This is a genomic window from Mucilaginibacter sp. 3215 (assembly GCF_050433785.1).
Lineage (GTDB): Bacteria > Bacteroidota > Bacteroidia > Sphingobacteriales > Sphingobacteriaceae > Mucilaginibacter.
The window spans coordinates 1-57,671 of record NZ_JBNPWO010000020.1 but is presented as its reverse complement, the minus strand read 5'-3'; the positions used below and the strand labels follow the sequence as shown (position 1 = coordinate 57,671).

The following is a 57,671-nucleotide window of genomic DNA, read 5'->3' as shown; positions in this document are numbered from 1 at the left end:
AAAGTGAGTGTCGATCTTGTTTTTCTTCATCAGGTAGCTGATGCCGCTGGTATTGGCATCAACAACTTCCTGCTTGCGTTTGATCATCTGTCCAAAATCTATCGAAAGATCTTTAAGGTTGATGCCATGGGTTTTAAAAGCATGGGCAGCATTGTGGTAATGTTCAGACGAATCAAGCAGCGCCTTCGACGGGATACAACCTACGTTAAGGCAGGTACCGCCAAGGGTATTATACTTTTCAACAATAGCGGTTTTTAAACCAAGCTGGGCACAGCGGATAGCGGCTACATAACCACCGGGGCCCGAACCTATAACTATAACATCATATTGCATAGTAGTGTGTATTTTATGGTGGGCAAAGTTAAGGATTATTGTCTGAACCTGAATTTATCGAATTAAGGAATTATCAGAATACCAGGCAAATTCAATAAATTCATTTAATTCAGACAAAATCGCGACAATCCTTTAATCCCATAAATCATGATTCAGATTTATCCTAAACTAACAGCTTTTTATCCAGTTTGTAACAGAACCATTGATAAATCGGTTTATCGTTAACTCTTTATTAAATTTAGCCCAATTTAACACGACTGATCTTATGAAGAAAATCAACTTATTTTTTGTGCTGGTATTATTATATACCGGCGTTAATGCTCAAAGCAACTATGTAAAGGAGCATTTTACCAAAAAAGAGGTGTACATCACCATGCGCGATGGTGTAAAACTGTTCACCTCTATTTATACCCCAAAGGATGCTTCATCGCAAAATAAGTACCCGATGATGATGATGCGTACCTGCTACAGCATCGCCCCTTACGGCGAGGACAAATATCCGGCAAGGCTTGGCCCGTCTGAAATTATGATGAAAGAGGGCTATATTTTTGTTTACCAGGACGTACGCGGCCGTTGGAAAAGCGAAGGCACCTGGACCAACATGACGCCGGTTATCGATAACAAGAAAAGCAAGAAAGATGTTGACGAAGGCTCCGACACTTACGACACTATCGACTGGCTGGTTAAAAACGTAGCTAACAACAATGGCAAGGTTGGCCAGTATGGTATCTCCTACCCGGGCTTTTATACTGCAGCGGGCATCCTGTCAAACCACCCGGCCCTAAAAGCTTCATCTCCGCAGGCCCCTATTTCTGATTTCTTTTTTGACGATTTTCACCACAACGGTGCCTTCATTGAAGGGTACTTTTTCACCTTCCCGGTATTTGGTGTTCAAAAAACTGATACAACCAGCAAAGCCTGGTACTCCATGCTTAAACCCGATAGCAAAGACGGTTACCAGTATTTATTAGATCTTGGCCCGCTAAAAAATGCCGATAAATTTTATCATGATAACTTCTTCTGGCAGGAAACCATCAATCATCCTAATTACGATGAGTTTTGGCAAAAACGCGGTTTGCTGAAACACTACGGCAAAGTAAAACCTGCGGTAATGCTGGTTGGCGGCTGGTTTGATGCCGAAGATCTAACCGGTCCGCTGGCTATTTACAAAACCATTAACAAGTCAGATCCAAATGCATATAACACCATAGTAATGGGGCCATTCGGTCACGGTCGCTGGTCGCGCGAAACAGGGCATACCATGCACAGCAATGTTTACTTTGGTGATAGCGTGGCTACATTCTATCAAAAAAATATTGAAGCCAAATTCTTTAACCACTTTTTGAAAGGTAATGGAGATAAAAATTCCGGCTTACCAAATGCTTATATGTTTAATACTGGTAAAAAGGAATGGGCAACATTTGATAAATGGCCTGCCGCCAATGCCGTACACGAAAAAATGTTTTTAGGTGCCGATGGTAAGCTTACCAATACTCAGCCTGCAACCGCAGGTTCAGTTTCCTATGTAAGCGATCCGCTTAAACCGGTTCCTTACACTGAAGATAACACCACTACCATGGGCTTTACCCCTCATAATTATATGAGTGAGGACCAGCGTTTTGCAGGTCGCCGCCCGGATGTTTTGGTTTACCAGAGCGAAATATTAAATGATGATTTTACCCTTGGCGGCGAGATCATGGCGCACCTGAAAATAGCCACCACTGGTACCGATGCCGATTTTGTTGTAAAGCTGATTGACGTTTATCCGCCCGATGAACCTAACAACCCATACATGCCCAACAAAAACATTATCCTGAGCAATTACTGGCAAATGGTACGTTCGGAAGTAATGCCGGCACGTTTCCGTAACAGCTTTGAAAAACCGGAAGCACTGGTAGCTAATCAAAAAACCGATGTAAATTTCCGCCTGCAGGATGTATTGCACACCTTTAAAAAAGGTCACCGTATCATGATCCAGGTACAAAGCACCTGGTTCCCGATAGTAGCACGCAACCCACAAAAATTTGTGGAGAACCCGTATAAGGCTGATGAAAGTGATTATATCAAAGCTACCGAAACCGTTTATAACGACAGTTACATTGATGTGCAGGTGTTGAAGTAGAGGTTGGAGATTAGAGATTAGTTTTTTCCCTTGCTTTCAAACAATTGGCGGAACTATTAGGCCCCAGCCAATTGTTTTTTGTAATTTGTTGGTATGAACCGAAGACCGTTTTTTATAATTACAATTGCTCTGGGTATACATTCAGGATAGGATGCGCAAACCTGCAACCATCCTAATTTATCTAAAGTATATGATTATAAAACAGTTGTCCGAAGATATCCGCTAACAGATAGCATAAATTATACTGCGGATGTTACTTTACAAATCTCTCGTAAAACTAAATCAAACGTTTGGCAAAACATAAGCTATAAAGCGGATCTATTGTATGAGGATGTATTTAAAAATTGCGATGCTACGCGTTCGTATATAACTGGTTACAGGAAGAATGCGGAAGTATCGGATTACGATTTTGGTGACTTAGTGATTGCTGATGTTAATTTCGATGAACTTGAAGATATTGCCATCAAGTACGATTCGGGGGGTAACGGCGGCCCACTTTACAATTTTTATCTTCAGGATAAAAACGGTCATTTTTATTTGAGCAGATATTTAACTGATAGCGTTGGTTCATTTCCGGCATACATTAATCCCAAACAAAAAACCATCACTACTCAAATACACGCCAATGTAAGGTATGAAGCAAGAAAAACTTTTAGATATAATTCAAAATCCCAAAAGTGGAAATTGATTAAATGGCAAATGATTGATTAACCAATTTAATGGTTACCTTTTAACCTGGCACAATTTAAGTACATGAAAATAAAACAACTATATCTTACAGCCCTGACCTTATTAAGTGCTGCAACATTCACTCAGCCAGCCGGGGCACAGCTCCTTAAGGAAAAAGAGCAGTTTACCCATGCCGATTCGCTGCGTGGAATGCTCACGCCTTTGCGCACTTGTTACGATATCAACTATTACCATCTTGATGTTAAAATTGATATCGATAAAAAGTTTATCAGCGGCAGCAACCAGTTTAAATTCACCGCCACACAGGATTTTAATAAACTGCAATTCGACCTGTTTGCTAACCTTAATATCGGCAAAGTTGTTTACAAAGGGAAAGAACTTACTTTCACCCGCGATGGCAATGCGGTGTTTCTCAACTTTCCTCAAACCATAAGTAAAGGAAGCAAAGATGAGTTTACCGTTTACTATTCCGGCAACCCGATCATAGCTAAAAACGCCCCCTGGGATGGTGGCTTGGTATTTAAAAAAGATTCGCTGGGTAAACCTTTTGTAGCCACGGCCTGCGAAGGGATTGGCGCCAGCATCTGGTGGCCCAATAAAGATCAACTGGCCGATGAGGTGGACAGCATGATGATCAGCATCAGTGTGCCAAAAGGTTTGAAAGATGTATCTAACGGTCGCCTGCGTAAAGTAACTCCACTTAAGGATGGCTATACCCGGTTCGACTGGTTTGTGGCCAACCCGATCAATAACTATGATGTTGCTGCCAACATTGCCGATTACACCCATTTTGAAGATACCTACATGGGCGAAAAAGGCAAGCTTACGCTCGATTATTGGGTGCTGCCAACCAGTCTGGAAAAAGCAAAAAAACAATTTGCCGCCAATGTTAAGCCTATGTTGAAAGCCTTCGAGCACTGGTTTGGCCCTTACCCTTTTTATGAAGATGGCTATAAACTGGTTGAAACCCCGCACCTGGGCATGGAGCACCAGGGAGCAGTGGCCTATGGCAATCACTTCCTGAATGGCTATATGGGCTATGACTTATCGGGCACTGGATGGGGCAGCAAATGGGATTACATCATCGTTCACGAAAGCGGGCACGAATGGTTTGGCAATAACATAACCGATAAGGACCTTGCCGATATGTGGATCCACGAAAGCTTTACCTGTTATTCCGAATCGCTTTTTGTGGAAGATAACTGGGGTAAAAAAGCCGGACAGGAATATAACTACGGTTTAAGGCTCACCATTAATAATGACGGCCCTATAGTTGGCGTTTACAATGTAAACAAAGAAGGCTCGGGCGATATGTACTCCAAAGGCGCTGTTTTCCTGAACATGATCCGCACTGTTATTAATGATGATGAAAAATGGCGCGGCATCCTACGCGGGCTTAACAAAACTTTTTATCATAAAACAGTTACTTATGACGATGTGGTGGGCTTTATCAACCAACAATCGGGCATGGACCTTTCAGCAGTTTTTGATCAGTACCTGCATTACCGCAGCCTTCCGGTGCTTGAATTTACCAGCCATGAAAACAAGCTTTACTGCCGCTGGATAGCCGAAGCCAAAGATTTCAATATGCCCATCAGGGTACGTGTAAAGGGCGGCGAATACAAATTCATCACCCCAACAAAACAAATGAGCCCGGTTGAAATTGCAGGTGCTACTAAAGATAATATCGAAATTGATTATTTAAACTACTACGTGGGTGCGCTCATGGATTAACCCTCAACATACATGAAAAATAAGTTCTTAAATATTTTTGCAGTCGCTTTAGGTCTTACCGTAGCTGGTATAACGCCAACTCAGGCACAGTTAGGCACCAACAGGCAAACATTTACCCGCGCCGATTCGCTCAGAGGGAGCTTAACACCGCTGCGTACCTGTTATGATATTAACTACTATCACCTGGATGTGAAGTTTGATATCGATAAAAAATTCATCAGCGGCAGCAACCTGTTCAAATTCACGGCTACTCAAAATTTCACCAAACTTCAGTTTGATCTGTTTGCCAATTTAAAAGTAGAGAAAGTGGTGTATGAGGGCGCCGAAATTCCCTTTACACGCGAGTTTAATGCGGTGTTTGTTACCTTCCCTAAAACCATAAAAAAAGGCAGTAAGGACGAGTTTATTGTTTATTATTCCGGTAACCCAACTATTGCAAAACGTGCGCCATGGGATGGCGGCGTGGTTTACACTACCGACTCATTAGGCAAACCGTGGGTGGCAACTGCCTGCCAGGGTATCGGCGCCAGTATTTGGTGGCCTACAAAAGATCATCAATACGATGAGGTAGACAGCGCCCTGATCAGTATCAGCGCACCTAATGGTTTAAAAGATGTATCCAACGGCAGATTACGCAAAGTAACCGACTTAAATAACGGCTATACCCGCTTCGATTGGTTTGTGGCTAACCCTATCAACAATTATGACATAGAAGCCAACATTGGCGACTACGCCCACTTTGAAGGTACTTACCAGGGCGAAAAAGGCCCGTTAACGCTCGACTACTGGCCATTAAGTTACAATATTAACAAAGCCAAAAAACAATGGGAGCTTGATGCGCCGCGAATGCTTAAATCATTCGAATACTGGTTTGGCCCTTATCCTTTTTATGAAGACGGCTATAAACTGGTTGAAACGCCACACCTGGGTATGGAACACCAAAGCGGTACCGCTTATGGCAACCACTATAAAAACGGCTATCTCGGTCGCGACCTTTCAGGCACCGGCTGGGGCCTAAAATGGGATTTCATCGTGGTACACGAAAGCGGTCATGAATGGTTTGGCAATAACATCACCTCAAAAGATGTTGCCGATATGTGGATCCATGAAAGCTTTACTAATTATTCCGAATCGCTGTTCATTGAAACCTATTACGGTAAACAAGCCGGGCAGGAATACGTGAACGGAACCCGTAAAAATATCCGTAACGACAAACCAATTGTAGGGCCGTATGGTGTAAACATGGAAGGTTCAGGTGATATGTATTATAAAGGCGGCAACCTGTTAAACATGGTGCGCACCATTATCAATAATGATGACAAATGGCGCAGTATCCTCCGCGGGCTTAACAAAACCTTCTACCATAAAACCGTTACTTATGATGATATTGTAGGCTACATCTGCAAAGAGGCAGGCATGAACCTGGCCCCTGTATTTGACCAGTACCTGCATTATAAAGATATTCCAACCCTGCAGTTTGTAACTAAAGACGGCAAGCTTTATTCCAAGTGGATTGCCAATGCCGAAGGTTTCAACATGCCGGTAAAGGTGCGTGTAAAAGGCGGCGGCTATATATTTATTAAACCAACCACACAGTTTACCCCTGTAAAGATTGATGGGGTTACCAAAGACAATGTAGAAGTGGATACTTTCAATTATTATATTAAGGTTGATTAGGTGAGTGGTTTATTGGGTGAATGGTTTAACCCCAAACAACCACTCACCCAATCAACCTAATCAACTACTCACCGTTCTCCCCCCACAAAAAAATCAAATCACGTGCAACTTTCCTCACCCTGCCGGCGTCTAATTTGAAAACGAAACTAAAACAACCGTCATGAAATCGATCTCAAAAATATTATTAGCTGTAGCATTGGCAGCAGGAACAACTGGTTACAGCACTGCAAAACCATCGCACCCAATTGTTAAACATGCCGATCAAACCACACAAGACCGCCATTTATCGGGCTTTAGCGCTATTGACCTGGCAGGCTCTTTTGATGTCTACTTTACACAGGGCTCAAACGAATCGGTAAAAGTTGAAGCACCTTCGGATGTTATTGACAAGATCATTACCGAAGTGCAGGGCGGTGTATTGAAAATCTACAGTAAAAAAGGCACCAACTGGGATAACTGGAGCTTTGGCCGCAGCCGTAAAATGATTGTACATGTGGTAGCTAAAGATATGACCAGCATTAACGTTGCCGGTTCGGGCGATGTTTATTTTAAAGAAGGCATCAGCACTACCTCATTAAAATTAAAAGTTGTTGGCTCGGGCGATATGCTTGGCAAAGTGAATGCTAAAAACCTGGACAGCAGCATTTCAGGCTCTGGTGATATGAAACTTTCGGGCCGTGCCGATAATTCGAGAGTAAATGTTGTAGGCTCCGGTGATTTTACCGCCCGCGACCTGATCACCATTAACACCGAAGTGCACATAGCTGGTTCGGGCGATGCTACCATCAACGCCAGCAACAAAATTGAAGCATCCGTAAGCGGCTCAGGCGATGTGCATTACACCGGCGGTGCTAAAAATATTTCAAGCTCAAAAGCAGGTAGCGGAGATATCGAGAGGATATAAACCTCACTTATCCTCCCCAAAGAAGCAACCTCTTTAAGTATTTAGAAGCGTCATTGCAATTAATAAAGCAATGACGCTTTTTTTGTATATCCAGTGAAGCTAATTTAGTTAGCTTCTTATTATCTTTATCTAAAATAATCACCTCCACCATTCCTATCGCTAACCATGAAAAAGCTATTCTTCGTCCTGATTGCTGCCTGCTTTTGCGCATGCAACAATCCGTCAAAACCAGGGGCGGATACCGCAACTGAATCATCAAACACTCCTTACGAAATAAAAACCGGCGGGAATAAGCTCATTAAAGTTGCCGGTAAATATAACGTATGGACAAAAAAAGTTGGCGACGGTAAAATAAAAGTACTGCTGCTGCATGGCGGTCCGGGTTTTTCACATGACTATATGGAATGCTTTGAGGATTTTCTGCCGAAGGAGGGCATTGAGTTTTATTATTATGATCAGCTTGGCTGTGGTAATTCGGATGCTCCTGCTGATACTTCATTATGGAACATTCCGCGTTATGTTGAAGAGGTTGAAGAAGTGCGTAAAGGATTAGGGCTTGATAATTTTTATATACTCGGACATTCATGGGGCGGTATGCTGGCTATGGAATACCTGCACAAATACCAATCGCACGTTAAGGGGGCGGTATTATCAAACATGACAGCCGGTATTAAAGGCTATGTTGCCTATGCCGCTGAGTTGAAGAAGAAGTTTTTTACGCCGCGTGATATCACTGTATTTGATTCGTTAGACAGGCTTAAACAATACGACTCGCCTCAATACAACGACCTGCTGATGAATAAACTGTATACCCAGGTGATCTGCAGGCTTCCATTAGAGAGCTGGCCCGAACCTTTATGGCGTGCCTTTAAAAAAGCTAATCATACCATATACATACAAATGCAGGGCGTTGACGAGTTTCACGTAACCGGCAATTTTAAAGGATGGGAATTTTGGGACAAACTACAGGATATAAAAAAGCCTACCCTTGTTTTAGGCGGCGTACACGATGAAATGAACCCCGAAGACATGAAAAAAGAAGGTCATCTGCTGCCCAACAGCCGCACTTACCTGTGCCCTAACGGCAGCCACATGAGTATGTATGATGATCAGCAAAATTATTTCAAAAATCTCATTGCCTTTTTAAAAGATGTTGACGCGGGTACATTCACTGCGGATAAAAAGTAGCACACCAATTATTAATCTTATATAACCACCACACACTTAATCATGAAAAAGTTATTTACCTGTATCATCACAATGATGATCCTTACTGCGGTAAATGTTTATGCGCAGTTAACGCCGCAACCCAGTTCAACACAAAGTGTTGTGCAGGATTTCGGCCTCGGCAAAATCAGTCTGGTTTACTCCCGTCCGGATGTAAGAGGCCGTAAAATATTTGGAGGCATGGAACCTTACGGAAAAGTTTGGCGCACAGGGGCCAATTCGGCCACTGTAATTAAATTTACCGATGAGGTAAGTATGGAGGGCAACAAGATCCCGGCGGGCGAGTATGGCCTGTTCAGCATCCCCGGCGAAAACGAGTGGACTATCATCCTCAGCAAACAACCTAAACAATGGGGCGCGTATAACTATAAGGAAGCTGATGATTTTTTGCGTTTTAAAGTAAAAACAGAACACCTTAAGGCATTAACAGAAACCATGACCCTCGCGTTCAGCAATGTAGCGGCAACTACCTGCGATTTGCAGATGATGTGGGAGCATAGCGGCTTCACCATCCACATGACCACCGATATCGATGCCAAGGTGATGGCCCGAATTGACTCGGCCATGAATACAGATAAAAAGCCATACTATGAAGCTTTGATCTATTATTATAACAACAATAAAGATATGGACAAAGCCTTAGCGTGGGCTACCGAATTGGAAAAAGACAAGAACTTTCCGCCATTTGTGCCCAAACTATGGAAAGCCCGGATCTTATTGAAAAAAGGTGATAAAGCTGCAGCAATAGCTACAGCCCAGGAAGGTGCAAAAATGGCTACTGAGATGAAAACGGATGAATATGTACGTTTAAATAATGAACTGATTGCACAAGCGAAGAAGTAATTTTGATCCATTTATCGTTTTTAAACAAAAGACCTTGCCAGTGATATTGGCAAGGTCTTTTTGTTTGGAAGTAAGATTCTAAAAAGCTGGGGGTGTGCGATTCCCCTCTTGAGAGGGGTGTAGGGGTGTGTTTCTGCTTTGATAAATCTACAGCAGAAACACACCCCTGCTACCGCTCATTCCTCCGCGCCCCCTCTCAAGAGGGGAATTTTTTGGTCTTAAAACCTCGTGTAAAAAGCCAGCTGCGCTACATGGTTTACCACATAAGCATCGGCTTGTTTAATGTATTGATTCAGATATCCCGCTTCTGCGTCAAAAGCTTTGCTAAAGCGGTAGCCAACTGCAACGTAAGCACGGTTTTGATCAAAGAAGTGTTTGTTTACTTTGTTTTTGTTTTGCACGTTTACAAAGGCCTCGTTTTGCAGGGCGAGGAAAGCACCTTCTGTAAACACGTCCGAGTCAGGCTTCATCGGGATCACCGCGCGGGCAAAATACCTGAAACGCTGGGCAAAATACCGATCATTTTTATTAGCAGCGGTATTCCCTAAAAAACGCTGCTCTAACCTAAAACGGTGTGCCAATTGCACATGCTTGGTAAGCTTATGGGTATATGTGTACTGCTGCCAGATACGGTGTTCCGGGCGAAATGTTGTTTCGTTACCTGGAGTGCGGCCATAGGTAGCTATGTAGGCATAACCCAAGGCCCCTACCTTGTTTTTGGCAAAATAATAATTAGCCGAGGGACGAAGCAGGATATGCTTTAGGTAACTTACCTCATCATGCGAGCGCAATTGCCCATCGAACGAATAGCCCCAATGTTCGGATAATTTTTGGCTGTGAAAAATAGCCGCCCAGCCCGAAAACTGGTTGTCTTGTGCCAGCAGCCTTGCAGGTACCGCCAGCAGTAATACTGCAAAAATTAATAGTTGTTTTTTTAATTGCATGGATGATATATATGTGTGTTATAAAGGTTAACATTATTGTAGAGACGCATGTGATGCGTCTCTTTTTGCGACAGAAATTTGCAGGATCTGTCATTTTATTTAAGGCAAAGACGCATGCAATGCGTCTCTACACCTAACTTCACTAATCTTTAAACCTTACCAAAGTCTGTCGGCCCAGGTCAACCGTTACCCTGAAGGCTTCCTGGTTGCTGCTGTAGCCCGGTGTTTGGTGCAGGCTTAATATAAATTGTCCTTTTACACGCTTGTATAAAAACGGCGTGTAAATAATATCCAAACGGTTATAAGTTTTCTTTTCAAAAAAGGCATCGCCGTAAATAATATGGCTACCCTGGCCTTTGTAAAATTCATCAAACAAGGCAAAACGTTTCCAGCTTAAATAGGCATTGGCTACAAAGCCGGCAGGTTTATGAAAACCATCAACACCCCTAACCCGCTCAAACGACATCATGCCGCCTGCCTCAATAGATAACGAATCTAAAATGGTTTTATGACTTAAATCTAAACCTAATCTTATTTGTCCGCCGCCATTGTCCTGGATATGGTCGTTTGGTAAAAGCACCTCGGCTCCTGCATCATGCATCAGCAAAAAATAGTGCGATACATAAAAGGGCCCGGTTAAGCTTGGCCGGTATTTGCCCGAAAAGCCGAACAGGAACTGTTCACGATCGGTAACGGTTTGGCGGCTTACCCAGTCAATCCAGGCAGTTTCGGTAAAGTGGGCATTATGAAAACGAGTAAGCAAACCCTCAACATTGGGGCGGTAGTAGCGCAAAGTATCATTCAGTAGAGCCCGCGGATAATCATCCAGCAAACCTTCGCGCGGGAAAGCACCGGCATTGAACAGCCAGTTTTTACCGGTAAAGCTGTAATAGGCAACGGGGTTAACTTTTAAAAAGTATGGTTTTGCACCAAACTCATGAATGCCGTTAACCCCTACAATAAAGTGGTTCACACTATCGATATTCAAGCCCAGGTCAAGCGCGGTACGCACGCCCGAATAGGTGCGTGAGCGGGCAACAAAATCTTTGTACTCCCGGTTATCCATAAAACCCAAGCCATTAAAATGGATATCAAGGCTACCCTGTGCAAGGGCGGCAGTGGTGGTTATGATCGAAAAAAAGACAAAAAGGTATATCCGTTTAAACATAGTCGATTTATTATTTTACTGTAATGTTGATGCTCTTACTGTTACGTCCGCCAAAAAATGGTTCGGTACGCAATGAAAAAATGAGTTGATATCTGCCAGGCTGCTCCGGTGCTGTTACGTTAAATTTAAAATGAGTGCTTTCGCCCGGCTTTAGGGCAATGTTATGGAATGAATCATCTGCCTTTTGATTAGTGATCTGATCTGTCTTTTTAAAAAAGCAGGCTTCAAAAAATACAGGGTGCTTTTGATTTTTATTACTGAGATCAATAGCGAATGGATAAGGATTTTTAACCGTAAGATCGAAATCTATTTTTTGGCCCGGACTAAGGGCTTCTTTGGGAGCAAGTGTTTCAAATTCAACCCGCTGATAGGTGCGTGTGTCATCAACCCAACCGCCATACCATTTACCGGCAAATACGTTAATGGAATCGGTTGTTACACCGGGCAACCAAACATCCAGTACATAATAAGTTTTTTTATGCTGAATGCTGTCTTCTATAGGCCAGATATCATACTGGGTACGGCGATAATGCCGCGAATCATAGGCAAGCCCACGGGTGGTGTTATTATAAAAATTGTATTTGGACGGATCCTGAAAACCTTCATAAAATATCACATAATTATTGCCTGCCTTTTTCTGGATCTGATGAGCCCAATCCTTAAAGCCGAAAAAGCTTTTCATGGCATCGATCTTTAGCAACAACGGAGGCCCCCAGATAATACAGATACGAACAAGCAAAATCAGGCTGAGGTTTATCACCGCCAAACGGTTAAACCAAACAGGTTTGCCTCCCGGCTTAGCAAAACTGATAAGCACCAGCATGCTTAGCGGTACGTAAGCTATAAGCGTCCAATGGAGTTGTACCTCACCTTTAAACGAGGTAAGAAAAAAGAATGCCAAAATGCCTATGCTGTTTACGAGCAAGGTGCGGGTGAAAACATCCTGTATTTTGGTTGTAAACCCTTTATAGAAAAGAAACCAGCCAATCAGCGGCCCGGCCATTATCAACTGCCCCAATGGATATAAATAGGTATTATCCAATTGGTAATCATCGGCCGAACGCTCGCTAAGGTGATAGCTTATTGACGGATAATCGTGGTTTACCTGCCACAGGATATGCGGTGCATACAAAGCCAGCGCCAGCAGCACAATTCCGTAAAAAGACCCTCGCTTAAGCAATTTTACATTAGATACAAGCGTGAAAGCAACCAACAAAATGCCATGGTACTTACTATACAGCAGGCAGGCTATCACCACGCCCAATATAATGGCCAGTTTTAAGCTGTCCTGTTCAATATATTGCTGATAAAAATACAGGAACAGCACCGTGAAAAACAGCAAAGGAGCATCAGGTGTGGTGGTAAAACCATAAATATGGAATACAAAGATGCCCGAAACCACCAGTATAAAGTTGATGACATCAACCCTGTAACGCTTTAACATCATCCACATCAGGTATAAAGATGCAGTTGTGCTGATCACCGTAAAAAACCTCACTCCAAATTCATTATGTATGAGGCTGTAACCTGCTTTAATGAAAACGGCCACCATAGGCGGATGGTCATAATACCCCCAGTCTAAAAAACGCGAATAAACCCAGTAGTAGGCCTCATCCGCATGGATCTCCAGGGTAAAAGCCTGTACGGCATTTAGCAAAGCCCACAACAGTAAAAAATAAATTATTGGCTTGTTATATTTTACCGGCGCGCTATTTAAAGAGGTATCCTGCATTAAAATGGATGAGTAAATGAATGGGCAAAGGTATGATAAAAGATATAAGCCATAAAACGTTGGCAGCGGCGATGTGATAATTTGACGAAAAACATACCACAATCTTCATAATTTAGCGCAGCTGTAAAGCCTTAACCCATCCAATATTAAAATGAAACAAGAATTTGAGGTTATCAAAAAACCACGCCTGATGCTGTTAAACGTTGTTAAAGATCTTAGCCCCGAACAACTTAACCACATCCCCGCAGGTTTTAATAACAACCTGATCTGGAACCTGGCGCACCTTATTTCGGGTCAGCAAGGTATTTGCTATACGCGCGCAGGCGTACCTATTGTGGTTGATGATAAATACTATACCCCCTACCGTCCCGAAACAAAGCCGCAGAGCTTTATTAATGCTCATGACATAGCCCAAGTCAAAGAGCTGCTTATTTCAACCATTGATAAAATGGAGGAAGATTACCAAATGGGTATTTTCTCAAACTATCAACCGATGACGACCCGTTATGGTGTTACCTTGAGCAATATAGAAGAAGCAATCCGCTTTTTGCCATTTCATGATGGTTTGCATACCGGTTATATCATGGCTTTGAAAAGAGCGGTTTTGGAGGAAATGAGTAAGCTGGTTTAGTAAACAATTTTACTAAACGGGATCCCTACCGTTAACCCGATTGCTGTTTTATTGTAAGGCAGTCGGGTATTTTTTAAGGAATTATTCATGTCCTGAAGCAAAAGTTGTGCTTCAAAATTTATGGCAGGCACGCCTTTTTTATCTATCAAAACAATGGGGATGCCGATGATGGAATTGAGCGCCTTATAAGTTCCCCAGTTTTTTTCGATGCGGAAGCTAATGCCAACATGTGAGGTTCCGGGGATATACACCAACTTACCTGCCGCGAGGGGTGTTATAAAGTTTTTATATTGGCCTATGTACCGGTCGCCATTATTAATGGTGACCGTATTTGTTCCATCTATTCCCTGCGCTCCGGTTACATCAGCACTGAATAGCGAACCGCTGTGTACCGCATTATTCACAAAGCCTTTACCGGCAAAGGTTAAAAAGAACCGGCCCATTTTAGGGCTTTCCCAAAAACGGGTATGACTAATAAATAATTCGAGCGGGTAGTTATAATGTTTGTTAACCTGTGCATTAACATCATTGCTTACCATAAATTTTTGTGGGATAACCGGGATATAAACGCCCAGGCTTGTCCAGTTATCGGTTATGAGGTCATAATTACCTGTATTCACCAATCGCTCTGATTGCTGTTCAGAAAATTGTTGGAGATAATCAGCCCGGAGGGAGGCGTAAAAAGTTTTCCGGAGTTTGCTTTTAACCTCTGTTAGATCCTGTCCAGGTATCTCCTCCTGTTTCAAAACATTAAGAGATTGCTCAAACTCTTCAGCTTTTTTGTTGATACTTTGAGCGATCGTATTTACTATTAATGCCCGGGCAGCATCCATCTCCTTTTTAAAATCACCGTTTGCTATATAATAAGTTTTTGGTTTTCCCATCCATGTTTTTTGGGTTGTAAAACCCAGCTGATTATCATAATACCTGTTAACAGTTTTTGCCGAATACGCGTTTGCTATATTTACCCTCGCCCCTGCTACTACAAATGACCTTACCCAATCATCACTATCAATGGGCTGGTGAAAATTGTGATTGATGCTGATCATCCCTTCGGCGGCATTGATATTAACATAGTTTTTATAGAGGGAAAGATCTTCGTTACCCGAGAGATAAGAACTCATTTTATTTGACAGGAAAATGTTCATGGCCTTGTTGGAGATCAACATTCCCTGTCCGTTACTATTAGGCCAATTGGTTACTTTATTGTTTATCGCTTTTATCTCATCGATGACCTGTCCAGTGGTTTGAGCTTTCAACTTCACCGCGAAGCAACATACAAAGAGCAGACAGTATATTACTGCCGTCGCCGGATTTACATATTTCAGGCCAGCCCCCATTGCTGCGTAATTTGATTGGTAAAAACTTTCTGGCAGTCGGCATTGAGCAGGGTTTTACGGGCGTTGATCCAACGGGTAGCTGCATCGCCATACATTCTTTGGATGCGTTGCGGTGTAATTTCGTTGGCTTTGCCCCAATGAAATGTAAAGGGGATATTTTCATGCTCAAGCATCAGCCAAACCTGGGTATAAAAGTTATAAGCTTTGTCTGATAGCGGTGCATCCAACTCCATAATACAGGTATGTTCAAACCGGGTAAAGCCCAATGTGGCTTTGGTTTGTTTAACAAACCTGAATGAAAATACACCGCTGAAAGGGCCGATATCTTTATTGATCTTCAACATCAAATCGGCAACCCGGGGCGAAAGCTCTGCCGGGAAACCAATGGCAGAACTCAACAGCTTGCCTCTTAATGTAGTATTGCTAAAAATTTCGCCCAGCGTACCAAAATGAGGATCAGTATTAGTTGTCATGCTGGTATTTAACACCTTGGTAACTACAACCGGAACCAAAGCGGGCACAGCATCAGTAATAGTACCTATAAAACTGGCAGCATCGTCTCCCGGGCCAATCCCTGCCGCGTTATCAACCGGGGGCTGATAGTTGGTACGATACGGGCGCTTATACATAGTGCTTACAAATGCGCCTTTGTCCAGATCGTACGGATTAAGCAGCACCGAAAAATGACACGGGCGCTCGTTACTACATGGCAGCTTATCGGTATCGCTAAAATCAAGAGTTGACATCATACCCTGCAGTTCGGCATCATAGGGCAATCGCTGTACATAAGTTTCTAATAAAAACAGCGGTTCTGTTTCCATTAGTACGCCGTGGATGATACCAAAGCTCCCAAAACTTACCAATGCGGCATTGAAAAGTTCATCGTCCTGTACCAGCTCGGTTTGCAGCAGATCCATAAAACGTTGCGCTACAACGGGTGCGGAAGCCCTTTCCAGCCAAATATGCCTGTCAGGACTTACCACAATATGGAGCCCTACTACAAAATCTGGTGTAGCACCAAAGTCAAACGCCGAGCCGTGAGTTCCTGTACTCACTGCACCAGCTATAGTTTGCCCATTACTGGCACCGGAAGTTTTAAGTGACAAGCCCCTGTTCTTCAAAAATGCGCCGAGTTCCCAAATACCGTTGCCACTTTGTGCAAAAAGCAGGTGGTCTTTGTTGCCAGTGTAAGCAGGGTTTACGGCAGTATCGGCAACAGTAAATCTGGTGTTAAGGGGTTTGGTATCCAGCATTACACCATCTTTAACCGTTGCTATTTTTGTCCATGACCAGCCTGCGCCTAATGATCGTAATGGGGTACCGGTCTCAATAGCTTCTTTAATCAGGTTTTGAAGCCCTTTGGTAGCGTCATTATAACCTTCAAGGGCATCAAGATCGTCTTCGTTGCCTAATTCATACAGATCTTTAATTTGCTCGGTAAAAGTTTCGTGCCGGTTTTCCCAACTGCTGACTCCTGTTTTAATAACTTTCATAGCCGCTTATTTGATTACGCCATCTTTGGCGCAAGGTTTATCGCATTTCCACTCTACCCTTGCAGGGCTCCATATGCCCAGGGTTATAACAGTAAGCAAGGAATAACCGAAATTATTCTTCACCGTAACTTCGGCCATACCATTGGAGCCAAGGGAATCACATATGGGAGTAACGATTCGCTTGGGGCTTTGGATAGCCCCCCAAAAAAAGAAGTTTACATTTTGGTGCGATACCTCTGACCCAGCCTGTGCCTTTGTTTCGACACGGGCCGTGTAACAACTGCACAGCATTAATGGGAGTAAAACAGCAGGGATAAGCTTCCTGTAAAAATGCAGGGGCCTGTTCAAACATGATGGCAACATATTGTAAGTATTTGGGAAATTTTCTGAAATACAATAAAGTAAATCCAAATACTTGATTTTCAATTAAGTAAAAACACGTTTATTGAATACGTACTTTTACGTCATTTATTTGACAATGAGAAGAAGGGGCTTATCTTATTGATTTGTACAATCCCAGATGCTTTGGTTTGGTTAAAACGATGTGCCATAAATGGTTTTTTCTTGAGCGGAAGGACGCAGCGCTGGCGCTAAGATAGTAGCGCCACATGCGGTAAAAGGTATCACCGTATTTAGCACTAAGCTGCGGCCAGCTTTGCTCAAATTTTTTACGCCACTCCATACAGGTTCGGTCGTAATATACGCCGAAGTTATGCCAATCTTCCAAAATAAATAAGCCCTGCCATGCTGTTGAGAGCTGTGCTGCAGATGGCAGCATACCGTTCGGAAATATGTATTTTGCAATCCAGGGATCGGTAACTTTAGTTGAGTAATTACCGCCTATGGTATGAAGCAGGCAAATACCGTCATCTGCTAAATTTTCGTTTACCCTTTCCATAAAGATGCGATAATTACGATAGCCAACATGTTCAAGCATCCCGACAGAAACTATCCTGTCGAATTTTTCATGTACATCGCGATAATCCTGCACCCTGATCTCCACAGGTAAACCTTTGTTAATCTCCTTTGCAATAATGGCCTGCTCTTCTGAAAGGGTTACACCTGTTCCTTTTACGCCATACTTTTCGGCCGCATATTGAAGAAGGCCGCCCCATCCGCAGCCTATATCAAGTAAGCTCATGCCTGGTTCCAATTTTAGTTTGCGGCAAATCAGATCAAGCTTAGCTTCCTGGGCTTCATCCAATGTTTGTGCAGTTTCCCAATAAGCACAGGAGTATATCATCCGCTTATCAAGCATCAACTCAAACAGATCGTTGCCAATATCATAGTGCTTGTGTGCAACCTCTTTAGCTTTTGATTTGGTTTGCTGATTACCAAATTTTGCCTTGAGAAAGTATTTAAGCGTATTTAAGTCGCGTGGGATCATTTTATCAACCCGGTGATACTGGACGCGGAAAAAGAATTCGTCAAGCGCTTCACAATCCCACCAACCTTCCATGTAGGCTTCCCCAAAACCTAAGGACCCTCCTGCCAGCACACGATCATACAATTTAGGATTGTGTACCTGTAAGTCCCACGGGTTATTGCCGTTCACGGTAATACCACCTGAAGCAAACATATTTGTAACAATCTCTTTTGATGATCCCATAGCTTTTTCCGGTTTATGTGGTGATAAAGATATTCTTTTTGCGGAAAAACGGGAACAATTACTAATATAGTACTACCGCGGGTTGAGTGCGGTTTGCACTGCTACACTACTGCCGCGGGTTTAGCGCAGCGTAACCCGTGGCAGCTTTATATGCTATGTTAAACCTGCTGCAGCTTTACAAAAAAAGCCCCCTTACAGGAGGCTTTCTTATATATTCATTAAATCACTTTAAAGATTAGTATATAGTATAATCCCAATTATACTTCTTCCATGCTTTCGCCGGTTACTGTTTCTTTGATCTTATTTTCCAATTCTTCCTGTAGCTCAGGGTTATCAAGAATCAGTTGTTTAACAGCATCGCGGCCCTGGCCTAAACGGGTTTCACCATAACTAAACCATGAACCTGCTTTTTTAATAATGTTGTATTCAACACCCAGGTCAATGATCTCACCGGCCTTTGAAATACCTTCGCCAAACATGATGTCAAACTCGGCTACACGGAACGGAGGAGCAACTTTATTCTTAACTATCTTAACCTTTACGCGGTTACCGGAAACCTCATCGGTGTCTTTAATTTGGGAGATGCGGCGTACATCCAAACGTACTGAAGCATAAAATTTCAACGCGTTACCACCGGTAGTAGTTTCAGGGTTACCAAACATAACACCGATCTTATCGCGCAGCTGATTAATAAAGATACAGCAGCATCCTGTTTTGCTGATAGTGCCGGTTAGCTTACGTAATGCCTGTGACATTAAACGTGCATGCAGACCCATTTTTGAATCGCCCATTTCGCCTTCTATCTCGGCTTTAGGAACCAACGCTGCAACAGAGTCGATAACCAAAATATCAATAGCGCCCGAACGGATCAGGTTATCGGCAATTTCCAGTGCCTGTTCACCATTATCAGGCTGGGAGATCAGCAGGTTTTCAACATCCACGCCTAATTTCTTGGCATAAAAACGATCGAAAGCATGCTCCGCATCAATAAAGGCGGCAATACCGCCGTTCTTTTGCGATTCGGCAATGGCATGGATAGCCAAAGTTGTTTTACCTGACGATTCAGGCCCGTAGATCTCAATGATCCTTCCTTTAGGCAAACCGTTAACTCCCAAAGCAATATCAAGCCCTAATGAGCCGGTTGATATAACTTCAGTTTGTTCAACTACGGATTCGCCCAATTTCATGATGGTGCCTTTACCGTATGATTTTTCCAGCTTATCTAACGTAAGCTGTAATGCCTTCAATTTATCAGCGCTATTTTTATCTATGTTAGCCATCGTATTAATTTCTTCAACAAATATAATTACATTTTTTAAAATTACTAATTTTTTTAGTAATTTATTTTTATAGTGAATGGTCCATTAAATGAGTAGTTGATTAGGTTAGTATTGACGAAGATAAGCAACTATTCACTTAATCCAACTACCCACCTAATCAACCTTTATCCACACTCCGCTTCTTCAACTCCTTATCTATAATATTAAGGGCCTTTTTCTTTTTAGCTTCTTTGGCCTTCTTAAGTTTTGCAGCTTCAAGCCTTTGCAGCGCGGCTTCTGTATTATTGCGTTCATAATAGCGGCAAAACCACGTAAGCGGACAAATATCGCATTTAGGGCTGCGCGCCAAACAAATATACCGCCCATGCAATATAAGCCAGTGATGTGCAACACCTATATATTCTTTAGGAATATTTTGCACCAACTGTTTTTCAACCGCAAGTGGTGTACGGGCATTATTGGTTAAGCCAATGCGGTTGGCCACCCTAAAAACATGCGTATCAACAGCCATGGCTGGTTCTTCAAAAATAACCGAAGCGATCACATTGGCTGTTTTGCGGCCTACACCTGGTAATTTTTGCAGATTTTCTATCCCCGAAGGTATTTCGCCGTTAAAAACTTCCATGAGCATTTTGCCCATGCCTACCAAATGTTTGGCTTTATTATTAGGATAGCTTACAGACCGGATATATGCAAAAACTTCATCGGATGTTGCGGCAGCCAGGTCTTGCGGAGTAGGAAAACGCTCAAACAGTGCCGGCGTTACCTGGTTAATCCTTTTATCAGTACACTGTGCCGATAGGATAACGGCCACCAATAACTGAAATGGGTTATTATAGTGCAGCTCAGTAACCGGGTTAGGCTGGTTTTTAGAAAAATAATCAACAAAATAGCGATAGCGTTCGGCTTTTAACATTTTTAGTTCATGGCTGATAGTTCATGGATCATGGCTCAAGCACCCAGCTTAACGCAATGGCGATCCTGTCCAAAAGTATAGATATTCACAACAATAAAAAACCATGAACTATGATCCATCAACCATAAGCCATCTTAAAATAGAAAGGTTCATAAATCACTTATTGGGTTTTGGTTTTTCGATTCGCATCGGTAACCTCTTCAACAATCATGATCTATGAACCAGTGGGGGAATCCGCAATAAATACTAACGTAAGCTTTTTGAATAATCCAGGATCTGGTGTATGGTTTGCACTTTTGGTTTCCTGATCAGCAGGTCCAAATCAGCACGAATTGAATTGTAAAAAATCACTTCGTCAGCGTCCAGATTTTCTTGTGCATTCCTGTTCATTTCAGCTTCGTTAGCTAATGCATTTAACGTTTTTGTAAAGGTTTCATCCATAAGCTTATTTTACTATAATTTTTATATGGTTTATAACGGTGGCTTAAAGATAATATTTTGTTAAATGAAAATTAAATGAAATTTTTATTTAAAGAAATTAGCTGCGGGAAGCTATGAATTACGTTATTGCAACAGTAAATAACTTTATATCAGCAACTAATGAAACAATATCAGAATTTCATACAAAAAATAAGGTTAGAATATTATTATCCCGGTTTAACCTAAACAATAATATCCTAACCTTTTATCACTAAACTCTTATACTGAAAAACTAATTTTTCAGGCTAAGCTCCTTACTCTGCATCATTTTGCGGAGGTTATTAAGGGCATAGCGCATACGGCCAAGGGCGGTATTGATACTAACATCGGTAATATCGGCAATCTCTTTAAAACTCATATCACCAAAGTGGCGCATAATAAGCACCTCCTTTTGTTCGGATGGAAGCAGCTGGATCAGTGCTTTAAGATCTTTATGGGTTTGATCCCTAACCATCTTGTCCTCGGTACTTTCGTCATAATTACCAAGCACTTCAAAAATATCGAAATCATCGCCATTGCTGATCATAGGCGCACGTTTTTCACGGCGAAAATGGTCAATCACCAGGTTATGCGCGATACGGGTTACCCAGGGCAAAAATTTACCTTCTTCATTATATTTACCGGCTTTAAGGGTGTTTATTACCTTTATAAATGCATCCTGAAAAATATCTTCGGCAAGGTATTCGTCTTTTACCAGCAAGTAAATAGAAGTATATATTTTTGATTGGTAACGCCTTATCAATTCTACTAAACCGGCTTCGTCGCCGGCTACATATAGATGGATTAGATCCTGATCACTCTTCAATTGAAAATCCATAGAAAGTACTACTTAAAACTTAATTTTTAGTTAAAACCTTTTAAAGTAAAGTATATTCTATAGCGTGCTCCTTAGGGGTTAAAGATTTGTTCGCTCAAATAAAACAAATTATTGGTAAAAAAACAAATAAAATTTTTTTTTTTGCGCCCTACTTTACTATTAATCGGTATAATTACTTATAAAACCATCATTTATTTGGCACACTTCCGTTAGACTTATTTTTAATACCGAAGGTTTAATCATTAGCCAAAATAAATTTTTTAAAAAGTAGTTGTTAAAACAACATTAAGTTTTAAAAAGTCAGCAAACTGTAAACTCCAATATTTCATGCAGTTTAATCCAATAAACAGTCAAAACTCATTTGGATTCTGCTAAATATTTTAGGATTTTTGCATTCGCAAAAAGTTCATGGGTAATAGATCATGGTTCATGGTATAAATTTTGCCACTAACCTGCAAAGCATACTACTATGATCCGTCAACCATCAACTATGAACTAATTCAATAGAATGAGTAAAGAAGCAGAAAAAGATCCGCAAAAGCATATTATTATAAAAGGCGCAAGGGTGCACAACCTTAAAAACCTTGATGTGGCTATTCCCAAAAATAAACTGGTGGTAGTTACCGGCATGTCGGGCTCGGGCAAATCATCGCTCGCTTTCGATACTTTGTACGCCGAAGGTCAGCGCCGCTATGTGGAAAGCCTTTCATCATACGCCCGCCAGTTTTTGGGCCGTATGAACAAGCCCGATGTTGATTATATTAAAGGCATTGCACCGGCTATAGCTATTGAGCAAAAGGTAATTACCTCAAACCCACGTTCAACTGTTGGTACATCAACCGAGATCTACGATTATTTAAAACTGCTTTTTTCACGTATCGGTAAAACGATATCGCCCATATCAGGCAATATCGTAAAAAAAGACTCAGTGACCGATGTGGTTAACTTTGTGCTTTCATTGCCTAACGAAACCCAGGTAACCATTCTTGCTCCATTGCACCCGCACAATAATCGGAGCCTTAAAGAGGAGCTTGCCGTATTGATGCAAAAAGGTTTTGTTCGCGTTGAATACAATGGCAAACTTTCGCGTATCGAATCTTTATTAGAGGATGAAACAGTAGAGAACGTTCCTTTAATGGCGGCTGAACCAATAGTCGAGATCAAAAAAACAAAGGCAAAAAAAACCGCTGCAGAAACTACCGAAATTGATCAGCAAATTGCAGTACGCATAGTTGTTGACCGCGTTACCAAGAATGAAGAAGACGAAACTATTAGCCGCTTAGGCGACTCCATACAGACTGCCTTTTTTGAAGGCAAGGGCGATTGTTTTGTTCGCTTCCAGGAGCCTGACAACGATACCGAGCATGAGCGCTTTTTTTGCGATCGTTTTGAGTTAGACGGATTGAAGTTTGAAGAGCCTACACCAAACTTCTTCAGCTTTAATAATCCGTACGGCGCTTGTAAAAAATGCGAAGGTTACGGCAAGGTGATCGGTATTGATGAAGACCTGGTTATTCCAGATAAAAGTAAATCCATTTACGAGGGCGCTATCGCCCCGTGGCGCGGCGAAAAGATGCGCGAATGGAACGATGCGCTGGTAAGACATGCCTTAAAGTTCGACTTCCCTATTCACCGCCAATATAATCAGCTAACCGAAAAAGAGCAGCGCCTGCTCTGGACCGGCAATAAGTTTTTCCGTGGCCTTGACGAGTTTTTCAAGGAAATGGAAGAACAAACCTATAAGATCCAATACCGTGTTTTGCTATCGCGATACAGGGGCAAAACTACCTGCCCGGAATGTAAGGGCAGCCGTTTACGAATGGATGCCTCCTACGTAAAGATCAATGAAAAGTCGATAACCGATGTGGTACTGATGCCGCTGGATAAAACCTTTGAATTTTTTAAATCGCTTGAACTCAGTGAAACGGATGCCAAAATCGGTAAACGCTTGCTGATGGAAATAACCAACCGCCTCGGCTTTTTAAACGATGTGGGCTTGAGCTATTTAACGCTCAATCGTTTATCAAATACATTATCAGGCGGTGAGTCGCAGCGCATCAACCTCGCTACGTCATTGGGCAGCAGCCTGGTAGGTTCCGTGTATGTTTTGGATGAGCCAAGCATCGGTTTGCACCCGCGTGATACCCAAAGGCTGATCACCGTATTAAAATCCCTCCGCGATGTGGGCAACACCGTATTGGTTGTTGAGCATGAGGAAGAGATCATGAAAGCTGCCGATCACATTATTGATATCGGCCCGGAGGCTGGTACCCATGGCGGCGAGCTGATTTTTACCGGTACCTATAACGAAATTATAAAAGACGATAAAAGCCTCACCGGCAAATACCTGAGCGGCAGGGAAGAAATAGCTATCCCCGCAAGCCGCCGTAAATGGCACGATTTTATTGAAATAAAGGGCGCGCGCGAAAACAACCTGAAACATGTCACCGCCAAATTTCCATTAGGTGTGCTTACTGTTGTTACCGGCGTATCCGGCTCGGGTAAAACCAGTTTGGTAAAACGCATCCTTGCCCCCGCCGTTCAAAAGGCCTTAGGTAATTATTCGGGCGAACAAACAGGCTCATATGATGCCATTGATGGCGATTACAGCAAAATTGAACAGGTTGAACTGGTTGACCAAAACCCGATAGGCCGTTCATCGCGCTCAAACCCGGTTACTTATGTTAAGGCCTGGGACGAGATCCGCAACCTGTACGCCGCTCAGCCGGCAGCAAAAGCCGCCGGGCTAAAACCCTCCGCATTTTCATTTAACGTTGAAGGCGGCCGCTGCGATGTTTGCCAGGGTGAAGGTGAAGTTAAGATAGAGATGCAATTTATGGCAGATATCTTTCTTACCTGCGAAACCTGCGGGGGACATCGCTTTAAGCAGCATATTTTAGATATCCAATACAAAGAAAAAAACGTATCGGAGATCCTGAACATGACCATTGACGAGGCTGTCGAGTTTTTTGCCAAAGAGCCTAAAATTATTGCCAAGATAAAGCCATTAGTTGACGTTGGTTTGGGCTATGTTCAGTTAGGCCAGTCATCCAATACCCTATCGGGTGGCGAGGCGCAGCGTATCAAACTGGCATCATTCCTGGTAAAGGGCAATAACACCAATAAAACGCTATTTATTTTTGATGAGCCTACTACCGGCCTGCATTTTGCCGATATTAAAAAACTGCTGAAATCATTTGATGCCCTGCTTGATCATGGCAATACCATCATTGTTATTGAGCATAACATGGATGTGATCAAATGTGCCGACTGGGTTATCGATATTGGCCCCGAAGGTGGTGACCGTGGCGGTAAAGTAGTATTTGAGGGCGTTCCTGAAGACCTATTAAAACAAAAAGACAGCTACACCGGCAAGTTTTTAAAAGAGCGGTTTTAATTTAAAGTGCCCGCATAATAAATCGGGCACTTTAAAATTTGCTTTATAAACGTATTCATACTATAGGTATTTTTCAACCAATGCTTGAAATTGGCTTGAAAATACCTGCCCAACTATTTGAATATCAACCTTGGTATTCCAAACGTGAATATTTATATTTACCTAAGTCTTCCATACCTTTTTAATCTGAAACATCCGTTTACAGCAATTAATTTTATTACTAATACCTAAATTTCATTATCATGCCAGGTACAAAAGAATTTTATGACACCATCCGTGCGTCTGTATTTAAAGGCCACATTTCACAAAGCCAGATTGATGGTATCGAAGCCATTTTAAAAGCCGCAGCAGATGCCGGCGTTACCGATCAGCGTAAGGTAGCCTACATGTTAGGCACCGTTTACCATGAATGCGCAGGCACTATGCAGCCGATAAATGAGTTTGGCAAGGGCAAAGGTCATCCCTATGGCGAAAAATTTAAAATGGGCGGGGGACCTGGTCACCGTGTTCCTTATACAACGCCCGATCAGCTTTATTATGGCCGCGGTTTTGTACAATTAACCTGGTACGAGAACTATGAGGCCATGGGCAAGCATTTACACCTCGACCTGCTCAACCATCCCGAATTGGCGCTTCAACCTGATGTAGCTGCCAACATTATGATTGAAGGTATGACAAAAGGCATGTTTACCGGCGTTGGCTTAGGCAAATATTTTGACGCCACCCATGCCGACTGGATCAACGCCCGCCGTATTATTAACGGGAATGATCACGATGTGCTGATAGCAGGTTATGCCAAGCATTTTTATAAGGGATTGACCGGTATTGATGCGTAAATTGAGTATGCGACTGTTTAGCTTTTAATTTCGAACAGTCGCACAACTTTTACTTTCGGCAATCAATCATCCCTGCGCAATAATCGACTAATAACCCACTCTGATATCGTGATATTTGATATATTAGCTTAAATGAATAAGCTGATCACTTACCTTTTTGTATTATTCTCCATTCAGCTTTGCGCATGCCACACCGACACCTCTTCCAATCAGCATAAAACCGTTTTTAATATCAATCTTGAAGAGGGCCTTACCTCGCTTGATCCTGCCTTTTGCCGTAACCATTATACCATTTGGATGGATAACCAGCTTTATAACGGCTTAGTACAGATCAACGATAGTTTAAAAACCATTCCCTGTATTGCTAAAAGCTGGGAAACATCAGCTGATGGTTTATTATATACCTTCCATCTGCGTAATGATGTATATTTTCATGACGACCCTCATTTTGCAAATGGTACAGGCCGAAAGGCAGTGGCCTCAGATTTTGCTTATAGCTTCGGTCGTTTGATCGATCCCAAAGTTGCTTCATCCGGCTCATGGATCTTCAGTGATAAGGTAAAGGACAAAAGCGCCTTTATGGCACCTAATGACAGTACTTTCCAAATAAGGCTTAAACAGCCTTTCGCTCCCTTTCTAAGCTTACTCACGGCACAATATTGCTCCGTAGTACCCAAAGAAGTGGTTGAGTTTTACGGCAAGGACTTCAGGAGCCACCCGGTAGGCACCGGCCCCTTCAGGTTTAAATACTGGAAAGAAGGAGAAGTACTGGTGTTTTTAAAAAACGAACGTTACTGGGAAAAAGACAAAAAAGGCAACCGTCTTCCCTACCTGGATGCCATCCGTTCTACCTTTATTGCTGATAAGCAGACTTCGTTCCTGGAGTTTGTAAAAAAGAAAATCGATTTTTTGAATGATATCGACGGCAGCTATCGCGATGATATCCTTACCAAAGCAGGCAAGGTAACGCAAAAATATAAGGGTAAATTTATACTCAATACCGCTCCTTACCTGAACACCATTTACCTGGGCATGCTGGTTGATACCACTTTGCCCATTGTAAAAAAATCCCCTTTAAAAATACTCAAGATCAGGCAGGCCATCAACTACGCCATCGACCGCGAAAAGATGATCAAATACCTCCGCAACAGTATGGGTACACCGGGCTACGGAGGTTTTGTGCCCGAAGGCATGCCAGGCTTTAACGGCACGGGCGTAAAAGGCTACACTTACGATCCTGAAAAAGCGCGCTGCCTGCTCCGAGACGCCGGTTATCCCAATGGTAAAAACATGCCCGAAATTACCCTGGCTACCACCGTTGGTTACCGCAGTTTAATTGAGTATGTACAAGGCCAATTGGAACGCATTGGTATAAAAACAAATGTAGAGATAACCCAGGGTGCCAGCCTGCGCGAACTGATCTCCAAAAATGGCATCAACTTTTTTTACGGCTCCTGGATAGCCGATTATCCTGATGCCGAAAATTACCTTTCAGTTTTTTACTCCAAAAATAAAATTCCCTTCGGCCCCAATTATACCGGGTTCAACAATAAAAGGTTCGATGAACTTTTTGAACAAACCTACCAGGTAAAAGATGATGAAAAGCGCTTCGGCCTCTACCGCCAGATGGACAACCTGATGATGGAGCAATCGCCCATTGTAGTATTATACTACGATAAACTGGTAAACCTTTATCAAAACAACATCAGTGGCTATAGCCTTAATGGTCAAAATTTGTTAGTGCTTAAAAGGGTGGTGAAGCGGCTTTAGTGATTAGAGGTTGGAGGTCAGAGATTAGTTGCACCCTGGTTCGTCGCTACTTCTTAATCTCCTATCAGATTTCAAAGCAAGCGAAACCTATTATTGCATAAAAAATCCCGGAAGGGAAAACCAACCGGGATCTCTTTTATAAAGTTTTTGCAGGGTTATACACCTAACAACAACCTTGCAGGATCTTCAAGCAATTGCTTAACCCTTACCAGGAAGCTTACCGATTCGCGGCCGTCGATGATACGGTGATCATATGATAGGGCAAGGTACATCATTGGTCGGATAACAACCTGTCCGTTGATAGCTACCGGGCGCTCAATGATATTATGCATCCCTAAAATGGCCGATTGAGGCGCATTGATAATCGGAGTTGATAACATCGAACCAAATACACCACCATTGGTAATGGTAAACGTACCGCCGGTCATTTCAGGGATAGTCAGTTTATTTTCGCGGGCTTTACCGGCAAGTACCACAATGGCTTTCTCAATTTCGGCAAGGCTCATGCTATCGGCATTGCGGATAACAGGAACAACCAAACCTTTCGGAGCAGAAACAGCGATGGAGATATCAGCAAAATTACTGTATACAATCTCTTCACCCTCAATACGTGCACCAACAGCCGGCCAGTCTTTCAAAGCCTCTGTAACAGCTTTGGTAAAGAACGACATGAAGCCTAAGCCAACACCATGTTTCTCTTTGAATTTATCTTTGTATTTACCGCGCAATTCCATGATCGGCTGCATATCAACCTCATTAAAGGTGGTAAGCATTGCCGTTTCATTTTTAACCGATACTAAACGTTTAGCAACAGTTTTACGCAGTGAGGTCATTTTCTCGCGTTTTTCGTCCCTGGCACCACCGGTTAGATTTGCTACCGGGGCAGCAGCAGGCTGTGCAGCAGGAGCGGCAGGCTTAGCTGCCGGAGCTTGCGCGCCAAGGGCATCACCTTTAGTGATACGGCCGTCAACACCCGAGCCTGATACTGATTTTGGATCAACACCTTTTTCGGCTAATATTTTGGCGGCAGCCGGTGATGGCGTACCTGATGCATAAGTTTTAGTACTTTCGGCAGCTGCACCACCACGTGGCGATTCATCGGCAGCGCTAACTACAGCCGGGGTTACCGGGGTAACTGCAGGTTGTGAAGCACCCGCACCTTCAATAGTACAAACTACAGCGCCAATAGCTAACACATCACCTTCTTTAGCGATTGTTTTTAAAGTACCGGCTTTTTCGGCAGTAAGTTCAAAAGTAGCTTTATCTGATTCCAGCTCGGCAATGGCTTCATCCATAGCAACAGCTTCACCGTCTTTCTTAATCCACCGGGATAATGTAACCTCCGTGATAGATTCACCTACCGGTGGTACTTTAATTTCGACAGATGCTGATGTAGCAGCCGGAGCGGCAGCAACAGGGGCCGGAGCAGGTGCGTTGGCTACAACTTCTGGCTGTGGCTGTGCTGCAGGAGCAGCAACTTCAGCGCCTCCGTCTTCGATATTGGCAACAACGGCGCCAATTGGTAGTACATCGCCTTCATTGGCAACGATTTTTAAAGTACCGGCTTTTTCGGCAGTAAGCTCAAAAGTAGCCTTGTCTGATTCCAGTTCGGCAATAACCTCGTCCATTTCAACGTGGTCGCCGTCTTTCTTTTTCCAGCTCGAAAGGGTTACTTCTGTAATTGATTCGCCTACGGTAGGCACCTTAATCGCTAAGCTCATATTGTAGTATTGTAGATTTTATATTTTTTTATGGATGATGTCAGGCTACTTAATTATTTGATCAATCAGCACCGGCATCAGCCATTTTCTTTGTTGTTTTTTTAACAGCTTCTTTAACAGCTTTACCGGCTGGGGCTTCAAAAGCTTTTGAAACTATGTATAACTGCTGGGCGGCATGCTGTTTAGCAAAACCGGTTGCGGTACTGCTACCTTCAATTCTTGAAATAACGCTCAGGTTAATCACCTTATCATTATGGAACTTGCGGCAAATGTATGGCCATGCGCCCATGTTTTCAGGCTCTTCCTGTACCCAGATAAACTCTGCCTTTTCATATTTGGCTTTGATCTTCAAAATTTGCGTAACCGGAGTTGGGTAAAGCTGCTCTACACGTACAATAGCCACATCCTTGCGGTTATCAGCCTGTTGTTTGTCAAGTAGGTCGTAATAAACTTTACCGGTACATAACAGCACTCGCTTCACCTTTTTAGGATCAACGTAAGTATCGTCAATCAACTCGTGGAACTTGCCGTTGGTAAAATCTTCCAGTGGCGAAACACATTTAGGGCTGCGCAACAAACTTTTCGGGGTAAAGATGATCAATGGCTTGCGGAAATCACGGTGCATTTGACGCCTTAAAATATGGAAGAAGTTTGCAGGTGTAGTACAGTTGGCGATTTGAATATTATCATCGGCACAAAGCTCCAGAAAGCGTTCAACACGTGCAGATGAGTGCTCGGGGCCCTGGCCTTCATAACCGTGAGGCAATAACATTACCAAACCGTTGCCACGCTGCCATTTAGTTTCGGCGCTGGCGATGTACTGATCAACAATGATCTGTGCACCATTAAAGAAATCGCCAAACTGGGCTTCCCAAATGGTTAAAGCAGTTGGGTTTGCAAGCGCATAGCCGTATTCAAAACCTAAAACACCATACTCAGATAATAAAGAGTTATAGATGCTCAATTTAGCTTCGGGGTTAATGGATGCAAGCGGTGTAAATTCATCTTCCGAATCAACCAGGGTCAATACCGCATGGCGATGCGAGAATGTACCACGTTTAACGTCTTCACCACTTAACCTGATAGGGTAACCTTCTTTTAACAAAGTCCCGTAAGCAAGTAATTCACCCATGGCCCAGTCAAACACTTTGGTTTTGTTCACCATAGCACTGCGGTCTTCAAACAGTTTCTCAATTTTCTTGAAGAACTCTTTGTTTGGTGGTAGCACAGTGATTTTATTACCAATCTCTAATATGGTTTCTTCGGCTACAGAAGTATCAATAGCTTTTACCAGTTCTTTATGGCTTGCCAGGTGCAATCCGCTCCAGGCCCCCTCAAACATGGCAATGGTATCAGTAAACCTTTCCTCTGATTTTACTTCGTCCAGTTTTTGCTGTAACTCATCTTTGAAGGCTTTTTCAATAGATTTTAAGAATTCAGCATCTATACTGCCTTCATCTATCAGTTTTTGATTGTAAATCTTTAACGGGTTAGGGTGCGCGTCGATTGCTTTGTATAACAGCGGCTGGGTGAATTTAGGTTCATCAGCTTCGTTATGACCATAACGGCGGTAGCAAAGGATATCGATAAATACGTCCTCATTAAATACCTGCCTGTATTCCATAGCCAGGTTTACTACATAAGCCAAAGCTTCAACATCATCACCGTTTACGTGGAAAACCGGCGAAAGCACAGTTTTGGCAACGTCGGTACAATAGGTACTTGAACGTGCATCTTTATAGTTGGTGGTAAAACCTATCTGGTTGTTGATAACCAGGTGAATGGTGCCGCCTGTGCGGTAGCCATCCAGTTTTTCCATTTGTAAAACTTCATATACTATACCCTGTCCGGCAATTGAAGCATCGCCGTGGATCAGGATCGGAGCGATCTTTGAATGATCGCCGCCATATTTAAAGTCGATTTTTGAACGGGTGATCCCTTCCACAACTGGGTCAACAGCTTCCAGGTGCGATGGGTTAGGACAAAGACTCAGGTGAACTTTTTTACCGCTTTTGGTATGCACATCGGTTGAAAAACCTAAGTGGTATTTCACGTCGCCACCAAAAGGTGATTCAGAATCGTAATTTTTCCCTTCAAACTCAGAGAATACCTCTTTATAGGTTTTCTCCATGATATTGGTCAATACGTTCAAACGCCCACGGTGCGCCATACCTATGATAAACTCCTCGATACCCAGATCAGCGCCTTTTTTAATTACCGAATCCATTGAAGGGATCAGTGCCTCGGCACCTTCCAACGAGAAACGTTTTTGACCAAGGAATTTGGTACCTAAAAAGTTTTCAAATGTTACGGCTTCATTCAGCTTATTAAGCATCTCCTTCTTTTCATCAAGGGTGAAAGAAGGCGTATTGCGATGGCCCTCCATCCGCTCTTCAAACCATTTTATTTTAATGGGATTGCGGATGTATTTATATTCCGTACCTATTGAACGGCAGTAAGTATCCTCAAGTAACTGGCGGATATCGCGCAGTTTGGCAGCGCCTAAGCCTACTTCAACACCCGCATTAAAAACGGTATCAAGATCAGCTTCGCTCAAACCAAAAGTTTCAAGCTCCTTGCCTGGGTAATAATGGCGGCGTTCGCGAACGGGGTTTGTTTTTGCAAACAAATGCCCGCGTGAGCGGTAACCATCTATCATGTTTAATACGTTAATTTCCTTCAAGAAATGTTCAGGAGTAGCTTGACCAACTGCAGCAGGTGCAATTGCCCCGGCAGCATCGGTATCTTTACCAAAATCAAATCCTTCAAAGAATTTTTGCCATCCAAAATCAACCGATTCCGGCTCCTGTTTGTACTGTTCGTATAGGGAAGATATGTAGGCAGCGTTTCCGCTATTTATATAATTGAGACGATCCATGTGAAACTGATCTTTAAAACGGTACAAAAGTAATGATATACCGCTATATACTTCATAATTAATTGTAAAGAAATTTAGCCTTTGTTAGGCTTATTTTATCCTTAAATGGGAAAATACGGAGTTTTGAGGCAAAAGAACAACAGTTATTTAAATAGATGGTTTATAGAAATAATAATTAGATAAGATTTAGGTATTGCTTCGGCTCATGGTCCGGTTATACTGCGCAAGGCATTATCCATCGGCTGATGGACGATATCGCTACTATCAAAACGCCAAAACGTCGAATTTCAATTACACCCCAACCAAATCCCCGGCTTCATCAATGGATGATGGTTGCCAGGTATTCACAAAATCGGTTTTGGCTTCAAGCTCTTTGGGCAGCTTGGTAACTATAGCGTATTTGCTTTCCTTAGCATCGTTAACACCGGCAATAAAGGCCCAGTTGCCCCAATTGCTGGCCGGCGAATAATCAATAAGCTTTTCTTCAAAATAAGCAGCCCCCTGTACCCAGTCGGCTTTGAGGGTGTTTACTAAATAGCCCGCTACTACCTGCCGGTTTTGATTACTGATATAGCCGGTAGCGTTAAGCTCATGCATTGCTGCATCAATAAGGGGCACTCCTGTTTCGCCGTTTTTCCATTTTTGGAGCAACAGGTCTGCGTCCGGTGCAAGGTCGGCGCTCTGAGCTTCGTCTTTAGCTTTGATAAATTTTTGGCCGTGTTTTTTAAACATGAACCTGAAGTAATCGCGCCAAAGCAATTCAAGCTTTAACAGGTTACCATTACTGCCATATTTCTGAACTTCCCAGTAAACCTGCCTCGGCGAAATACACCCTATCGAGATCCAGGGAGAAAGTTTTGAAGAGCAATCAGAGCCGTTACGCCCATTTTTTTGTTTCAGCAGCTGGTCTGCATTGGCAAAACACTTATGCATTTGTACCAAAGCCGCTGTTTCGCCCCCCTGAAAATATTCAGTAGCGCGCATATCGTCAACAGGCTCGTTTAAACCTAATTGCTGCAAGGTTGGCAATTCGCCGGCATCGGTAATTTCCGGAACGCTGATATGATCGGGTTTGGGTACGCATGGACGAACATTACTGTCACGTTCTACCTTCTTTTTAAAAACCGCGAAACTATCCGGGATATCCTTGATCGGAAAAGGAAGGTCTTCCTTATGATACATGGTATGACCGATGAAATGCTTAAGATTAAGCCTCATTTTCCATAGCGCAGTTTCAACCTGCTCGGAGATATTGGTTTCCTCGTAGGCCACCTCACGGTGATGATAAACTTCATTTACCTGGTATTCTTCGGCAAGTTGGGGAATAACTTCTGCCGGATTACCTATTCTGATGATGAGTTCGGCACCGAAGCCTTGTAAATTTTTGCGGAGATCAGCAACGGCCTCTAAAAGGAACCTCGCCCGGAAATTTCCGGTTTTTGAGGCACCGGTTTCATTATGCTGAAAATAATAAGGATCGAAACAATAAACCGGCAGTATTTTATCAGCCTTGCGTACAGCTTCTAACAAAATTTCGTTATCATTTATGCGCAAGTCGTTTCTAAACCAAACCAGAATAGTTCTATCACTCATAGTTAAACAGGGGTTAACTGAATAATAATAATGCAGTATGCAAATTTGCAATTTATTTGCGCTTCATGCACATTTTACCGCAAGATTATGACATCACCCAAACATTCAATTATTTTATTAAACTAAATAAAATGCTTTTAGCTATATAAAATAATTAAACCCACAGCGGGATCAGCGTGTAAATATACGTAAATACAGGCAATTAAGTTATATACCTGCCAGGCGGCTATCCCCGGTCAATCGTTACAGATCGGGAACTCTATTGATCGGCTTTGATCTTCGCCCTGATCACCGAATCTTTTTGGGCAGGGCTAAGCTTATAATTAAACCGGAAAAGTGCCCCCTCAAAATCACCATATGAAGGATTGGGAATAACAATATACCTTTTGCCAAATTCCGCTTGCAGCTTTTGTGTAGTAGCCGTCCTGCTTTCTTCGGCCGGGTGATTATCATACAGCAGGTCAAAATCGGGCAGGTTATCGCCGCAAAGCAGCAGGATGTTATGTGTTTTTAAAACGTTAAGACGTCGCGCTTCCTTGCTCGACGAAGTGGTTTTCAACTGCAGGTGTTCATCATCGGCATTAGGCAACCCATACAACTTCAGATTTTTTAACGTACTTGCCCGCTCATTTTCATTACGGTTGGTGATATAAAATATGGCGATCCCTTTTGATGCAGCGTACTTAAAAAAAGCAGGTGCGCCCGGGACGGTATCAGCAAGGGCTTTGTCTGTCCATTGTTTCCAGGTGGCATCGCTGTAATCTAAGTTCTGCAAGGCGCGATGAGCATCATAGGGGCTATTATCCAGCACAGTTTCGTCAATATCGGTAACGATAGCCAGCGGTTTATCACCGGGGTTCTTAATCCCTTCATCAACCCTGAGTTTAGCCACGTTATAGGCCTGAAAGCATAATGCTTTGTATTCCGCTGCCCGCTGCTGCCATAATGAAGTCCAGATCTTACCATCGTTGGTAATGCTGGGATTAGGATTGGCCGTTTTTTTAACAGATGAGCAGGCGCTGAATAACAACAGGCCTGATAGTAGATAGCTATAGCTTTTTTTCATATGGGTTGATTAAAAAGAGTGCCGGTCGAGACCTTGCTGAAGACTCATGCGGAAAAAGTACGCCGGCATGCTTTGACGAACTACCGTTTAACTAAAACGGGTGTCATGCTGAGGCCCTCGAAGCATGGTGAACAGGGCCTCTGCCCACGAGCCTTCGACGGGCTCAGGGTGACAGGCCCTTTTGCTTTATATTATTTCATCTTCAGAGCTGCTCGATTTAAACACTCCGTATGATAGGCATCTTATAACAGCTCCGGCTTTATTTTATCCTTAAACTCCTTGGCAAATTTATTGAGTTTTGGCTGGATAACAAACGCGCAGTACGACTTGTTAGGATTATCGTTGAAATAATTCTGGTGGTAATCTTCGGCGCTGTAAAATGTACTTGCCGGGGTGATTTCGGTTACGATAGGATCATCAAAAACCTGTTCATCTGTAAGCGTTTTGATCATCGCTTCCGAAGCCTGCTTTTGTTCATCTGTATAATAAAATATAGCCGAGCGGTATTGTGTGCCCACGTCGTTACCCTGACGGTTAAGTGTGGTTGGGTTATGGGTTTTAAAGAAAACCAATAACAATTCATCAAACGAGATCAGGTCGGCGTCATATTCCAGGTGAATCACTTCGGCATGGCCGGTAGCACCTGTACAAACCTGCTCATAGGTTGGGTTTAAAACTTTACCGCCCATATAACCCGAGGTTACTGATGTTACACCTTTAAGCGATTGAAAAACGGCTTCGGTGCACCAAAAGCAACCGTTGCCGAAAGTTATTTTTTGAATGTTCATATGTCCTGTTTTATCAAAAGTAATGCCTGTTTAAATAGTTAGCTATGAGGCGGATTTGAATATGTCAATTAAATTACTAAACTTAGTGTTTAACCTTATATTAAACCTATTAATTATGAAAATTGCAGTATTAATTGCCCGCGTTTTGCTGGGCCTGGTCTTCGTGGTGTTTGGTTTAAACTTCTTTTTCCAGTTTCTGCATATGGCCCAACCGCCCATGAGCGATAAGGCACAGGCATTTAGCGGCGGGTTATTTGGTTCAGGTTATTTTTTTCAATACATGAAGGTAATTGAAATAACCAGTGGCCTGTTTTTAATTATCAACCGGTTTACGGCATTGTTTGTGTTATTGCTGCTGCCTATTGCACTTAATATATTCCTGTTCCATGCCATTTTGGCACCGGCCGGTTTGCCAATTGGACTGGCAGTTATCGTTTTAGAGGTATTTTTGCTGTTTGCCTATCGCAAGTATTACGCGAGTATTTTTACGGCCACACCAACGGTGTAAATACCTGCCTTATGAACAAATGCGCCTTAGTTATTACTATCCTTACGCTTTCATTCAATCATGCATTTGCTCAGGATGAACTGAAAACATACGAAGCAAAAGCAACCGGGAGAGACACAAAAACATATCACATAATTTCGATCGATGGTAAAAATCAAATGGTGAAGATCGTTCCTGACTATGCAAACCACGTGCTTAAAATGATTTGCCTCAGGGATATTATTACAATAGATGATTTTTGGGGAGAACCTCCTGACATTAGGTTATTGAATAAAAACTTCATTGCGATTAACTATGCAGTAAGAGGCGGATCGGGGGTTGGGTTAGGAAATACACTGATCATCTGCGTGGATGGCCAACATCTATACAAGGCCATGCATGTTTTAAGATATCTTACCGGAGAATCCGGCGAACAACAGGAAGAGTATCGCATTAAATTGCGTTTGGTTGGCAACAGTGTTAACAACTGCAAATTAAAAGTCAGTGTACATGATTTTGTTGATTCAAAACCTCGCCCTAAAGAAAACTATGCCTATGACAATAACACAGTTTTAGCCTTCGACACGCAGCAAAATGTCTTTTACAGCGTTAAGCAAGACATATACGATCACTTTATCAGCGCCAAAAACAAGACCAAACAAAAAATTGCAGGTAATTTCCCTATGATTATTTTAGGTAAGGAAACTTATTACTTTATAAATGGCAGATGGTATACGGGTGGCCTTAGCAAAGACATGTTTGAGTTTCAATAATCACATGGTCTTCTTTTGCCACGGCGGCCAGAGGCCGTCCCGATAGTTGCCACTCGCCGGAGGCGAGCGGCGGCGATTAGAGGCTTACACCATCTCTCGCTCAAAAATTTCCTGGATCATAGCCACCTGCTCCGCATAAATAGATTTTTTTCGGGTGCCGAAGTACAAGGTGTTCTCAATTAAATTACATCCTTCCCAAAGCAATTTGATGTTGCCGCTATCGCGCTCCTTTTTTGAAAGAAAGTCGGGGATCACGGCTATCCCCTTGCCATTGCTGAGACAGCGGATAATGGAGCCCATGTTTGGCACAATGAAATTGGGTTTAAAATCGGGCCTTTTACCAAAGTTGATATGCCAGAAGCGCCGCAGGTGTTCCATATCGCCAGATGAGCCGTACCAGGTTTGGGCTTTAAGCCAGGCCTGGATCCGGTTAAGGTCTTTAGTTTTCAATAGTTCATTAAACTCGTCGGTGGGTGTTTGGGCCCCGGCCAGCACCACTATGCGTTCCTTAAAAAAGGGTTTATACTCAAGACCTTTATAATCGCCCTTATGAGGCGTAACAATCATATCGAGGATGCCATTGTCCAGGTCGGCCAGCATTTCGGGGTATTCGCCAAATTTAATGATCACATTAAAAGGCAATGTGGGCAGGTAGGATTCAAGCGTAAACTGAAAAGTTTCAAAGCACATCCCTATACTTATGGTTGGTATATCTTTTTCGGTGCTTTTATGAAAATGCCGCTCGGCATCTTCCAGCTTGCTGATTGCCTCCAGGATATAGTTGTATAAGATCTTACCCCGCTCTGTGGATACCATTTTACGCGAAGTACGGTCGAACAATTTGTAGCCCACATAGCTTTCCAATGAGCTCAAATGCAGGCTCACGCCCGGCTGCGAAATAAACAGCGCTTCGGCAGCCCCGGTTAGCGACCCGGTTTCATAGATCGCCTTAAACGTACGGAACCATTCAAAATTCACCATAGCTTATCTATTATAATTATGATACAAATGTATAAATTATACTATTTCAATAATTAATTAAGCCGGTGTAATTTTGATAAAAATTAAAACAGAAAATAAATGACAAACATATTTGTAATAAACGGAGGGCAGATCTTCGGTCACTCCGGCGGAAGATTTAACAAAACTTTATTGGATACTACCGTGCAGTATTTTACCGCTCATCCTGATTTTGAAGTTCGTTCAACCGACGTAAATAACGCTTACGATCCGATGCAGGAAGCCGAAAACTATAAATGGGCCGATGTGATCATTTACCATACCCCGGTTTGGTGGTTCCAGGTACCGCATGCCTTTAAAAAATATATCGACGAAGTTTTTACCGCCGGATATCAAAACGGTATTTACCGCAGCGACGGCCGCACCGCCGAAAACCCCGGTATTAATTACGGCACAGGCGGCTTAATGCAGGGCAAAAAATACATGCTTACCACATCATGGAACGCACCGGTTACCGCTTTCACCTTACCCGGCGAATTTTTTAACGAACGCAGTGTTGACGAAGGCCCCCTGTTTGGCTTTCACCGCATGAACGCTTTTACCGGCATGCAGGCTTTAGAAAGTATCCACTTTTATGACGTAATGAAAAACGCTAATATTGAGGAGAACCTGCAACGCTACCACGAACATTTAAACAAACTATTTACTCAAAACAACCCAAGCCATGAAAATTTACTTAACAGCCTTAGTGAAGTGTAAGGCCGGCACCACTGCCCAAATGAAAGATTTTTTGGATAAGCTGGTAGCAGCATCCCGCCAGGAAGAAGCCTGCCTGCAATACGAGCTATACCAGTCAACAACTGACGAAACCCAGTTTATTTTTCACGAAACCTGGGCCAGCCAGGAAGGGCTTGATCAGCATGTTAAGCAGGAGCATTTCCAACTGTTCAGTAAGCAGATTGCTGATATTATAGATGGGCCGCTTGGGATATATAAAACCGATAAGGTTCATTAAAATTGATAGTTAACAAAACGCCCCCGGTTTCCACCGGGGGCGTTTTGTTATTTGCCGCAGGTTTTATTGCAACCGCCCGAGGCTTTGCATGATTTGCTGCAGTTGTCTAAACACGTTGGCCGGGTGCATGACTTTGCGCATTTGGTGCAATGGTTCATTTTGTTATTGCAGCAAGGCGTATTAGCAAACGAAATATTAAATATGGTAAACAGCATCACAGTGGTGATGAAAAGAAACTTTTTCATGATTTTTAATTTGAATTTTTAATAAAAAGATACACTATTGAAAACAGGCAGATGTCTTTTTATCAAGCTTTCGGAGGGTTCCAGCAGGTGTTTGCGTAATCGGATAAATTGCCTGCGAGGTAAAGCAAAGGAGCATTGCTACTAATAATAACGGCAACAGGTCCGGCCTTGACAGGTTCAACTTTTAAAAAGCAGCAATTATTACATGATAGCAAAGTCACGCACGTGCCACCGTCACATCCTTTTTGACCGCCATGCTGTTTCTGCGGCATATGATCCATATGACGACAGAAATTTTTGGTCACGTTATATATAGGCTCTGCCTTCCCCGGCATTATGGAGATGAGCACCATAAAAATTAACATGATAAAGGCGATTGCTTTCATTGAATCTTGAAACGGAATGTTAGAGAAAATAGTATTAAACACTGAGAAGCTGTTTAAAAATTATATAAAAGCCGTCATTGCGAGGCACGAAGCAATCCCCAAGAGGCAGATCCGCCCTGTATAGTCGGGGATTGCTTCGTACCTCGCAATGACGTGGCGGATATAGTAGTCTCATTTAATCATTCTTAAACAGCTTCTAAGATGTAGTTTAATATTTTACACATAATTTAGCACAAAGCGATCCCCCCGGTTAATTTATACTATTCCTTTGCTTTTGTCCTATTATTTATAATTTAGTGTCCAAAATACATTTAATCCCAAACGATATTATGTCATCAATAAAAACCCACCGCGCCGGGGCTTATAAGTTTGCATGCATCCTTGCCGTCCTGACGCTGGCCGCGTTAAAACCTTTTGCCCAAAACCGGCAGAAACTTGATTTTGATAAAAGCTGGCGCTTTAACCTCGGCGCTGTTGAAAACGGCGAAAAAACAACGCTGAACGACAGCAAATGGCGCGTGCTCAATTTGCCGCATGACTGGAGTATTGAAGGTAAATTTTCAAAAGATAACCCGGCCACACCTGAAGGCGGCGCCCTGCCCGGCGGCATTGGCTGGTACCGTAAAACTTTTACTGTTCCTGCTTCATCAAAAGGCAAATTGGTTTATATTGATTTTGATGGCGTATATCAAAAAAGCGATGTGTGGATCAACGGCCATCACCTTGGCTTCAGGCCAAACGGGTATATCTCATTCAGGTATGAACTTACCCCCTATTTAAACTTTGGCGGCAGCAACGTTATTGCTGTTAAAGTTGATAATTCGGTGCAGCCAAATTCGCGCTGGTATTCGGGTTCGGGTATTTACCGCCATGTTTGGCTGGTTACCACCAACAAAACCGCTATCGATCATTGGGGCACCTATGTAACCACGAGCGATATCACCGGTGCCTCTGCCAAAGTAAATGTACAGGTGCAACTGCATAATGACCAGGCATCGCCGCAGGTGCTCATCAGCACCAAACTTTATGACGCGACCGGTAAACAGGTAGCCGCCGCGGGCGAAGCTACATCGGCAGCGCAAAATAAAAATGAGCCTTTAACGGTAACCAATACCCTTACGGTAAAAAACCCGGTGCTTTGGTCGGTAGAGAACCCGTACTTATATAAAGCCGTTACTCAGCTTATTGAAGGCAAAAAAGTAGTTGATGAATATACCACTACCGTAGGCATTCGCTATTTTAATTTTGATGCAGATAAAGGTTTCAGCCTGAACGGGAAGCCGATGAAGATCTTAGGTGTTTGTAATCACCATGACCTTGGCAGCCTTGGTGCAGCCATTAACAACCGAGCATTGCAGCGCCAGTTGCAGATGCTTAAAGCGATGGGCTGTAATGGTATCCGCACCTCGCACAACCCTCCGGCACCCGAACTGCTGGACCTTTGCGATAAAATGGGTTTTATTGTGATGGATGAGGCCTTTGATTGCTGGGAATGGAAAAAGGCTACTTACGATTATCACCTGTACTTTAAAGAATGGCATAAACGCGACCTGGAAGACCAAATCAAACGCGACCGCAACCACCCAAGCATCATGATCTGGAGTATCGGCAACGAGATCCCGCAACAGGCGGATACCAGCGCGTTACGCATTGCGCCTGAGCTGGCGGCAATTGTTCACAGCCTGGATAAAACCCGCCCGCTCACTACGGCTAATGACCGTCCGGATAGCACCAATAAAATTATAAAATCGGGTGCTATTGATTTGGTTGGTTATAACTATCACCAGTTCGATTATGCTAAATTCCATGACCGTTATCCGGGTAAAAAGTTTATTGCTACTGAAACTACTTCGGGTTTGGAAACGCGTGGTTATTATGAAATGCCTTCAGACAGTATTAGGGTTTGGCCGCCAAGCTACGATAAACCTTTTGTAAGGGAAGGTAACAATGTTTCGGCATATGACAACACACGACCACCATGGGGATCAACACATGAAATGACCTGGAAGGTGATGAAAAAGTACGACTTCCTTTCGGGCATGTTCATCTGGACGGGTTTTGACTATCTGGGCGAACCAACTCCATATTCATGGCCATCGCGCAGCTCCTACTTCGGTATTATTGACCTGGCCGGCTTCCCTAAAGATGTATATTATATGTACCAAAGTGAGTGGACCAATAAAAATGTGCTCCACATTTTCCCGCACTGGAACTGGCAGCCTGGTAAAATGATCGACATCTGGGCATACTATAACAACGCCGATGAGGTTGAACTTTACCTGAATGGCAAATCATTAGGCATCCAAAAGAAAACCGGCGACGACCTGCACGTAATGTGGCGGGTAAAATACGAGCCTGGAACGCTGAAAGCTATATCACGCAAAAACGGCAAAACCGTGTTAACCCGCGAGATCCATACCGCCGGAGCTCCTGCTAAAATTGAGCTGATTGCCGACCGCTCGCAGATTAAAGCCGATGGTCAGGACCTGTCATTTATCACCGTAAAAATATTGGATAAAGACGGCAACGTTGTACCTGATGCTGATAACAAGATAAACTTTAAGATTGCCGGCGATGGCTCCATTGCCAGCGTTGACAACGGCGATCCGGTTAGTCATGATCCGTTTAAAGCTGATTACCGCAAGGCATTTCATGGTCTGGCGTTAGCCATTGTGCAAGCAAAAGAAAAAGCCGGCACAATAACTTTAACCGCCTCGGCTGATGGTTTGAAAAGTGCTACACTGGTACTGAAAAGTAAATAGACCTCACCCCGGCCCTCTCCAAAGGAGAGGGAGTTTGAAGCAAAAAACCCGTCTCCCGTTGACGGGTTTTTTGCTTTTTATATACCGTAATCTCTCCCTACATTTACGCCTAATGACACTTTGATTACCAATTACAAGCCCCCGCGTAAAAATGTATCATTGTTCCCCACTTCTGTATAAATCGCCCGGCTCTAATCAAGCTAATTTTGTCTTATCATTTAAAAACAATAACAATGGCAAAGACAATTTTCATTACCGGCGCATCACGTGGCTTCGGTAAATTATGGGCCGAGGCATTACTGCAAAGAGGCGATAAAGTAGTAGCAACCGCTCGTAACCTGAGCGCTTTGGATGACCTGGTAAATAAATATGGCGACAATATTTTACCGCTGCAACTGGACGTTAATGACCGCGCGGCAGATTTCGCGGCCATCAGCAAAGCAAAAGAACACTTCGGCAGTATCGATGTACTGATCAACAATGCAGGTTACGGTTTATTCGGCAGCATTGAAGAAACTACCGAACAAGAAGCCCGCGAGCAGATGGAAACCAATTTTTTTGGCTTACTATGGTTATCACAGGCAGTGTTACCTATAATGCGCGAGCAAGGTTACGGCCATATCATCCAGCTTTCGAGCGTGCTTGGCCTCGTTACTTTACCTGTGCTGGGCTTGTATAACGCATCCAAATTTGCGGTAGAAGGTTTAAGTGAAACCCTGGCCGCCGAAGTAAAAGGCTTTGGAATAAACGTTTCCCTGATTGAACCTAACGGCTTTGCAACTGATTGGGCCGGTGCTTCTGCCGCGCAAACCGTGGCAATGCCCGAATATGACGCGGTAAGGGCGGCTTTCCAGGCTGGTTTAAATGACGACGATATTTTTGGTGTACCGGAAGCTACTACAGATGCTGTGCTGAAACTGATTGACACCGAAAACCCTCCGTTGCGGTTATTCCTGGGTAAACACGCGTATCCGTGGGTTAAACAAACTTATGAAGGCCGTGCTGCCGAGTGGGATAGCTGGAACGAGGTAGCTGCCTCTGCACACGGTAAATAATATCCTACAGTCTGTTAATTAATCAGACCATGCTTTAGGCTTTAAGCGTTCCGCTTTCGGCTTCTATATAAATGGTATTATACTGACATAATCTACGCCGCAATTCGGCGTAGATTTGTTTAACTTTATTCATCATGCAGCATTTTAAAAGTTTGGCCGATATGCACCGCTCCAATGGTTTCCCGATGCCGGAGAACCCGCTCTTCAGCTTGTACAGGTGTACCCACACCTGTGGGTTTGGCGAAAGAGAGTTTACATCTGATTTTTATATGATCGGGTTTAAAAAACTTAAAGCAGGCCAGATCATGTATGGCCGTACCAAATATGATCATGATAATGGCAGCATGATGTTTATCAAGCCCCGGCAGGTGATCCAGTTTAACAGTGTGGAGTATGATGAGGATGCGTTTATCATGTTCATCCACGAGGATTTTCTGAACGGCCACTTTCTGCATAACGAAATTAGCAAATATGCTTTTTTCGATTACGAAGCCAACGAGGCGCTGCACCTTTCGCCATCGGAAGAGCAGATCATGTGGGACCTTTATTACAAGATAGAAGCCGAATATCACAATAACACCGATGAGTATAGCCGCGACATTATGCTTACACATATTGATTCTATCCTGAAATACTCGCAACGGTTTTACAAACGCCAGTTTATTAACCGTACAGAGCTTTCGGGTAAAACAGTATCAAAGTTTAATGAAGTGTTAGCAGCTTATTTTACCAACGGCTTATTGCTAACCCAGGGACTGCCCTCTGTTAACGCGTTGGCCTCACAACTTAATTTATCACCTCGTTACCTAAGCGATATGCTTAAACAGGAAACAGGAAAAACTGCTATTGAACTGATCCACATTTACCTTATAAACGAGGCAAAAAACCGTCTTAAAAGTGATTACCAAAGTGTTTCTGAAATAGCATACGAACTTGGCTTTGAGAACCTTCCATATTTTTCACGGCTGTTTAAAAAAGAAACAGGTATCAGCCCTAACCAGTTTAAAAAACAGTTGATAAATTGATGAACTAAGCCGCTTGCGCGGAAAAGTCCAATTTATTCATATTAAGTTTCTGTTAACAAGCCTTTCGGAATAAAACGATTTTGTAATTTTGGCTACAATCGTTTTCTTATGAAACTAAAACTCATCGCCGGCATTGTTCTTTTATGTGCGGCCTTACAATCCCTCGCTCAAACTCCCGGTAAAATTGAACAAACAGGACAGGTACTATTGCCCAACGGCTGGAAGCTTAGTCCCGCGGGCAGGTCTTTACCGCTTGGCGATCTGCCGTTAAACATGCAGCTTTCCGTATCGGGTAAATTATTAGCTGTTACCAACAACGGCCAAAGCACCCAGTCGGTACAGCTCATCGACCCTAAAAATGAAAAACTGCTTGATGAAGTAGTGGTTAAAAAATCATGGTACGGGCTTGCTTTCAGTCGTGATGAAAAAAAACTATATGCATCGGGCGGTAATGACAACTGGATCCTGGTATTTAATATGGCCGGTAACAAATTGGGCACCCCGGATACCATCAAATTAGCACCGAATGCCTGGCCCAAAAATAAGGTTTGCCCTACCGGCATGGTAACTAACAAAAGTAACAGCCGCCTGTATTCGGTTACGAAGGAAGACAGCACCCTTTATATTATCGATCCTGATAAAAAAGACATTCTGAAACAGGTAAAACTCCCTGCTGAAGCTTACAGCTGCATTTTATCGCCCGATGAAAAAACGCTGTACATCTCTTTATGGGGCGGCGATATGCTTGGCTTTTACAACATAGCTACGCAAACGCTCAGCACCATTAAAACCAGCAGCCATCCTAACGAACTGCTTTTAGATAAGAAAGGAAAATTCCTGTATGTGGCCGATGCGAACGATAATGCGGTATCAGTAGTAAATACTTCAACTCATAAAATAATAGAAACCATCTCTACCGCGCTTTATCCTACCCGCCTCACCGGTTCAACCAGCAATGGCCTGGCCTTATCGCCAAACGGAAAAACGCTTTATATAGCCAACGCGGATAACAATTGCCTTGCTGTATTTGATGTTACTATGCCGGGCAGCAGCAAAAGCAGGGGATTTATCCCGGTCGGCTGGTACCCAACAAACGTAAAGGTATTGGGTAATAAAATCCTGGTATCAAACGGCAAAGGGTTTTCATCAATGGCCAATCCTAAAGGGCCGCAGCCTGTTAAAAAGACTGATAACAGCGGTTACAAGCAAGGGGCTATCAACAGCCGGGAGCAATACATAGGCGGTTTGTTTAAAGGCACGCTATCATTCATCAACAGCCCGTCTGATGCAGAACTGAAAGCTTACACCAGGCAAGTTTATGCCAACACTCCGTTTACTGCTAAAACAGCCAAAGGAGAAGAAGGCAACCCCATTCCACGCCGCCTGGGCGAAAAGTCGCCTATTAAATATGTGTTCTATATTATTAAAGAAAACCGCACTTACGACCAGGTTTTAGGCGATATGCCGCAAGGCAACGGCGATACTTCGTTGTGCATCTTTGGCAATAAAGTAACGCCTAACCACCACGCTATTGCCAGTGAGTTTGTACTGCTTGATAACTTTTATGTTGATGCTGAAGTTAGCGCCGATGGCCATAACTGGAGCATGGCTGCGTATGCTACTGATTTTGTAGAAAAAACATGGCCAACCAGCTACGGAAGCCGCGGTGGCAATTATGATTTTGAAGGTACCCGCAAAGCCGCCTATCCGCGCGATGGCTTTATATGGGATTATTGCAAACGCGCCGGTGTAAGCTATCGTACTTACGGCGAGTTTGTGAGCGATGGCAACCCCGGCAAAGCAAACTTAAAATCGCTTGAAGGGCATTTTTGTATCAAGTCGCCTGGCTTTGACCTGAATGTGAAAGATGTTAAAAGGACTGAGATCTGGGCCCATGACTTTGATTCGTTACTCACTATAAACGCGGTGCCGCATTTTAACACCGTGCGCATTTCAAATGACCATACCAGCGGGCAGCGCAAAGGCGCTATATCGCCTATCGCAGCCGTAGCCGATAATGATCTTGCCATAGGCCAGTTCATTGAACATTTATCCCACAGTTCGATCTGGAAAGAGTCGGTGGTTTTTATTTTGGAAGATGACGCCCAAAACGGCCCCGACCATATTGATGCCCACCGCTCGCCGGTGTTTGTAGCCGGTCCGTATGTAAAACGTAACGCTGTGATCCACGGCATGTATTCAACCTCGGGTGTTTTGCGTACCATCGAGCTTATTTTAGGCTTGCCTCCAATGAGCCAGTATGATGCAGCCGCTATGCCGCTGTATGATTGTTTCACCAGCAAGCCCAACCTTACGCCATATACCGCTAAGCCGGCACAGGTTGATTTGGAACAGCGCAACATAGCTGTAAACGAGAGCAGCAAACGTTCAGAGCTGTTTAATTTTGCCAGGGAAGACGCCGCACCCGATATCGACCTGAATGAAGTGGTTTGGAAATATGTAAAAGGCGAAGCATCGGTTATGCCTGCACCCAAAAGGAGCGCTTTCGTAATTTTAGAACCTAAAAAAGAACAGGATGATGATTGATTTGTTAACTTCGTTGAACCGGAAGTTGTCCAATTAACGAATTCTTAATACATTGGTTTAAGGCCCGGTTTATGATTTATAAAGCCGGGCTTTTACATTAATTATACACCTATGATCACTCATTTAGAAAACGACCACATTAAAGTAGCTATCGACACCAAAGGCGCTCAACTGATTTCATTTATCAATAAAGCCACAGGTATTGAACATATGTGGCAGGCCGATGAAAAAATATGGCCATGGCATGCCCCCAATCTTTTCCCGGTAGTAGGCGGCCTTATTAATAATGAACTTTTGGTTGATGGTGAAAAGTATGCCATGTCGCGCCATGGTTTTGCAAGGCAGTCGGAATTTTTCTTATTGGAGTCGGATGAGACATCGGCAAGCTATTCGTTACCAAATTGCGAAAATACCCTAAAGGTTTATCCTTTTAAATTTGATTTCCAGATCCTGTATCACCTTATTGATAACGCGCTTAGGATTACCTATAAAGTGATCAACCTCGATAAAAAATCAATCTATTTTTCTGTCGGCGGGCACCCGGCATTTAATGTACCCTTTAACAAAGGCGAAAACTATGAGGACTATTACCTGGAGTTTGAAACTGAAGAACATTTTAACACTCACCTTTTATCAAAAGATGGCTTTTTTAACGGCATAACCCATCCTGTGCCAACTCCCAACAAAAAACTTTATTTAACCCGCGAGCTGTTTAAGGATGACGCACTTGTTTTTAAAGATCTAAAATCGCGCATGGTAACTATTAAAAGCGATAAACATGATCAAACCTTAGCGCTTGAATTTCCTCATTTTAATTACCTCGGTTTATGGGCCAAACCAGGGGCTGATTTTGTTTGCATAGAACCATGGCTTGGCTGCGCCGATACCGAAGGCAAACACGTTGACATTAAGGATAAAGAAGCTATCCAAAAATTAAGCGTGGGACATGTTTTTGAATCAGCCTATTTTGTTTGCTTATAAACATTTGGGTTACAATAATTTTATACTTCGGTAAAACATTTTTCGCATTTTTTCTCTTTCATAGAAAGAATCACTTAAATATTAAAACTATGAAAACTAAAGTTTATTTATTAGCCCTCACCATGCTGCTGTCATTTACAGCATTAAGCACCTTTGCTGCTGATAGCCACGCGCTTACCCCACTAAGCAAGGAAGAAATAGCAACCATGACGACCGAGCAAAAAGAAGCCCGTGTTGAGGAGATCAAGGCCCGCGTAAATGAGATCAAAGCGATGGATAAATCGGAGCTTACCAAAGCCGAACGTAAGGAATTGCGTACCGAATTAAAATCAATGAAAAAAGAAGCCAATGCCCTTGGCGGCGGCGGCATTTACCTTTCAGTAGGTGCTATTATCATCATCATTTTGGTATTGATCCTGATATTATAATTTGAATCATCTTGTATAAAAAACGCCTCCGACGAAAATCGGGGGCGTTTTTTGTTGGGATATTCCATGAATATTATGTTTCCTCAGGGTCTCTCGGAGAGGACCCTGAGGTACCCGGCAGATTACCTTGCCAGCAGTCTTATTAAGAATTATCAACATCAGGATCCTCTCCGAAAGACCCCGATGGGATGGAATGTGTAACAGTCTCCACCAGGTCATTGGTACGAGCCATGATGCCTTTTTATAAACTGCTCTAATACATCTGCCTTTTTTGGCAAAAACAAAAAAGCCCCTGAATATATCCAGAGGCTTTCTATATCTTGATTAAATACTTTATTATTTTTTGCTGCTATCAGCTTTAGGAGCTGCCGGTGTAGCAGACGGCGTTAATGCCGGAGTTGATGAAGGAAGCGCGTTGCTTGGTTTTGAAGCTTTTTCAATTTGCTCACGCAGCGCAGGATTGTCTGCATTGTTTGATGAGCCGCCTTTTACAGCAACGTTAATAGCCAATGACAAAACCATAAGGGTAATAGCTAACGCCCAGGTACCTTTTTCTAAAAAGTCGCCGGTTTTTTGTACGCCCATTAATTGTGATGAGCTTGAAAAATTTGATGCCAAACCACCGCCTTTAGGGTTTTGGATAAGTACGATAAGCCCTAACAGAGCGCATACAATTACGGTAACAATGATTAAAACGATATACATTTCTTTATATTAATTAGTTTTCTTCTCTAACTCCTCAATTTGGCTTGCAAAGTAACGGCTTTTTTCCGGGAATTTCAACATCAATTTTTTGTAAGTTGCAATAGCTTTGTGATATAACATCTGGTCGATGTAAATTTGGGCTAATGTTTCACTTACCAGGTCATTTCTGTCTTCCGAGCTCTTCTTCGCTTTGTTCTCATTATCGAGCTTATCAATTGATGGCGGCCTGATCTGGGGCTCCTCCTTAATAAATTTCTCAATAATGATATCTTCTTTTCTTTTTATCTCCGGCACATCGGGCTGAGGGGTTTTCTCCAGCTCTTCCAGGGATTGCGAATGGAAGATATTTTCATAATACTGATGCTGTAATGCATCAGTAGTTTGGCTATCAGATGCTACAGGTTTTTTTGGCTGTGCAACCGTTTCAATATTATAAGGCTGATAAGTTGATGCATATTCCTTACGGGTTTTATCTAACCACCACATAAAGGTATAAGGCATTTTCTCGTCGTTGTACTTTGATAAAACCTCCTGCTGTTCAGTAGCTTCAATTCCTGCCGGCTGCGGAGCCGACTCCTGAGACATGGCTTTATCTTCACTCCTTGTGTCAACAACCGAGTTATCAAACAAAAAATAATCTGTTGACGCAATATTACCGATTATCCATTTTTCAGTTACATCGTCCCTTACTTCTTTAGCTTCGTCAACGGCAACCGGCGGCTCATCGGCCACCTCTGTTTTATCGTTTATCGCTGCATCTGTATTAATATCGGCAGCAACAGGTTCATTCACGTTAGCCCGGCCTATACTTATATTCTCGATCCCAACAATTTCATCGTAAACCTCATCATCTATATCATGGGTAGATGAAATTGATTCCCCGTTGGGCTTAATTGCAGCTGCTCCCGGATCAGCAACTTCCGTTACCGGTTCCGCATCCGCAATTTCAGGCTCATGATCATTGGTATTGATAAAATTGAAGCTGCTCTTATCCTGATCTGTGTCTTCGATTAAATCTTCGGAGATAGGCGGCAGTGTATCAGCTTGATCATCAACAGCGGGACCGATATTAAAATAGTTTTCGGAGGCTGGCGCATTATTTACCGGGGCCACATCAAGCAGGTTAATTATCTGTGATGAATTTACCGGAGAAAGGCCTTCGGGCTCCTGAATTAATTTATGCAGTAAAACGGGTTTGTAATAAACGGCCGCGCGTTGGACATCTTTATTGGTGCCGGCATGGGCAAGCAAAGCACGCAAAATACCGCTTTGCGGGTAGGCATCAACCAGTTGCTGCAAGTTATAACCATAAAAAGAACCTGTTTCGGCCGGGTTAGCCAACAGTTCATCTAATATTTCGTATTGCCTGCTGTTCAAATATTGATCCACGTGGTTGAAAATACAAATTGCCTACCAATTAGAAAAGGCTGCGTTAAAAATATCATCAATTAATTGCTTATTAATTTGCCGTATAAGCCCCTGCTCCTGCGAAGAAATATCCCCCCGGTAATCGGCAAACTTAGTAAAACTTTGCTCAAAACTAAGCTTTTTATCTGCCGGAGTTTTCGCGGCATCAAATGAAAATTTAACACGAACGGTAATAGTTAGCCTGTTAGCATCAGCAATTGGGGCCACATTATTTGCAGTAGCCTGAATAGATGCCGGAGCGATAGAATAACCGGTAATAGCACCTGACATGGTTGCATCGGCCTCGCCGCGGACTAAGCTTAGGCTGGTTTGGGTACGGATCCTGTCTTTTAACGATTCGGTGAAAGTTTGGCTTAGGTTATTTACCACCAGCGGGGCGTTGTTTTCAAAAAACTGCACATTGATGGTCTTCAAACTGGGCGGGATTGATTGGTTTTTGAGCGTGTAACACGATTGACATAGAAGTATCAGCACACACACTGAAATAATCCCCAAAAGTTTTTTCATCAATTTTATAAGTTTAGTTCTTTTATTTTCCTGTATAACGTACGCTCAGAAATCCCCAGTTCATTAGCGGCAAGTTTGCGTTTACCCTTATGTTTTTTCAACGCCTTACGGATCAGGTCTGACTCCTTTTCAATCAGCGATAATGATTCCTCTACTTCTTCGGCATCATGTGTTATATTAAAACCGTCGATAGTGCTGCTATTACTGCTGGTGTTTGTAACGGTATTAACGGGTTGTTGTAAAGTAAATTGTGGTTCGTTATTACCATGCAGCTCAATATCGCGGTAAAGTTGATTTAAGGTTTGCGGATTATTGGCATAATGGGGCGAAACACCACCATGCTCAATAATATCTGCCACCAGTTTTTTCAACTCCACCATATCCCGCTTCATATCAAACAATACTTTATACAGTATGTCACGTTCAGAAAAATCCTCTTTAGGCTGATTGTCCAAACGCATCGGCAGGTTACGCGCGCCGGCCTCGTGCGGGATATACGTAAGCAGGGTTTGGGCAGTAATAATCCTGTCGCGCTCAAGTACAGCCAATTGTTCGGCCATGTTTTTTAACTGCCTTACATTACCAGGCCACGAATAGTTGGTTAATACCTGCTGCGCTTCTTCATCAAGTTGGATGGGCGGCGTACGGTATTTGTCGGTAAAATCAGCCGTAAACTTGCGGAATAGCAGAAACACGTCTTCTTTCCTGTCGCGCAATGGCGGAATCTTCAGCGGTACCGTGTTTAAACGATAGTAAAGGTCCTCTCGGAATTTGCCGTTCTTCACCGCCTCATACACATCAACATTTGTGGCTGCGATGACACGCACATTTGTTTTTTCAACTTTTGATGAACCTACTTTAATATACTGTCCCGATTCGAGCACCCGCAGCAAACGGGCCTGGGTACCCAACGGCATTTCAGCAATCTCATCTAAAAATATGGTACCACCGTTCACGGTTTCAAAATAACCTTTACGCTCACCAACGGCGCCTGTATAAGCTCCCTTTTCGTGACCAAAAAGTTCCGAATCGATAGTACCCTCGGGTATGGCACCGCAGTTAACGGCAATAAAAGGCCCATGCTTGCGCGGGCTCATCTGGTGTATGATGTGCGAAAAAACCTCCTTACCACTACCACTCTCGCCGGTAATCAATACCGAAATATCAGTAGGTGCAACCTGGTTTGCTATAGTTATAGCCCGGTTAAGCAATGGCGAATTGCCAATGATCCCGAAGCGTTGTTTTATTTCCTGTACTTCCATTGTTTTGTTAGTGAGTGGTTGATTGGGTTTATTAAGTGAATGGTTAATCACCTAACAACTACTCACTCAATCAACCTAATAAACTCAATCAACTACTTTCCCTATCAACGTAGCTGTAGTGCTGCGTTCAATCAATACGTTTACGTATTGCCCCGGCTTGTAATTTTCACCAACCGGGAAAATTACCATCGCGTTTTGATCGCTGCGGCCGCAATAGTCTTTGTCTGATTTTTTGGAGAAACCTTCTATCAGTACACGTTCTACCCGACCTATGCGGGCCTGCATCCTGAAAAATGAATATTCCTGCTGTTTGGCTACTATTTCGGTTAATCTTTTCTGTTTTACTTCTTCAGGAATGTCGTCGGCATAGCGTTTTGCCGCTAACGTGCCCGGCCTTTCGCTGTACTTAAACATGTAGGCAAAGTCATATTTCACATAATCCATCATGCTTACAGTATCCTTGTGCTCCTCATCTGTTTCGCTGCAAAAACCGGTGATCACATCGGTTGATATAGCGCAATCAGGAATGATACGACGGATAGCGTCGATCCTGTTGATGTACCATTCACGGTCATAAGTACGGTTCATCAGGTCAAGAATGCGGCTGTTGCCCGATTGTACCGGCAGGTGGATATAATTACAGATGTTATCATATTTACTGATGGCATACAACACCTCATCGGTGATATCCTTTGGATGCGAGGTTGAAAACCTAACCCTCAAATCAGGATCGATCAGTGCAACCATTTCTAACAGGTTAGCGAAGTTTACCCCTCCAACCTCCCCCAAGGGGAGGCTTTTGTCATTTTCAACGCCTGCTTCAATTTGCCCTTCTAAAGCCCTCTCCTTTGGAGAGGGTTGGGGAGAGGTCCATTTATATGAATCTACGTTTTGGCCTAACAAGGTAACCTCACGATAACCTCTATCAAACAGGTCGCGGCATTCGGCAACTATCGATAAAGGGTCGCGGCTGCGCTCGCGGCCACGGGTAAAGGGTACCACGCAAAATGAGCACATGTTGTCGCACCCGCGCATAATGGATACAAATGCATTGATGCCATTGCTGTTTAAACGCACCGGGCTGATATCGGCATAAGTTTCCTCTCGGGAGAGCAGCACGTTAACTGCCTTTTGACCATCATCTACCTGGTTAATGAGGTTCGGCAAATCGCGGTACGCATCCGGACCAACCACAACATCAACTAATTTTTCTTCTTCCAGGAATTTTGATTTGAGGCGTTCGGCCATACAGCCCAATACACCTACTACCAGGCCCGGATTTTTCACCTTGGCAACGGTAAACTCTTTTAACCGGTTACGTACGCGTTGTTCGGCATTTTCGCGGATAGAACAGGTATTGATGAAAATAACATCGGCTACGCTATAGTCGGCAGTGGTTTCAAAACCGCTTTCGGCCAATATCGATGCAACTATCTCACTGTCAGAAAAATTCATGGCACAGCCGTAGCTTTCAATATAAAGCTTGCGGCTATTATTTTTAGCTGTTTCGGCTTTTAACATTAACGCCTCACCCTGCCTGCTCTCATCATGTGTTTTATCCGGAATAAGCAAATCCATCATTTATATAAAAAATTAGTTTGCAAAAATAAACAAAATTTAAATACCTAAATGACATATTGTCAGTATTAAATAAAATCTCATTTATTTCAAAAAAAAGCGGGTAACACTTTCGCATTACCCGTTTATCCTATTCAAATAAGCCGTCACTTACTGCGTTAAAGCTACAGTGGTGGTATTATTGATTTGCCAGATAGCTGCACCGGGCGTAGGGAAGCTAACACCCTTAGTACTACCTTTAACACCATTGTCCTGGCCAAAATAGTAAAGTGGATGCCCTTTGTACACCAGTTGTGTTTGTCCGAATACGGTTATCACATCAAAGTCGGCTTTATTTAAAATAGAAGGAACGCTTTGAACCGCCGTTACCGCGCCGATTGGCCAGTTAGCATCATGCGCCACCACACCGGTGCTGAATTTATTTGTCTTAAACGTATCCTTGGTAAACAGGTACAAAGTACGGCCATTGGCATCTGTGATATATTGTGAATTTTCAGTACCGGCGATACCTTTGCTTGTGTATTGGTTACCATCATGCCCTATCAGTTGCGCGTAGGAAACCATAACGGTGTAATCCGGCTTGGCTATAAACCATGATTTGCCAACGCCATCACCGTTAACATCGGTAACTGCCACATCTTTTGCATAATAATATAAAGGCCAGCCTTTATAGGTAGTTTGCTTGTTGCCGTCGGCATTGGTGATAACGCCGAAGTCGGCAGCTGCCAGGCCGGTACCTATAGATGGGTTTTCTTTATAAAAGGCAGGCCAGGCTACAGCGCATCCACCGGTACAAGTTGAAACGTTTGCGGCATCATCAGAGAACAGGTACAACGCACGGCCGTTATTATCCGTTATGATACTACCAAAAGTTGCGTTTGAGGTAAGCTGTACGCCGGTAACAGCTTTAGGTGTGGTTGGATTGTTGTCGTGATTTTTTTTGCACGATGCCGCTAATAAAGTTAGGGCGATTGAGCCTGTCAGGGCTAAGTACATTTTTGTTTTCATCGGGGGTCTTTTGATGTTAGTTATGGATATTTATAAACATAACGCCCTGAAATTCCCGAGGGTTGCTTTGCAGTTAAACAAAACCTTTATTTGAGTTAAACGCCGGCATATAATCCCGCATTAACAATGATGAATTAAGTATGAGTTTTAATAAAAAATAACTTATCCATCCGCTACGCTATAACAAAAGTTGCTACCTTGCTGTTAAGCATTAAAACACAAGTAAAAGTAACACCGGTAAATGGCACTCAATTTTTTAAAGCACCAGTGGCAAAAAAAAACGTTCAAATTTGTGCTGATACCGGTTATAGTGATATTGCTGCTGGCCGTAGTAGTAAACAGGTATTGGTCGCCCATTTTGGCCGCCAAGGTAAAGGATGTAGTATTAAGCAGCAGCGACAGCCTTTATAAAGCCGATTTTTCGGACGCCGAGCTGCATATCCTTCAGGGTAAAATCATTATTTACAATATAACCCTTAAGCCCGATACGACAGTTTATAATCAAAAAAAGCGTTTACGCCTGGCCCCCAATACCCTGGTTGAGCTTAAGGTAAAACGGCTGGTGCTTAATCATGTGCATCCATTTAGCCTCTATTTTCAAAAAAAGCTTAATATTGGCCAAATCATCCTGAATGAGCCACGCCTGAATGTAAGCTACCAGCTAAACCATACTAAGGATACTGTTGTTAAAGATCGCCGTACGGCCTGGCAGCGGATCTCCAAAAGCTTGAAATCGATCCATATCGGCAGCATCCTGCTCAATGATGTTAACCTGAACTATGAAGATTACTCGGGCAACAAGGTGGCCATTTCCAAACTTAAAGAGCTAAACTTAAGTGCAAACGACCTGCTCATTGATTCGGCTACGCAATATGATAAATCGCGCCTGCTTTATTGCAAAGATATCGTCACCGAACTGAACAATTACACCGGAGAAACACCAAGCGGCCTGTACACTTATAAGATCAGGCATCTTAAACTCTCCACCCTTACATCACGCCTAAATATCGAAGGACTTGCTATGCAGCCTACTAAATCGGATGTTTTTTTTGATAAAAGCAAGAAGGACCGGCTGGGCTTACTGGCCGATTCTGTGCAGCTAAACAATTTTGATTACTTAAATTATCACAAATACCGCACGGTTTCTGCTTCAAGCCTAACCATGACAAATGGCAAGATAACGGCTTTCACCAACCCGGGTAAGAAACCAGATCCTATAACAGATAAGGTTAAAACGTTCCCCAATATGATGATCAGGAAATTAAACCTTGATTTAAGGATCGATACCATGAAAATCCGGCACGTTGATGTGGTTTATAACGAGTTCAATAAAAAATCTCAAAAAACAGGCACCGTTACATTTAACAATACCAGCGGGCATATTTATAATATTACCAACAATCCATCGGCCATAGCCAAAAACAATATTACCCTTGTTGATCTGACAACCTATTTTATGAACCGCGGCCGGCTCGATGTGCAATTGAAATTTAATTTAAGCGATGAAGATGCTGCTTTCAGTTATAAAGGCACATTAGGATCAATGGAATTTGGAAGGCTAAATCCAGCTACCATGCCTTTGGCTATGGTAAAAATGACATCGGGCAGCGTAAAAAAATTCAGCTTTGATATCCAGGCCAACAGCAAAGTATTTAAAGGCAAAGTTGATTTTTTATATAACGATTTAAAGGTGGTGCTACTAAAAGCCGATACGGTTAATGATCGTTTCAAAAGGAAATCAATCATGTCGATATATGCCAACCTGTTTGTGATCAGGCGCAGTAATCCTGATGATAAGGGGAAGCTCACTTCGTCATTAGTGATCTATAAACGTCCTAAAGATTCGCCATTTTTTAAAACTATCTGGAAAACCCTGCTTACAGGTATAAAACCATGCGTCGGCCTTGATGAAGAAAGCCAAAAAGCCACTAAGAACCGCATTGACGAACACCTCAAAAACAAGGAAGAACGGTTAAAGAATAAGGCACAACGCCAGAAAAGAAAAGCAGAGCGAAAAAAGCTAATGGACCAGGGGAAGTTTTGATAAGGTATGAAAATAACATCTCCACCACGTCATTGCGAGGTACAAAGCAATCCCCGACGGGCAGAGTAGCTATGCAAGCAGCCCTGTAAAGTTCGCGATTGCTTCGTACCTCGCAATGACGTGATTGTAAATTATTGATTATTAACGGTGTTTTTTCGATCGAAATTATAACATGGGCGTTGCCTGCGGCCCGGGCTTTCCGTTGCAAGTCCTCGCCTTTCCTGCCCACAATCCCAACCCGCGCTGTGGGCTTTACACTGCAATCCCTAACGCGGCCTCCGCGCACCATCGCTAAAATTTATTTTACATGTCATTTCATTTTTTTTGGGTTCCACCTGATGGGTACCTCGCAATGACGTTTCTTTATCAGGTCCCGTATTCATCCCGCCGCTGTTGGTGTTGTCACCATATCCGTTAACCTAAGGGATTGAATATGTCGTAAACAATCTCAAAGGCTGCTTTTTTCCGTTTCTTAGGTTCAATGAG

46 protein-coding genes (1 of these 46 running past the window's edge) are annotated in these 57,671 nt (G+C 43.0%); 22 read left to right on the top strand and 24 right to left on the bottom strand.

The genetic code is table 11. From position 1 onward, the window contains the following. Positions 1-333: the 5' portion of a dihydrolipoyl dehydrogenase gene (lpdA, locus tag ABIC84_RS23630; protein ID WP_426581930.1), read on the bottom strand. It extends 1,071 nt beyond the left edge of the window; 333 of the gene's 1,404 nt are visible here — the first part of the coding sequence; its start codon is at positions 331-333; its stop codon lies beyond the left edge, outside the window. Between the two features lie 265 nt (positions 334-598). On the opposite strand from lpdA, the gene ABIC84_RS23625 reads away from it, so the two are divergent. From ABIC84_RS23625 to ABIC84_RS23595, 7 genes are all read left to right on the top strand, one after another. After that, the gene (locus tag ABIC84_RS23625) at positions 599-2,455 is read left to right on the top strand and encodes a CocE/NonD family hydrolase (protein WP_426581932.1); all 1,857 of its coding nucleotides are present in this window, start codon (positions 599-601) and stop codon (positions 2,453-2,455) included. A 321-nt stretch (positions 2,456-2,776) separates the two neighbouring features. Then, positions 2,777-3,166, top strand: a complete 390-nt coding sequence (locus tag ABIC84_RS23620) for an XAC2610-related protein (RefSeq protein WP_429265159.1) — start codon at positions 2,777-2,779, stop codon at positions 3,164-3,166. Positions 3,167-3,208: 42 nt separating this feature from the next. Further along, a complete protein-coding gene (locus ABIC84_RS23615) occupies positions 3,209-4,879 on the top strand; it encodes a M1 family metallopeptidase (protein ID WP_429265158.1) in 1,671 nt (556 codons plus the stop codon). Positions 4,880-4,891: 12 nt separating this feature from the next. Then, complete coding sequence (locus ABIC84_RS23610; protein WP_429265157.1) at positions 4,892-6,556, top strand: M1 family metallopeptidase; 1,665 nt, start codon at positions 4,892-4,894, stop codon at positions 6,554-6,556. 160 nt (positions 6,557-6,716) lie between these two features. Beyond that, positions 6,717-7,460: a head GIN domain-containing protein gene (locus ABIC84_RS23605; RefSeq protein WP_429265156.1), complete on the top strand. Its 744-nt coding sequence runs from the start codon at positions 6,717-6,719 to the stop codon at positions 7,458-7,460. 165 nt (positions 7,461-7,625) lie between these two features. Further along, entirely contained in the window at positions 7,626-8,648 is a 1,023-nt protein-coding gene (locus ABIC84_RS23600; RefSeq protein WP_429265155.1) for a proline iminopeptidase-family hydrolase, read from the top strand. A 42-nt stretch (positions 8,649-8,690) separates the two neighbouring features. Beyond that, positions 8,691-9,530 carry a DUF2911 domain-containing protein gene (locus ABIC84_RS23595; protein WP_429265154.1) on the top strand — a complete coding sequence of 280 codons (840 nt, stop codon included), beginning with the start codon at positions 8,691-8,693 and terminating at the stop codon, positions 9,528-9,530. Between the two features lie 218 nt (positions 9,531-9,748). Here the strand turns inward: ABIC84_RS23595 and ABIC84_RS23590 are convergent, their stop codons facing one another. From ABIC84_RS23590 to ABIC84_RS23580, 3 genes are all read right to left on the bottom strand, one after another. Continuing rightward, entirely contained in the window at positions 9,749-10,474 is a 726-nt protein-coding gene (locus ABIC84_RS23590; RefSeq protein WP_429265153.1) for a DUF2490 domain-containing protein, read from the bottom strand. A gap of 142 nt (positions 10,475-10,616) precedes the next feature. Continuing rightward, the gene (locus ABIC84_RS23585; RefSeq protein ID WP_090534425.1) at positions 10,617-11,642 is read right to left on the bottom strand and encodes a hypothetical protein; all 1,026 of its coding nucleotides are present in this window, start codon (positions 11,640-11,642) and stop codon (positions 10,617-10,619) included. 10 nt (positions 11,643-11,652) lie between these two features. Next, positions 11,653-13,374 carry an ArnT family glycosyltransferase gene (locus ABIC84_RS23580; protein WP_429265152.1) on the bottom strand — a complete coding sequence of 574 codons (1,722 nt, stop codon included), beginning with the start codon at positions 13,372-13,374 and terminating at the stop codon, positions 11,653-11,655. A gap of 151 nt (positions 13,375-13,525) precedes the next feature. On the opposite strand from ABIC84_RS23580, the gene ABIC84_RS23575 reads away from it, so the two are divergent. Continuing rightward, positions 13,526-14,005 carry a DinB family protein gene (locus tag ABIC84_RS23575; RefSeq protein ID WP_429265151.1) on the top strand — a complete coding sequence of 160 codons (480 nt, stop codon included), beginning with the start codon at positions 13,526-13,528 and terminating at the stop codon, positions 14,003-14,005. Here the strand turns inward: ABIC84_RS23575 and ABIC84_RS23570 are convergent. The 8 genes from ABIC84_RS23570 to ABIC84_RS23535 form a co-directional block, all read right to left on the bottom strand. Next, positions 14,002-15,264, bottom strand: a complete 1,263-nt coding sequence (locus ABIC84_RS23570; RefSeq protein WP_429265150.1) for a hypothetical protein — start codon at positions 15,262-15,264, stop codon at positions 14,002-14,004. The two genes, ABIC84_RS23575 and ABIC84_RS23570, sit on opposite strands and share 4 nt — an antisense overlap. Before the next feature lie 65 nt (positions 15,265-15,329). After that, positions 15,330-16,838, bottom strand: a complete 1,509-nt coding sequence (locus ABIC84_RS23565) for an FAD-binding protein (RefSeq protein WP_429265149.1) — start codon at positions 16,836-16,838, stop codon at positions 15,330-15,332. A 6-nt stretch (positions 16,839-16,844) separates the two neighbouring features. Continuing rightward, a complete protein-coding gene (locus ABIC84_RS23560) occupies positions 16,845-17,201 on the bottom strand; it encodes a Bor/Iss family lipoprotein (RefSeq protein ID WP_429265148.1) in 357 nt (118 codons plus the stop codon). A 130-nt stretch (positions 17,202-17,331) separates the two neighbouring features. Then, positions 17,332-18,447 carry a cyclopropane fatty acyl phospholipid synthase gene (gene cfa / locus ABIC84_RS23555; protein WP_429265147.1) on the bottom strand — a complete coding sequence of 372 codons (1,116 nt, stop codon included), beginning with the start codon at positions 18,445-18,447 and terminating at the stop codon, positions 17,332-17,334. Between the two features lie 257 nt (positions 18,448-18,704). After that, complete coding sequence (gene recA / locus ABIC84_RS23550; RefSeq protein WP_090534412.1) at positions 18,705-19,727, bottom strand: recombinase RecA; 1,023 nt, start codon at positions 19,725-19,727, stop codon at positions 18,705-18,707. Between the two features lie 157 nt (positions 19,728-19,884). Beyond that, positions 19,885-20,643 carry an endonuclease III gene (nth, locus tag ABIC84_RS23545; RefSeq protein ID WP_429265146.1) on the bottom strand — a complete coding sequence of 253 codons (759 nt, stop codon included), beginning with the start codon at positions 20,641-20,643 and terminating at the stop codon, positions 19,885-19,887. Positions 20,644-20,889: 246 nt separating this feature from the next. Continuing rightward, complete coding sequence (locus ABIC84_RS23540) at positions 20,890-21,084, bottom strand: hypothetical protein (protein ID WP_090534406.1); 195 nt, start codon at positions 21,082-21,084, stop codon at positions 20,890-20,892. Between the two features lie 271 nt (positions 21,085-21,355). Next, positions 21,356-21,940: an RNA polymerase sigma factor gene (locus ABIC84_RS23535; RefSeq protein WP_090534404.1), complete on the bottom strand. Its 585-nt coding sequence runs from the start codon at positions 21,938-21,940 to the stop codon at positions 21,356-21,358. Positions 21,941-22,448: 508 nt separating this feature from the next. Here ABIC84_RS23535 and uvrA point away from each other — a divergent pair. From uvrA to ABIC84_RS23520, 3 genes are all read left to right on the top strand, one after another. Then, positions 22,449-25,337, top strand: a complete 2,889-nt coding sequence (gene uvrA / locus ABIC84_RS23530; RefSeq protein WP_429265145.1) for an excinuclease ABC subunit UvrA — start codon at positions 22,449-22,451, stop codon at positions 25,335-25,337. 242 nt (positions 25,338-25,579) lie between these two features. Beyond that, positions 25,580-26,173, top strand: a complete 594-nt coding sequence (locus ABIC84_RS23525; protein ID WP_426581968.1) for a glycoside hydrolase family 19 protein — start codon at positions 25,580-25,582, stop codon at positions 26,171-26,173. Positions 26,174-26,305: 132 nt separating this feature from the next. Continuing rightward, positions 26,306-27,943, top strand: coding sequence for an ABC transporter substrate-binding protein (locus ABIC84_RS23520; RefSeq protein ID WP_429265144.1), 1,638 nt, complete (start codon positions 26,306-26,308; stop codon positions 27,941-27,943). Positions 27,944-28,098: 155 nt separating this feature from the next. On the opposite strand, the gene odhB is transcribed toward ABIC84_RS23520, so the two are convergent. From odhB to msrA, 5 genes are all read right to left on the bottom strand, one after another. After that, the gene (odhB, locus tag ABIC84_RS23515) at positions 28,099-29,664 is read right to left on the bottom strand and encodes a 2-oxoglutarate dehydrogenase complex dihydrolipoyllysine-residue succinyltransferase (protein WP_429265143.1); all 1,566 of its coding nucleotides are present in this window, start codon (positions 29,662-29,664) and stop codon (positions 28,099-28,101) included. Between the two features lie 61 nt (positions 29,665-29,725). Continuing rightward, entirely contained in the window at positions 29,726-32,542 is a 2,817-nt protein-coding gene (locus ABIC84_RS23510) for a 2-oxoglutarate dehydrogenase E1 component (protein ID WP_429265142.1), read from the bottom strand. A 291-nt stretch (positions 32,543-32,833) separates the two neighbouring features. Beyond that, a complete protein-coding gene (locus ABIC84_RS23505; protein ID WP_429265141.1) occupies positions 32,834-34,135 on the bottom strand; it encodes a DASH family cryptochrome in 1,302 nt (433 codons plus the stop codon). Between the two features lie 259 nt (positions 34,136-34,394). After that, on the bottom strand, positions 34,395-35,201 hold the full coding sequence (locus tag ABIC84_RS23500; RefSeq protein ID WP_429265140.1) for a 5'-nucleotidase, lipoprotein e(P4) family: 807 nt from the start codon (positions 35,199-35,201) through the stop codon (positions 34,395-34,397). Between the two features lie 242 nt (positions 35,202-35,443). After that, on the bottom strand, positions 35,444-35,989 hold the full coding sequence (gene msrA / locus ABIC84_RS23495) for a peptide-methionine (S)-S-oxide reductase MsrA (protein WP_429265139.1): 546 nt from the start codon (positions 35,987-35,989) through the stop codon (positions 35,444-35,446). A 115-nt stretch (positions 35,990-36,104) separates the two neighbouring features. On the opposite strand from msrA, the gene ABIC84_RS23490 reads away from it, so the two are divergent. Both ABIC84_RS23490 and ABIC84_RS23485 read left to right on the top strand, forming a co-directional pair. Beyond that, a complete protein-coding gene (locus tag ABIC84_RS23490; RefSeq protein WP_429265138.1) occupies positions 36,105-36,497 on the top strand; it encodes a DoxX family membrane protein in 393 nt (130 codons plus the stop codon). Positions 36,498-36,508: 11 nt separating this feature from the next. Then, positions 36,509-37,249 carry a hypothetical protein gene (locus tag ABIC84_RS23485; RefSeq protein ID WP_429265137.1) on the top strand — a complete coding sequence of 247 codons (741 nt, stop codon included), beginning with the start codon at positions 36,509-36,511 and terminating at the stop codon, positions 37,247-37,249. An 84-nt stretch (positions 37,250-37,333) separates the two neighbouring features. Here the strand turns inward: ABIC84_RS23485 and ABIC84_RS23480 are convergent, their stop codons facing one another. Next, complete coding sequence (locus tag ABIC84_RS23480; protein ID WP_429265136.1) at positions 37,334-38,230, bottom strand: LysR family transcriptional regulator; 897 nt, start codon at positions 38,228-38,230, stop codon at positions 37,334-37,336. A gap of 99 nt (positions 38,231-38,329) precedes the next feature. On the opposite strand from ABIC84_RS23480, the gene ABIC84_RS23475 reads away from it, so the two are divergent. The 8 genes from ABIC84_RS23475 to ABIC84_RS23440 all read left to right on the top strand — a co-directional run bounded on the left by ABIC84_RS23475 (position 38,330) and on the right by ABIC84_RS23440 (position 48,653). Further along, positions 38,330-38,968 (top strand): NAD(P)H-dependent oxidoreductase, encoded by a 639-nt coding sequence (locus ABIC84_RS23475; RefSeq protein ID WP_354485731.1) that lies wholly within the window; start codon positions 38,330-38,332, stop codon positions 38,966-38,968. Then, positions 38,934-39,224: a putative quinol monooxygenase gene (locus ABIC84_RS23470; protein ID WP_429265135.1), complete on the top strand. Its 291-nt coding sequence runs from the start codon at positions 38,934-38,936 to the stop codon at positions 39,222-39,224. Before ABIC84_RS23475 ends, ABIC84_RS23470 begins: the two co-directional genes overlap by 35 nt. Before the next feature lie 960 nt (positions 39,225-40,184). Next, positions 40,185-42,617, top strand: a complete 2,433-nt coding sequence (gene galB, locus ABIC84_RS23465; protein ID WP_429265134.1) for a beta-galactosidase GalB — start codon at positions 40,185-40,187, stop codon at positions 42,615-42,617. A gap of 233 nt (positions 42,618-42,850) precedes the next feature. Beyond that, entirely contained in the window at positions 42,851-43,672 is an 822-nt protein-coding gene (locus ABIC84_RS23460) for an SDR family NAD(P)-dependent oxidoreductase (protein WP_429265133.1), read from the top strand. Between the two features lie 134 nt (positions 43,673-43,806). After that, positions 43,807-44,697 (top strand): helix-turn-helix domain-containing protein, encoded by an 891-nt coding sequence (locus ABIC84_RS23455; RefSeq protein WP_429265132.1) that lies wholly within the window; start codon positions 43,807-43,809, stop codon positions 44,695-44,697. 108 nt (positions 44,698-44,805) lie between these two features. Then, the gene (locus tag ABIC84_RS23450; RefSeq protein WP_429265131.1) at positions 44,806-47,244 is read left to right on the top strand and encodes a bifunctional YncE family protein/alkaline phosphatase family protein; all 2,439 of its coding nucleotides are present in this window, start codon (positions 44,806-44,808) and stop codon (positions 47,242-47,244) included. A gap of 111 nt (positions 47,245-47,355) precedes the next feature. Next, the gene (locus ABIC84_RS23445) at positions 47,356-48,225 is read left to right on the top strand and encodes an aldose 1-epimerase family protein (protein WP_429265130.1); all 870 of its coding nucleotides are present in this window, start codon (positions 47,356-47,358) and stop codon (positions 48,223-48,225) included. Between the two features lie 89 nt (positions 48,226-48,314). Continuing rightward, positions 48,315-48,653, top strand: coding sequence for a hypothetical protein (locus ABIC84_RS23440; protein WP_429265129.1), 339 nt, complete (start codon positions 48,315-48,317; stop codon positions 48,651-48,653). A gap of 336 nt (positions 48,654-48,989) precedes the next feature. On the opposite strand, the gene secG is transcribed toward ABIC84_RS23440, so the two are convergent. From secG to ABIC84_RS23410, 6 genes are all read right to left on the bottom strand, one after another. Beyond that, positions 48,990-49,358, bottom strand: a complete 369-nt coding sequence (gene secG, locus ABIC84_RS23435) for a preprotein translocase subunit SecG (RefSeq protein ID WP_090534360.1) — start codon at positions 49,356-49,358, stop codon at positions 48,990-48,992. Between the two features lie 9 nt (positions 49,359-49,367). Further along, positions 49,368-50,747, bottom strand: coding sequence for a hypothetical protein (locus tag ABIC84_RS23430; RefSeq protein WP_426581993.1), 1,380 nt, complete (start codon positions 50,745-50,747; stop codon positions 49,368-49,370). A 21-nt stretch (positions 50,748-50,768) separates the two neighbouring features. Continuing rightward, positions 50,769-51,200, bottom strand: coding sequence for an LptE family protein (locus ABIC84_RS23425; protein ID WP_429265128.1), 432 nt, complete (start codon positions 51,198-51,200; stop codon positions 50,769-50,771). A 98-nt stretch (positions 51,201-51,298) separates the two neighbouring features. Then, positions 51,299-52,555: a sigma-54 interaction domain-containing protein gene (locus ABIC84_RS23420; protein ID WP_090534355.1), complete on the bottom strand. Its 1,257-nt coding sequence runs from the start codon at positions 52,553-52,555 to the stop codon at positions 51,299-51,301. An 84-nt stretch (positions 52,556-52,639) separates the two neighbouring features. Further along, a complete protein-coding gene (locus ABIC84_RS23415) occupies positions 52,640-54,136 on the bottom strand; it encodes a MiaB/RimO family radical SAM methylthiotransferase (RefSeq protein ID WP_429265127.1) in 1,497 nt (498 codons plus the stop codon). 147 nt (positions 54,137-54,283) lie between these two features. After that, a complete protein-coding gene (locus tag ABIC84_RS23410) occupies positions 54,284-55,141 on the bottom strand; it encodes a COG4315 family predicted lipoprotein (protein ID WP_429265126.1) in 858 nt (285 codons plus the stop codon). Between the two features lie 241 nt (positions 55,142-55,382). On the opposite strand from ABIC84_RS23410, the gene ABIC84_RS23405 reads away from it, so the two are divergent. Beyond that, entirely contained in the window at positions 55,383-57,185 is a 1,803-nt protein-coding gene (locus ABIC84_RS23405; RefSeq protein ID WP_429265125.1) for a hypothetical protein, read from the top strand. Positions 57,186-57,671: the final 486 nt, after the last annotated feature.

Excerpts from the sequence above, each read along its gene's own strand:
- ABIC84_RS23625 (WP_426581932.1), top strand. The coding sequence starts at position 599 with ATGAAGAAAATCAACTTATTTTTTGTGCTGGTATTATTATATACCGGC.
- ABIC84_RS23615 (WP_429265158.1), top strand. The coding sequence starts at position 3,209 with ATGAAAATAAAACAACTATATCTTACAGCCCTGACCTTATTAAGTGCT.
- ABIC84_RS23610 (WP_429265157.1), top strand. The coding sequence starts at position 4,892 with ATGAAAAATAAGTTCTTAAATATTTTTGCAGTCGCTTTAGGTCTTACC.
- ABIC84_RS23605 (WP_429265156.1), top strand. The coding sequence starts at position 6,717 with ATGAAATCGATCTCAAAAATATTATTAGCTGTAGCATTGGCAGCAGGA.
- ABIC84_RS23600 (WP_429265155.1), top strand. The coding sequence starts at position 7,626 with ATGAAAAAGCTATTCTTCGTCCTGATTGCTGCCTGCTTTTGCGCATGC.
- ABIC84_RS23595 (WP_429265154.1), top strand. The coding sequence starts at position 8,691 with ATGAAAAAGTTATTTACCTGTATCATCACAATGATGATCCTTACTGCG.
- ABIC84_RS23590 (WP_429265153.1), bottom strand. The coding sequence starts at position 10,474 with ATGCAATTAAAAAAACAACTATTAATTTTTGCAGTATTACTGCTGGCG.
- ABIC84_RS23585 (WP_090534425.1), bottom strand. The coding sequence starts at position 11,642 with ATGTTTAAACGGATATACCTTTTTGTCTTTTTTTCGATCATAACCACC.
- ABIC84_RS23580 (WP_429265152.1), bottom strand. The coding sequence starts at position 13,374 with ATGCAGGATACCTCTTTAAATAGCGCGCCGGTAAAATATAACAAGCCA.
- ABIC84_RS23575 (WP_429265151.1), top strand. The coding sequence starts at position 13,526 with ATGAAACAAGAATTTGAGGTTATCAAAAAACCACGCCTGATGCTGTTA.
- ABIC84_RS23565 (WP_429265149.1), bottom strand. The coding sequence starts at position 16,838 with ATGAAAGTTATTAAAACAGGAGTCAGCAGTTGGGAAAACCGGCACGAA.
- ABIC84_RS23560 (WP_429265148.1), bottom strand. The coding sequence starts at position 17,201 with ATGTTGCCATCATGTTTGAACAGGCCCCTGCATTTTTACAGGAAGCTT.
- cfa (WP_429265147.1), bottom strand. The coding sequence starts at position 18,447 with ATGGGATCATCAAAAGAGATTGTTACAAATATGTTTGCTTCAGGTGGT.
- recA (WP_090534412.1), bottom strand. The coding sequence starts at position 19,727 with ATGGCTAACATAGATAAAAATAGCGCTGATAAATTGAAGGCATTACAG.
- nth (WP_429265146.1), bottom strand. The coding sequence starts at position 20,643 with ATGTTAAAAGCCGAACGCTATCGCTATTTTGTTGATTATTTTTCTAAA.
- ABIC84_RS23540 (WP_090534406.1), bottom strand. The coding sequence starts at position 21,084 with ATGGATGAAACCTTTACAAAAACGTTAAATGCATTAGCTAACGAAGCT.
- ABIC84_RS23535 (WP_090534404.1), bottom strand. The coding sequence starts at position 21,940 with ATGGATTTTCAATTGAAGAGTGATCAGGATCTAATCCATCTATATGTA.
- uvrA (WP_429265145.1), top strand. The coding sequence starts at position 22,449 with ATGAGTAAAGAAGCAGAAAAAGATCCGCAAAAGCATATTATTATAAAA.
- ABIC84_RS23525 (WP_426581968.1), top strand. The coding sequence starts at position 25,580 with ATGCCAGGTACAAAAGAATTTTATGACACCATCCGTGCGTCTGTATTT.
- ABIC84_RS23520 (WP_429265144.1), top strand. The coding sequence starts at position 26,306 with ATGAATAAGCTGATCACTTACCTTTTTGTATTATTCTCCATTCAGCTT.
- odhB (WP_429265143.1), bottom strand. The coding sequence starts at position 29,664 with ATGAGCTTAGCGATTAAGGTGCCTACCGTAGGCGAATCAATTACAGAA.
- ABIC84_RS23510 (WP_429265142.1), bottom strand. The coding sequence starts at position 32,542 with ATGGATCGTCTCAATTATATAAATAGCGGAAACGCTGCCTACATATCT.
- ABIC84_RS23505 (WP_429265141.1), bottom strand. The coding sequence starts at position 34,135 with ATGAGTGATAGAACTATTCTGGTTTGGTTTAGAAACGACTTGCGCATA.
- ABIC84_RS23500 (WP_429265140.1), bottom strand. The coding sequence starts at position 35,201 with ATGAAAAAAAGCTATAGCTATCTACTATCAGGCCTGTTGTTATTCAGC.
- msrA (WP_429265139.1), bottom strand. The coding sequence starts at position 35,989 with ATGAACATTCAAAAAATAACTTTCGGCAACGGTTGCTTTTGGTGCACC.
- ABIC84_RS23490 (WP_429265138.1), top strand. The coding sequence starts at position 36,105 with ATGAAAATTGCAGTATTAATTGCCCGCGTTTTGCTGGGCCTGGTCTTC.
- ABIC84_RS23485 (WP_429265137.1), top strand. The coding sequence starts at position 36,509 with ATGAACAAATGCGCCTTAGTTATTACTATCCTTACGCTTTCATTCAAT.
- ABIC84_RS23480 (WP_429265136.1), bottom strand. The coding sequence starts at position 38,230 with ATGGTGAATTTTGAATGGTTCCGTACGTTTAAGGCGATCTATGAAACC.
- ABIC84_RS23475 (WP_354485731.1), top strand. The coding sequence starts at position 38,330 with ATGACAAACATATTTGTAATAAACGGAGGGCAGATCTTCGGTCACTCC.
- ABIC84_RS23470 (WP_429265135.1), top strand. The coding sequence starts at position 38,934 with ATGAAAATTTACTTAACAGCCTTAGTGAAGTGTAAGGCCGGCACCACT.
- galB (WP_429265134.1), top strand. The coding sequence starts at position 40,185 with ATGTCATCAATAAAAACCCACCGCGCCGGGGCTTATAAGTTTGCATGC.
- ABIC84_RS23460 (WP_429265133.1), top strand. The coding sequence starts at position 42,851 with ATGGCAAAGACAATTTTCATTACCGGCGCATCACGTGGCTTCGGTAAA.
- ABIC84_RS23455 (WP_429265132.1), top strand. The coding sequence starts at position 43,807 with ATGCAGCATTTTAAAAGTTTGGCCGATATGCACCGCTCCAATGGTTTC.
- ABIC84_RS23450 (WP_429265131.1), top strand. The coding sequence starts at position 44,806 with ATGAAACTAAAACTCATCGCCGGCATTGTTCTTTTATGTGCGGCCTTA.
- ABIC84_RS23445 (WP_429265130.1), top strand. The coding sequence starts at position 47,356 with ATGATCACTCATTTAGAAAACGACCACATTAAAGTAGCTATCGACACC.
- ABIC84_RS23440 (WP_429265129.1), top strand. The coding sequence starts at position 48,315 with ATGAAAACTAAAGTTTATTTATTAGCCCTCACCATGCTGCTGTCATTT.
- secG (WP_090534360.1), bottom strand. The coding sequence starts at position 49,358 with ATGTATATCGTTTTAATCATTGTTACCGTAATTGTATGCGCTCTGTTA.
- ABIC84_RS23420 (WP_090534355.1), bottom strand. The coding sequence starts at position 52,555 with ATGGAAGTACAGGAAATAAAACAACGCTTCGGGATCATTGGCAATTCG.
- ABIC84_RS23415 (WP_429265127.1), bottom strand. The coding sequence starts at position 54,136 with ATGATGGATTTGCTTATTCCGGATAAAACACATGATGAGAGCAGGCAG.
- ABIC84_RS23410 (WP_429265126.1), bottom strand. The coding sequence starts at position 55,141 with ATGAAAACAAAAATGTACTTAGCCCTGACAGGCTCAATCGCCCTAACT.
- ABIC84_RS23405 (WP_429265125.1), top strand. The coding sequence starts at position 55,383 with ATGGCACTCAATTTTTTAAAGCACCAGTGGCAAAAAAAAACGTTCAAA.